The 57,671-nt window shown below is 70.0% G+C and carries 48 protein-coding genes (1 of these 48 running past the window's edge); 25 read left to right on the top strand and 23 right to left on the bottom strand.

Features of this window, described 5'->3' with window-relative positions; translation table 11 throughout:
• A protein-coding gene (locus N5079_RS19240; RefSeq protein ID WP_261585315.1) for a serine hydrolase domain-containing protein crosses the window boundary here: on the top strand, positions 1–735 show its 3' portion. It extends 528 nt beyond the left edge of the window; only the last 735 of its 1,263 coding nucleotides appear in the window; the start codon falls outside the window, past its left edge; the stop codon is at positions 733–735.
• A gap of 111 nt (positions 736–846) precedes the next feature.
• Positions 847–2,649: a 3-oxosteroid 1-dehydrogenase gene (gene kstD, locus N5079_RS19235; RefSeq protein WP_315967868.1), complete on the top strand. Its 1,803-nt coding sequence runs from the start codon at positions 847–849 to the stop codon at positions 2,647–2,649.
• 39 nt (positions 2,650–2,688) lie between these two features.
• Here kstD and N5079_RS19230 read toward each other — a convergent pair whose 3' ends face one another.
• On the bottom strand, positions 2,689–4,206 hold the full coding sequence (locus N5079_RS19230; RefSeq protein WP_261585314.1) for an MDR family MFS transporter: 1,518 nt from the start codon (positions 4,204–4,206) through the stop codon (positions 2,689–2,691).
• A gap of 249 nt (positions 4,207–4,455) precedes the next feature.
• Between N5079_RS19230 and N5079_RS19225 the strand changes: the two genes are divergently transcribed.
• Positions 4,456–5,694 carry an MFS transporter gene (locus N5079_RS19225; protein ID WP_261585313.1) on the top strand — a complete coding sequence of 413 codons (1,239 nt, stop codon included), beginning with the start codon at positions 4,456–4,458 and terminating at the stop codon, positions 5,692–5,694.
• Positions 5,695–5,784: 90 nt separating this feature from the next.
• Here the strand turns inward: N5079_RS19225 and N5079_RS19220 are convergent, their stop codons facing one another.
• Positions 5,785–6,549 (bottom strand): fasciclin domain-containing protein, encoded by a 765-nt coding sequence (locus N5079_RS19220; RefSeq protein WP_261585312.1) that lies wholly within the window; start codon positions 6,547–6,549, stop codon positions 5,785–5,787.
• 440 nt (positions 6,550–6,989) lie between these two features.
• Between N5079_RS19220 and N5079_RS19215 the strand changes: the two genes are divergently transcribed.
• From N5079_RS19215 to N5079_RS19205, 3 genes are all read left to right on the top strand, one after another.
• Entirely contained in the window at positions 6,990–7,994 is a 1,005-nt protein-coding gene (locus N5079_RS19215) for a hypothetical protein (protein ID WP_261585311.1), read from the top strand.
• A 145-nt stretch (positions 7,995–8,139) separates the two neighbouring features.
• The gene (locus N5079_RS19210) at positions 8,140–10,641 is read left to right on the top strand and encodes a bifunctional YncE family protein/alkaline phosphatase family protein (protein ID WP_261585310.1); all 2,502 of its coding nucleotides are present in this window, start codon (positions 8,140–8,142) and stop codon (positions 10,639–10,641) included.
• Positions 10,642–10,643: 2 nt separating this feature from the next.
• Entirely contained in the window at positions 10,644–10,940 is a 297-nt protein-coding gene (locus N5079_RS19205; RefSeq protein ID WP_261585309.1) for a DUF4326 domain-containing protein, read from the top strand.
• Here the strand turns inward: N5079_RS19205 and N5079_RS19200 are convergent.
• From N5079_RS19200 to N5079_RS19185, 4 genes are read right to left on the bottom strand one after another with little or no spacing between them, the layout of a single operon-like run.
• Positions 10,937–11,536, bottom strand: a complete 600-nt coding sequence (locus N5079_RS19200; protein WP_261585308.1) for a hypothetical protein — start codon at positions 11,534–11,536, stop codon at positions 10,937–10,939. The two genes, N5079_RS19205 and N5079_RS19200, sit on opposite strands and share 4 nt — an antisense overlap.
• Positions 11,484–12,353: a hypothetical protein gene (locus tag N5079_RS19195; RefSeq protein WP_261585307.1), complete on the bottom strand. Its 870-nt coding sequence runs from the start codon at positions 12,351–12,353 to the stop codon at positions 11,484–11,486. The genes N5079_RS19200 and N5079_RS19195 overlap by 53 nt, the downstream gene beginning before the upstream one ends.
• On the bottom strand, positions 12,347–14,008 hold the full coding sequence (locus N5079_RS19190; protein WP_261585306.1) for a hypothetical protein: 1,662 nt from the start codon (positions 14,006–14,008) through the stop codon (positions 12,347–12,349). The genes N5079_RS19195 and N5079_RS19190 overlap by 7 nt, the downstream gene beginning before the upstream one ends.
• Before the next feature lie 53 nt (positions 14,009–14,061).
• Positions 14,062–14,295 carry a hypothetical protein gene (locus N5079_RS19185; protein WP_261585305.1) on the bottom strand — a complete coding sequence of 78 codons (234 nt, stop codon included), beginning with the start codon at positions 14,293–14,295 and terminating at the stop codon, positions 14,062–14,064.
• 265 nt (positions 14,296–14,560) lie between these two features.
• On the opposite strand from N5079_RS19185, the gene N5079_RS19180 reads away from it, so the two are divergent.
• Together N5079_RS19180 and N5079_RS19175 are read left to right on the top strand one after the other, a co-directional pair.
• The gene (locus N5079_RS19180) at positions 14,561–14,755 is read left to right on the top strand and encodes a DUF5999 family protein (protein WP_261585304.1); all 195 of its coding nucleotides are present in this window, start codon (positions 14,561–14,563) and stop codon (positions 14,753–14,755) included.
• The gene (locus N5079_RS19175) at positions 14,752–15,246 is read left to right on the top strand and encodes an ATP-binding protein (RefSeq protein ID WP_261585303.1); all 495 of its coding nucleotides are present in this window, start codon (positions 14,752–14,754) and stop codon (positions 15,244–15,246) included. Before N5079_RS19180 ends, N5079_RS19175 begins: the two co-directional genes overlap by 4 nt.
• Before the next feature lie 135 nt (positions 15,247–15,381).
• Here the strand turns inward: N5079_RS19175 and N5079_RS19170 are convergent, their stop codons facing one another.
• The gene (locus tag N5079_RS19170) at positions 15,382–17,724 is read right to left on the bottom strand and encodes an ATP-binding protein (RefSeq protein ID WP_261585302.1); all 2,343 of its coding nucleotides are present in this window, start codon (positions 17,722–17,724) and stop codon (positions 15,382–15,384) included.
• Positions 17,725–17,853: 129 nt separating this feature from the next.
• Here N5079_RS19170 and N5079_RS19165 point away from each other — a divergent pair, with 129 nt between their 5' ends.
• The gene (locus tag N5079_RS19165; protein WP_261585301.1) at positions 17,854–20,202 is read left to right on the top strand and encodes an ATP-binding protein; all 2,349 of its coding nucleotides are present in this window, start codon (positions 17,854–17,856) and stop codon (positions 20,200–20,202) included.
• A 41-nt stretch (positions 20,203–20,243) separates the two neighbouring features.
• Here N5079_RS19165 and N5079_RS19160 read toward each other — a convergent pair whose 3' ends face one another.
• Together N5079_RS19160 and N5079_RS19155 are read right to left on the bottom strand one after the other, a co-directional pair.
• Positions 20,244–20,471 carry a hypothetical protein gene (locus N5079_RS19160; RefSeq protein ID WP_261585300.1) on the bottom strand — a complete coding sequence of 76 codons (228 nt, stop codon included), beginning with the start codon at positions 20,469–20,471 and terminating at the stop codon, positions 20,244–20,246.
• Positions 20,472–20,654: 183 nt separating this feature from the next.
• Positions 20,655–21,125: an NUDIX domain-containing protein gene (locus tag N5079_RS19155; protein WP_261585299.1), complete on the bottom strand. Its 471-nt coding sequence runs from the start codon at positions 21,123–21,125 to the stop codon at positions 20,655–20,657.
• Between the two features lie 191 nt (positions 21,126–21,316).
• Here N5079_RS19155 and N5079_RS19150 point away from each other — a divergent pair, with 191 nt between their 5' ends.
• The gene (locus N5079_RS19150) at positions 21,317–23,560 is read left to right on the top strand and encodes an MMPL family transporter (protein WP_261585298.1); all 2,244 of its coding nucleotides are present in this window, start codon (positions 21,317–21,319) and stop codon (positions 23,558–23,560) included.
• A gap of 59 nt (positions 23,561–23,619) precedes the next feature.
• On the opposite strand, the gene N5079_RS19145 is transcribed toward N5079_RS19150, so the two are convergent.
• Positions 23,620–24,498: a hypothetical protein gene (locus N5079_RS19145; RefSeq protein ID WP_261585297.1), complete on the bottom strand. Its 879-nt coding sequence runs from the start codon at positions 24,496–24,498 to the stop codon at positions 23,620–23,622.
• 74 nt (positions 24,499–24,572) lie between these two features.
• Between N5079_RS19145 and N5079_RS19140 the strand changes: the two genes are divergently transcribed.
• Positions 24,573–25,796, top strand: a complete 1,224-nt coding sequence (locus N5079_RS19140; RefSeq protein ID WP_261585296.1) for an MFS transporter — start codon at positions 24,573–24,575, stop codon at positions 25,794–25,796.
• A gap of 101 nt (positions 25,797–25,897) precedes the next feature.
• Here the strand turns inward: N5079_RS19140 and N5079_RS19135 are convergent, their stop codons facing one another.
• From N5079_RS19135 to N5079_RS19120, 4 genes are all read right to left on the bottom strand, one after another.
• On the bottom strand, positions 25,898–26,284 hold the full coding sequence (locus N5079_RS19135; protein WP_261585295.1) for a PIN domain-containing protein: 387 nt from the start codon (positions 26,282–26,284) through the stop codon (positions 25,898–25,900).
• Positions 26,281–26,568, bottom strand: a complete 288-nt coding sequence (locus N5079_RS19130; protein ID WP_261585294.1) for a ribbon-helix-helix domain-containing protein — start codon at positions 26,566–26,568, stop codon at positions 26,281–26,283. The genes N5079_RS19135 and N5079_RS19130 overlap by 4 nt, the downstream gene beginning before the upstream one ends.
• Before the next feature lie 147 nt (positions 26,569–26,715).
• Complete coding sequence (locus N5079_RS19125) at positions 26,716–27,378, bottom strand: MBL fold metallo-hydrolase (protein ID WP_261585293.1); 663 nt, start codon at positions 27,376–27,378, stop codon at positions 26,716–26,718.
• A 93-nt stretch (positions 27,379–27,471) separates the two neighbouring features.
• Positions 27,472–27,612: a hypothetical protein gene (locus tag N5079_RS19120; RefSeq protein WP_261585292.1), complete on the bottom strand. Its 141-nt coding sequence runs from the start codon at positions 27,610–27,612 to the stop codon at positions 27,472–27,474.
• A gap of 105 nt (positions 27,613–27,717) precedes the next feature.
• On the opposite strand from N5079_RS19120, the gene N5079_RS19115 reads away from it, so the two are divergent.
• On the top strand, positions 27,718–28,554 hold the full coding sequence (locus N5079_RS19115) for a putative RNA methyltransferase (protein ID WP_261585291.1): 837 nt from the start codon (positions 27,718–27,720) through the stop codon (positions 28,552–28,554).
• Between the two features lie 113 nt (positions 28,555–28,667).
• Positions 28,668–30,458, top strand: a complete 1,791-nt coding sequence (locus N5079_RS19110) for a S9 family peptidase (protein ID WP_261585290.1) — start codon at positions 28,668–28,670, stop codon at positions 30,456–30,458.
• Here the strand turns inward: N5079_RS19110 and N5079_RS19105 are convergent.
• Positions 30,433–31,965: a PP2C family protein-serine/threonine phosphatase gene (locus tag N5079_RS19105; RefSeq protein WP_261585289.1), complete on the bottom strand. Its 1,533-nt coding sequence runs from the start codon at positions 31,963–31,965 to the stop codon at positions 30,433–30,435. The two genes, N5079_RS19110 and N5079_RS19105, sit on opposite strands and share 26 nt — an antisense overlap.
• A 153-nt stretch (positions 31,966–32,118) precedes the next feature.
• Between N5079_RS19105 and N5079_RS19100 the strand changes: the two genes are divergently transcribed.
• Complete coding sequence (locus N5079_RS19100) at positions 32,119–36,318, top strand: HAMP domain-containing protein (protein WP_261585288.1); 4,200 nt, start codon at positions 32,119–32,121, stop codon at positions 36,316–36,318.
• Between the two features lie 3 nt (positions 36,319–36,321).
• Positions 36,322–36,954, top strand: a complete 633-nt coding sequence (locus N5079_RS19095) for a two-component system response regulator (protein ID WP_261585287.1) — start codon at positions 36,322–36,324, stop codon at positions 36,952–36,954.
• A gap of 77 nt (positions 36,955–37,031) precedes the next feature.
• Here the strand turns inward: N5079_RS19095 and N5079_RS19090 are convergent, their stop codons facing one another.
• Complete coding sequence (locus N5079_RS19090; RefSeq protein WP_261585286.1) at positions 37,032–38,222, bottom strand: NYN domain-containing protein; 1,191 nt, start codon at positions 38,220–38,222, stop codon at positions 37,032–37,034.
• Between the two features lie 184 nt (positions 38,223–38,406).
• Positions 38,407–40,779 (bottom strand): sigma factor, encoded by a 2,373-nt coding sequence (locus N5079_RS19085; RefSeq protein WP_261585285.1) that lies wholly within the window; start codon positions 40,777–40,779, stop codon positions 38,407–38,409.
• A 130-nt stretch (positions 40,780–40,909) separates the two neighbouring features.
• On the opposite strand from N5079_RS19085, the gene N5079_RS19080 reads away from it, so the two are divergent.
• Positions 40,910–41,446: an orotate phosphoribosyltransferase gene (locus N5079_RS19080; RefSeq protein WP_261585284.1), complete on the top strand. Its 537-nt coding sequence runs from the start codon at positions 40,910–40,912 to the stop codon at positions 41,444–41,446.
• Here the strand turns inward: N5079_RS19080 and N5079_RS19075 are convergent.
• Positions 41,424–41,906 carry a hypothetical protein gene (locus tag N5079_RS19075; RefSeq protein ID WP_261585283.1) on the bottom strand — a complete coding sequence of 161 codons (483 nt, stop codon included), beginning with the start codon at positions 41,904–41,906 and terminating at the stop codon, positions 41,424–41,426. The genes N5079_RS19080 and N5079_RS19075 overlap by 23 nt on opposite strands.
• Before the next feature lie 56 nt (positions 41,907–41,962).
• Complete coding sequence (locus N5079_RS19070; RefSeq protein ID WP_261585282.1) at positions 41,963–42,643, bottom strand: DedA family protein; 681 nt, start codon at positions 42,641–42,643, stop codon at positions 41,963–41,965.
• A gap of 163 nt (positions 42,644–42,806) precedes the next feature.
• Here N5079_RS19070 and fbaA point away from each other — a divergent pair, with 163 nt between their 5' ends.
• The 4 genes from fbaA to N5079_RS19050 all read left to right on the top strand — a co-directional run bounded on the left by fbaA (position 42,807) and on the right by N5079_RS19050 (position 46,890).
• The gene (fbaA, locus tag N5079_RS19065; RefSeq protein WP_261585281.1) at positions 42,807–43,829 is read left to right on the top strand and encodes a class II fructose-bisphosphate aldolase; all 1,023 of its coding nucleotides are present in this window, start codon (positions 42,807–42,809) and stop codon (positions 43,827–43,829) included.
• Between the two features lie 93 nt (positions 43,830–43,922).
• Positions 43,923–44,345: a DUF3151 domain-containing protein gene (locus tag N5079_RS19060; RefSeq protein WP_261585280.1), complete on the top strand. Its 423-nt coding sequence runs from the start codon at positions 43,923–43,925 to the stop codon at positions 44,343–44,345.
• A 185-nt stretch (positions 44,346–44,530) separates the two neighbouring features.
• The gene (locus tag N5079_RS19055) at positions 44,531–45,814 is read left to right on the top strand and encodes an adenylosuccinate synthase (protein ID WP_261585279.1); all 1,284 of its coding nucleotides are present in this window, start codon (positions 44,531–44,533) and stop codon (positions 45,812–45,814) included.
• 113 nt (positions 45,815–45,927) lie between these two features.
• Complete coding sequence (locus tag N5079_RS19050) at positions 45,928–46,890, top strand: glycerophosphodiester phosphodiesterase family protein (RefSeq protein ID WP_261585278.1); 963 nt, start codon at positions 45,928–45,930, stop codon at positions 46,888–46,890.
• A 44-nt stretch (positions 46,891–46,934) separates the two neighbouring features.
• Here the strand turns inward: N5079_RS19050 and N5079_RS19045 are convergent, their stop codons facing one another.
• From N5079_RS19045 to N5079_RS19035, 3 genes are all read right to left on the bottom strand, one after another.
• On the bottom strand, positions 46,935–47,132 hold the full coding sequence (locus N5079_RS19045) for a ferredoxin (protein WP_261585277.1): 198 nt from the start codon (positions 47,130–47,132) through the stop codon (positions 46,935–46,937).
• Between the two features lie 12 nt (positions 47,133–47,144).
• Positions 47,145–48,344, bottom strand: a complete 1,200-nt coding sequence (locus tag N5079_RS19040) for a cytochrome P450 (RefSeq protein ID WP_261585276.1) — start codon at positions 48,342–48,344, stop codon at positions 47,145–47,147.
• Positions 48,345–48,450: 106 nt separating this feature from the next.
• Entirely contained in the window at positions 48,451–49,467 is a 1,017-nt protein-coding gene (locus N5079_RS19035; protein ID WP_261585275.1) for a magnesium and cobalt transport protein CorA, read from the bottom strand.
• Between the two features lie 399 nt (positions 49,468–49,866).
• On the opposite strand from N5079_RS19035, the gene purD reads away from it, so the two are divergent.
• From purD to N5079_RS19010, 5 genes are all read left to right on the top strand, one after another.
• Entirely contained in the window at positions 49,867–51,129 is a 1,263-nt protein-coding gene (gene purD, locus N5079_RS19030) for a phosphoribosylamine--glycine ligase (RefSeq protein ID WP_261585274.1), read from the top strand.
• A 126-nt stretch (positions 51,130–51,255) separates the two neighbouring features.
• The gene (locus tag N5079_RS19025) at positions 51,256–52,104 is read left to right on the top strand and encodes a phosphoribosylaminoimidazolesuccinocarboxamide synthase (RefSeq protein ID WP_261585273.1); all 849 of its coding nucleotides are present in this window, start codon (positions 51,256–51,258) and stop codon (positions 52,102–52,104) included.
• A 200-nt stretch (positions 52,105–52,304) separates the two neighbouring features.
• On the top strand, positions 52,305–53,582 hold the full coding sequence (gene murA / locus N5079_RS19020) for a UDP-N-acetylglucosamine 1-carboxyvinyltransferase (protein WP_261585272.1): 1,278 nt from the start codon (positions 52,305–52,307) through the stop codon (positions 53,580–53,582).
• Between the two features lie 278 nt (positions 53,583–53,860).
• A complete protein-coding gene (locus N5079_RS19015) occupies positions 53,861–55,090 on the top strand; it encodes a transcriptional regulator (protein ID WP_261585476.1) in 1,230 nt (409 codons plus the stop codon).
• A gap of 36 nt (positions 55,091–55,126) precedes the next feature.
• Positions 55,127–56,059 (top strand): EamA family transporter, encoded by a 933-nt coding sequence (locus N5079_RS19010; RefSeq protein ID WP_261585271.1) that lies wholly within the window; start codon positions 55,127–55,129, stop codon positions 56,057–56,059.
• 9 nt (positions 56,060–56,068) lie between these two features.
• On the opposite strand, the gene hisC is transcribed toward N5079_RS19010, so the two are convergent.
• Positions 56,069–57,145, bottom strand: a complete 1,077-nt coding sequence (hisC, locus tag N5079_RS19005; RefSeq protein ID WP_261585270.1) for a histidinol-phosphate transaminase — start codon at positions 57,143–57,145, stop codon at positions 56,069–56,071.
• Positions 57,146–57,671: the final 526 nt, after the last annotated feature.

The raw sequence follows: 57,671 nt of genomic DNA, 5'->3' as shown, positions 1-57,671 counted from the left end.
TCGCTGGGCGTGCCGCTCCCGATCAGCCACGCCGACATCATCAAGTACGCCACGGGGCGGCCACTCGACTTCCAGCCCGGCTCGAAGATGGTCTACAGCAACTACGGCTACACGCTGCTCGGCCGGATCATCGAAAAGGTGTCGGGCATGAGCTACGAGGCGTACGTGAAGCAGAAGCTCCTGACGCCTATCGGCATCAGCCGTATGCGCCTTGGCCTCAGCCTGAGGACCGAGGCCGCGGCGGGCGAGGTGACCTACTACTCGCAGTACACGAACAAGACCGTGATGGATGGGTCCGGCACGGTGGTGCCGTACCAGTACGGCGGGTTCAACATGCCCAACCAGGACGCCAACGGCGGCTGGCTGGCGTCCGCCGTCGACCTGGTGAAGTTCTCCACCGTCTTCGACGCGGCGGGCAAGGTGCTCAACGCCGCCTCGATCGCGACGATGTTCGCCAAGCCGGAGATCGGCATCAGCGACGACGGCTCGTGGTACGGCTGCGGCTGGTACGTGCGCCAGGTCCCCGGCCACCTCAACACCTGGCACGCCGGCGGGATGCCGGGGACCTACACCTACCTGGCGAGGATCCAGAACGGCGTCACCTACGCCGCGCTCTTCAACCGGCGCGAGGAGAGCGGCACTCCCGACTACGACGTGCTGAGCCCCCGCATGAACGAGGCCATCGGAAAGGTCACCACCTGGCCGACCACCGACCTCACCTCGAAGTACTTCTGACGGCCGCCCGCGGCGCGGATGCCGTTGACAGTTTCACCAACCAAGCGCATGCTTTGCGCGGGTGCCAGGCGCGAGGTGCCGTCGCAGGCCTCTCGTCGAAGGGAACCCGCCGTGCCCGCACATCAGAACGCGTCCGCCGCCGCGGATCGGCCTCAGCCGCGCGGCCACAGCCGGAGGCAGGTCCTGCGAGGCGCCGTAGCCGCCGGAGCCGGTGTCATGCTCGGCTCCGGCCTGCTTGACCGCGCCGCGTACGCCGCCGTGGTCGAGTACGACGTCGTGGTGATCGGTTCCGGGGCGGCGGGGATGACGGCCGCGCTCACGGCCGCCAGGCGAGGGCTGCGGACCGTGGTGGTCGAGAAGGCGCCCACCTTCGGCGGTTCGGCGGCCCGGTCGGGAGCCGGGATCTGGATCCCGTGCAACGAGGTCATCCTCGCCGCCGGCGTCCCCGACACCCCTGCCAAGGCGGCCACCTATCTCGCGAGCGTCGTGGGAAACACGGTGCCCGCCGACCGGCAGGCGGCCTTCCTCGCCAACGGCCCCGCCATGATCTCCTTCGTCATGAGGAACAGCCCGCTACGGTTCCGGTGGATGGAGGGCTACTCCGACTACTATCCCGACCTGCCCGGCGGCATGCCGAAGGGGCGGTCCATCGAGCCGGACCAGCTCGACGGCACCATCCTCGGCGCCGAGCTGGCTCATCTGAACCCGTCGTACATCCCCACTCCGGCCGGCACGGTAGTCTTCAGCGCGGACTACAAGTGGCTCACCCTCGCCGCGGTCAACGCCAAGGGCCTGGCGGTCTCCCTGGAAGGGGTCAGCAGATACACGGCGGCGGTGCTGCACGGGGAGAAGCCCCTCACGATGGGCCAGGCCCTCGCCGGCGGGCTGCGCGCCGGGCTGATGTCCGCCAACGTCCCGGTATGGCTGAACACGCCCTTCGTCGACCTGCGATTCGACGGCAGCGGCCGCGTCACCGGGGTCGTCGTCGCACGGAACGGCACGCAGACGCTGGTCAACGCCACCCGCGGAGTGATCACCGGCTCTGGCGGCTTCGAGCACAACCTCGGCATGCGTACGGAATTCCAGCGGCAGCCCATCGGCACCGATTGGACGGTCGGAGCCAAGGAGAACACCGGCGACGGCATCCAGGCGGGCCAGCGGGCCGGGGCGGCGCTGGACCTCATGGACGACGCGTGGTGGGGCCCGGCGATCCCGCTGCCGGACGAGCCGTACTTCTGCCTGGCCGAACGCACCCTGCCCGGCGGCATCATGGTCAACGGCGACGGCGTCCGGTTCGTCAACGAGGCCGCGCCGTACAGCGACGTGGTGCACGTCATGTACGACCGCGACACGACCGCGCCGGACATCCCGGCCTGGCTGGTCGTCGACCAGAACTACCGCAATCGCTATCTCTTCAGGGATGTGGCTCCCACGCTGCCGCTGCCCGACGCGTGGTACCAGAGCGGAGCCGTCTACAAGGACTGGACGATCGAGGGGCTGGCGGCGAAGATCGGCGTTCCGCCGGCGGCCCTGCGCGGCACCGTGAAACGCTTCAACGGCTTCGCGCTGACCGGCAAGGATCTCGACTTCCACCGCGGCGACAGCGCGTACGACCACTACTACACCGACCCGGTCGTCATCCCGAACTCCTGCCTCGCCCCGTTGTGGCTGCCGCCCTTCTACGCGTTCAAGATCGTTCCCGGCGACCTCGGCACGAAGGGCGGGATGCGCACGGACGCCCGGGCGCGCGTGCTGCGAACGGACGGCTCGGTCATACCGGGGCTGTACGCGGCGGGAAACGCCAGCGGCGCGGTCATGGGCCACAGTTACGCCGGCGCCGGCTCCACCATCGGCCCGGCCATGACCTTCGGCTATGTGGCCGCGAACGACATCGCCGACGCCCCCGGAGCGTGACACCGCCGAATTCCCGCCTCGCGTCGAACCCGGCCTGCGCTACGTGGTGAGCTGTGCGGTGCGCCGTGGCATGAAGAGGATGGCAGCCACGATGAGCACCGCCACCACGACGAGCGCCTGGAAGACGTGGTGGCTCGCCTCGTAGAGCGCCGCGCGGATGAAGGACGCCGTGGGCGACCGCGCGGCCGAGCCGTGAGCGCCGAGCACGAGACTGGTGGCGTCGACGCTGTCGGGCAGCCGGCCGGCCAGCGAGGCCGGCGGGTGGGCGAAGCGGTCGGCCAATGTGGCGTTGGAGATCGCCCCGAAGATCGCCGCCCCGACCGCGCTGCCGATCGAGCGGGAGAACATGTTGGTCGCGGTGACGACGCCCCGGCGCTCCCACCCGACGACGGACTGGATGGCGACCATGGTGGGGCTGGAGGAGAGCCCCAGGCCGGCGCCGACGACGAAGCATGCCGCCGCCACCGTCCACACGTGCGTCCGCTGGGTGACCAGCGCCCCGAGGACGGCGCCCGCCACGACGAGGGCGCTGCCGATGACGGCCGTGTCCCGGAAACCGATGCGCATGTAAAGGCGGCCCGAGAAGGTCGCCGCGAGGGGCCACCCGATGGTGAGCGCCGCCAGGGCGAAGCCGGCGACCAGGGCCCCCGTGCCGAGGACACCCTGTACGAAGGTCGGCACGTACGAGCTGAGGCCGATCATGAGCGCGCCCACGCCGAGGCCCACGAGATTGCCGCCTGTCAGTGTGCGGTGCCGGAAGACCCACAGCGGCAGGATGGGCTCGGCCGCCCTGCGCTCCACGACGACGAACGCGACGACCATGGCGAGCCCCGCCGCGAAGATGAGCAGGCTGGGAGCCGACCCCCAGCTCCACGCCACCCCGCCTTCGAGCAGGCCGAGGATGAGCAGGGAGGAGCCGGCGGTGAGCAGTGCCGCACCGACGTAGTCGATCCGGGGCGAGCTCCGCGTCACCCGCTCCTTGAAGCGCCGGGCGAGCGTCCAGGCGGCGACGGCCCCGAGCGGCAGGTTGATGAAGAAGATCCAGCGCCAGGAGAGGTACTCCGAGAAGAGGCCGCCGAGGGCGGGCCCCACCACGGCGGCGACCCCCCACACGCTGGCCACGTAGCCCTGCACCCGCGCCCGTTCCTCGACGGAGTAGAGGTCGCCGACCATCGTGATGCTCATGGGCTGTACGGCCCCGGCCCCGATGCCCTGCAGGGCCCGGAACGCGATGAGCGCCGGCATGCTCCAGGCCACGCCGCACAGCACCGACCCGGCGAGGAACACCGCGATGCCGAAGAACATGACCGGCTTACGCCCGAAGATGTCGGCCAACTTGCCGTACAGCGGAACCGTCACCGCCTGCGTGAGCAGGTAGATCGAGAACAGCCAGGGAAACTGGGAGAAGCCGCCCAAGTCCCGGACGACGGACGGCACCGCTGTAGCGATGATCGTGCTGTCCAGTGCCACCAGGCCGGTGCAGAGCATGATGGCGGCCAGCACCGGACCGCGCTCCGACCTGAGACCGATGCCCTTCGGGGTCGTTACCGTCGTCACGTCGGAGGAGCTCCCTGTGCTTGTCGAACCCGTGTTCTCGAAGGCGTGCTGCCGAACGCCGGCCGTAGGGCATGCTGCCGAAGGCTCGCGGTCGAGGGCCGGACCAACCCCCTGGCGGCAGACCCGTCCCGGGAGTACGCAACCGTCCGTTACCCCCATTACATTCCCGACCTATGTACTGACCTGCGCCAATTGAGAGCATCGATGCCCCGAAATCCCGGTATGAGCCGGTATGGAAGGGTATTCGGCGTGACTGAGAGCGTTCGAGAGTTCGTCCGCCGGCATGCCATGGACACCCGGCCACTGGCGACCCCCCACTTTCGGCGGCTCCTGTTCGGCCAGGCACTCTCGTTCATCGGCTACCAGCTCACCGCCGTCGCGGTCAGCGCCCAGGTGTACGCGCTGACCCAGTCGTCGCTGTGGGTCGGGCTCCTCGGACCGGTCGCGCTCGTGCCCCTGATCGTCTTCGGCCTGTGGGGCGGCGCGATCGCCGACGCCGTGGACCGCCGCAAACTGCTCCTCACCAGCTCGCTCGTAAGCTGGAGCGCGACGCTGACGCTACTGCTGAACGCGGTGTTCCTCGACAACGTCTGGCTGCTCATCGCCGCCGTGGCCGTACAGTCCACCGGGGTCGCGATCGCGTCGCCCACCCGCAACGCCATCGTCCCGAGGCTGGTCCCGGCGCATCTGGTGCCGTCGGCCAACACCCTCAACTTCACTCTGGGCAGCCTGGGCGCCGTCCTCGGCCCGCTGCTGGGCGGTGTCGTGCTCGCCGGCGGCGGGTACGGCGTGGCGTACCTCATCGACGCCGTCCTGTTCAGCGCCAGCCTCTACGCCGCCGTACGGCTGCCGCGGCTCGAACCGCTCGGCGAGGCCGCCGCGCCCGGCCTACGGGCGGTGGTCGACGGGTTGCGCTACATCATCGGCAGCCCGATCGTGCTGATGTCGTTCGTCGTGGACATCATCGCCATGGCCTTCGCGCTGCCGCGGGCCCTCTACCCCGAGCTCACCGCCACCCGTTTCGGCGGCTCGGCCGTGGCCTTCGGCTGGCTGTCCGCGAGTGTGGCGCTCGGAGCGGTCATCGGGGGCGTGTCGTCCGGGTGGGTGGGCCGGGTCCGAAGGCAGGGCATGGCGCTGACCTTCGTGATCGCGCTGTGGGGGCTCACGGTGGCCGCGGCCGGGCTGGCGTCGCAACTCTGGCTCGTCGTCGCCCTGCTCGCGGCGGCCGGCTTCACCGACCTCGTCTCGGCCGTGTGGCGGCAGACGATCCTCCAGACGTACGCCCCCGACGACATGCGGGGGCGCCTCCAGGGTGTCTTCTTCGTCGTGGTGGCGGGCGGCCCGAGGCTGGGCGACATCAGAGCGGGCGCGACGGCCGCGGCGTTCGGCCTGGTGCCCGCGTGGGTCGGCGGCGGCCTTGTCTGCGCCCTCATCGTGCTCGTCGCCGGCCTTTCCGTCCCCGCTTTCCGCCGATACCAACCGCGTTAGCCGCCGCGCGAACGCCTCCCGGACATGCGGAAGGGGCGTAAGCCGCGTGGCACGGCTCACGCCCCCATCCGGCCGCCCCTGCGCCGAGCTTCAGGACGGTGTCGGCGACGACGTCGGAGACGATGTCGGAGACGATGTCGGAGACGATGTCGGCGATGAGGTGGGCGACGCCGTCCCTGCCGTGGGCTTCAGAACGGTGTCGATGATGTACACGGTGGCGTTGCGGGTGCGCAGCCCGCCGCAGACGACGGTGGCATCGTTGACCTTGAAGGTCTGCCCTGAGCGGCTCGTGGTGATCGTGCCGCCCTGCAGAGTGGTGAAGCTGCCTTTCTCCAGGTCGGTCGGCGTCTTCCGGCCCTTGACCACGTGATAGGCCAGGATGGTGCTGAGAGCCTGCCTGTCGGCCAGGATCTTGTCGAGCTGGTTCTTGGGAATCTTGTTGAAGGCGTCGTTGCTGGGCGCGAAGACCGTGATGTCCTCCGCGGAGTTCAGAGTCTGCACCACGCCGGCCTTCTGCGCCGCGGTCGCCAGCGTGGACAGGGTCGGAACGTGCGAGAGGGCGGTGCCCACCGGCTCGTTCGCCAGCTCGGCCGGGCTGCCCGGACCCGAGGTCGGCAAGGCGGCGCACCCCGGCCCGACAGGCGACGCGGACTCCGATGCCGTGGCCGTGGGACTGGTCTCGGGCGACGCCGTACCTGTCGGGGTCTCTTCGGTGGGAGTGACTTCCGGCGCGGGACTCACCGTCGCCCGGGCGACGGCCGCGCCTGCTCCACTGCTGTAGGTGCCGGCGCCGTATGCCGTCGTGAAGGATACGGCGACCGCCGCGACCGATAGGGCGAGAAGACGATTGTTCATGGCGTCTGTCCCCTTTGCGTGTCCTGATGGATGGCGGGCACACGGTTAGAAGGCAGGGCAAAGCCGGTGACGTCGTTTATCGGACTCGCCGACGGCCATGCGCGAAATAGAGCTCCAACCGGCATTCGAACCCCCGCGACCCGGTTGCTGGCCTTGATCGGATGCCGCGCGCAGGCCCCCTCCCCGCATCGGATGCGCGACACACCCACTTGGAGTATTCCCGAGCGTCAAACGTCGCCAACCCACAATCCACACTTCAGCCCTGCCGCCTCCCCTTGTAGACGTCGGCCATGTGCTCACAGAGGTGGGGCGGCAGGTCTACGCCGTTGTATCGGAGATTCGCCGATCGTTCACCGGAGGTGCCTCGCGGCGTCGTCGAACTGCCATGCGAATGCACTGGGATTCAGCAGTCCGTCGCGTGAGTTCTGGGAGGACTGGGAATGCGGAGAACATTGGCTGTAGCGGCCGTGGGCGCGTTGGTGATGCTGGGCGGGACGCTCACCGCCAACGCCAGTGGGAATTCGAAGCGGGGTGACGACCACGAGGGGTCGAACCGCGCCTACGAGATCGCGCTCATCGGGGACGCGCCGTACGGCGACATCGGGCGCGTGCAGTTCCCCCGGGTGATCGACGAGATCAACGCCGACCACCGTCTGGCGTTCACCCTGTTCGACGGCGACATCAAGAACGGCAGCGAGCGCTGTGACCAGCCGCAGTACGACCTGGCCGTGAAGAACTTCGCTTCCTTCCGCCGGCCGCTCGTCTATGTCCCCGGCGACAACGAGTGGACCGACTGCGACCGGCCGAGCAACGGGAGCTACGACCCGAACGAGCGCCTCGCCCTCATCCGCCGCACGTTCGCCGCGACCCCCGACTCGCTGGGCCAGCGGACGCTGAAGCTGGAACGCCAGACGCCCGCCTATCCCGAGAACGTGCGGTGGCAGTACGGCGCGGTCACCTATGTCGGCCTCAACATCCCGGGCAGCGACAACAACGCTCCCCAGTTCGACGCGAGCGGCAAGCAGACCGACGGCGACCAGGCCGAGTACACCGCGCGCAACGCGGCCAACCTCGAGTGGCTCGACCGCGGCTTCGCCGCCGCCCGCGACGCCGGGTCGAAGGCGGTCGTCGTCGTCCTCCAGGCCGACATGTGGACCGAGGAGCCGACCGCCCACTTCGCGGACACGAAGCGGAAGCTGGCCCAGCTCTCCATCGCCTTCCCCGGGCAGGTCCTGCTGGTCAACGGCGACTCGCACGTCTTCAAGGTCGACAAGCCGCTGACCGACGCGAAGAACCAGGTCATCGAGAACGTCACGCGGGTGCAGACCTTCGGAAGCGCGCAGAACCACTGGGTGAGCGCGGAGATCGACCCGAGGGATCCCGAGGTCTTCACCTTCCACGAGCACATCGTGGCGGCGAACCTCCCCACCTATGTCAGCCCCTGACACCTGTACGGCCCGCGTCACCCGCTGAAGGTCCCTCCCACCACACGACGCCCCCGAGTATCAGCTCCAGGTCAGCTTTGGTTTAACTGGAAGAACGGGGCGGCTCCGGGCGTGTAGCGTCCGGCGGTGGTCAGGAGGGACCACCATGAGAAGTCCGAGGCACCGGCTCATCACCCTGGTCGCGGCCGTCGCCGTGCTGATCGGCGGCGGCGTCGCGTACGGCGTCGTGAGCGGAAACGTGGGTCCGCAGGGCGACGGCACCGCCGTCACCCCCGTCGGCTTCCGCGTCACCCCGGCGGGAGCCCAGGTCGGCCTGGAAGTGCTGCCGCTCGCCTCGGCGCTCTCGCCCGACGGCTCCACGCTGCTGGTGACCAACGACGGCCAGGGCGACCAGTCGCTCCAGCTCATCGACACCGCGACAGGCAAGGTCACGCAGACCCTGTCGTACGGCAGGCCCGAAGCGCTGTACGTCGGCGTGGCCTGGAGCCCTGACGGCACCCGCGCGTACGCCAGCGCCGGGGGCAACAACAAGATCCGTGTCTTCACCGTGTCGGACGGGCGGCTCACGGAGACGGATGCCCTGAAGCTACCCACCAGGAGCCCTGCCGGGAAGAAGATCAACATGTTCCCGGCCGGGCTGGCCGTCTCCCCCGGCGGCACGACGCTCTACGTCGCCGACCAGCTCGCGGACGCCTTCTCCGTCATCGACGTCGAGACCGGCTCGGTCACATCGACGGCTGTGGGGCACAACCCCTACGGCGTCACGCTGTCGAGGGACGGCGCCACCGCGTACGTCACCAACCAGGGCGACACGACGGTCAGCGTGGTCGACGTCGCCCATGCTTCGAGCGGGGGCGATCCCTCCCTCACGGCCACCGTCCAGGTCGGCACCCATCCGAACAAGGCCGTGCTGGACCGGTCCGGAGAGCGGCTTTACGTCGCGGCGGCCGACAGCGACGAGGTCGACGTGATCGACACGGTGAAGAACCAGGTGGAGAGCCGGATCGACGTCCGCCCCCACCGTGGGGCCGAGATCGGCGGCAATCCGGTCGCCGTCGCCCTCTCCGGCGATGAGCGGGTGCTCTACGTCGCCAACTCCGGCAACAACGACGTGGCTGTGATCGACGTACGGCGGGGCCGGGTGCTGGGCCTCATCCCCACAGGTTGGTATCCCACCTCGATCCAGGTCATCGGCGACCGGCTGCTCGTCACCAACGCCAAGGGGCTCGGGGCCGGGCCGAACGACGGCCCCGGGCATCCGGACCCCCACGCCTCGACCTCTCCCGACCAGTACATCGGCTCGATGATCAAGGGCACGCTGTCGGTCATCTCCGGAGTGGCGGACCCAGCCCGGCTCGCCGCGTGGTCACGGCAGGTCGCCGCCAACAACGGGAGCTCCGGCAACGGGGGCTCCGGCAACGGGAGAGATCGCGCCTCCGCTCCCAGCGCCGTCATCCCCCTCCACCCCGGTGGGCCGACGCCGATCAAGCACGTCATCTACGTCGTCCGGGAGAACCGCACCTACGACCAGGTCCTGGGGAGCCTGGGCAGGGGGAACGGCGATCCCGGCCTCAACCTCTTCGGGGAGTCCTCCGCGCCGAACACCCGCGAGCTGGCCCGCCGGTTCGTGACGCTCGACAACTTCTACGCCGACGCCGAGATCAGCGCCCAGGGCTGGAACTGGTCCACGGCGGCCAACTCCAACGCCTACACCGAGCAGACATGGCCCGCGGGCTACTCCGAACGCAACCACCCCTACGACTGGGAGGGCGGCAACCCGGCGACGGCTCCCAACCGGGACTATCGGGACGCCTATATCTGGAACCGGCTCACCGACGCCGGCGTGTCCTACCGGAACTACGGCTTCTACACCTCCAGCGCCGGGGTGACCGACCCGATCGATCCCGACCTGCCCGGCAACACCGACCCGGCCTTCGCGGGGTTCGACATGAAGAAGCCCGATCACTGCGAAGCGGGGGCGGGCCGCATGTGCGAGTGGCTCAGGGAGTTCCGCGCCTACGAGGAGAACGGAAAGCTCCCGGACGTCGAGCTCGTCCGGCTGGGCACCGATCACACGGCGGGCACGCTCGCCGGCGCGCCGACGCCGGAGGCGTGCGTCGCCGACAACGACTACGCCGTCGGCCAGCTGGTGGACGCGGTGTCGCACTCCAGGTTCTGGGCCGATACCGCGATCTTCGTAGTGGAGGACGACGCCCAGAACGGCCCCGACCACATCGACGCCCACCGGACCGTGGCCCTGGTCGTGAGCCCGTACACCCAGACCGGGCGGGTCGACTCGACCTTCTACAGCACGGTGTCGATGTTGCACACCATCGAGCTGATCGCCGGGATCCGGCCGATGACCCAGTTCGACGCCTATGCCACCCCCATGACCCCGTCGTTCACCGGCCGGCCCGACGCCCGGCCGTACGACGCGCTGCTGCCCGCCCAGCCGTTCGACGCGAAGAACCCGGCGGACGCGCCGATGGCGGCCATCTCGGCGAAGCAGAACCTGACCCACGAGGACCAGATCGACGAGGCGACCTTCAACAAGGCCATCTGGCAGAGCGTGAAGGGACCCGGCTCCCGGATGCCCGCCCCCCGGCACCGCCTCCCCATGCCCGACGTCGAGGAAGAGGAGGACTGACCATGCCACGCCGGGTGAAGGTCGAGGGAGATCTCTACCATGGGCACGTCCCGGAGGGCGCGGTCTACGTGGGCCGGGCCTTGCCGGGGCTGAAGGCCAGCCCGTATCGCAACCCCTTCCGGGTGAAGGAGTACGGCAGGGAGGGCGCCCTGCGGATGTTCGAGGCCTACCTGGCCGACCATCCCGAGCTGGTCGAGCGGGCCAAGCGCGAGCTGGCGGGGAAGGACCTGGCCTGCTGGTGCGGGCCCGACCAGCTGTGCCACGCCGACCTCTGGCTGGAGATCGTCAACTCTAGCTAGCAGGGTCCGGGGGAGGCGCCGGAGACCTCCAGGTCCGCCCCCTTGAAGGGCGACATGAATTGCGACAGCAGGTCGACTGCGTAGCCGGGCACCTGGCCACCGCCAGGCGCGAGGAGGCTCACCATCTGGGGGCCGTCCGCGCCGCGCAGCGTGATCGAACCGCTCCTCGGGGCGGCCGCCAGGCCGGGCCGCGTGCCGATCGTCAGACAGGCCAGCTGGGCTCCGCCGATCTTCACGGACTGCTGGGCGCCGATCGGCCGCAACCTGCCGTCGTAGCGGCGGAGCTCCAGCGACGTGACCGGGCCCAGCCTCAGTGTGTCCGAGAACGCGTCCTGGCCGACCTTCCGGCCGACCCTGACCCGCAGCTTCACGTCGGGATTGAGGGCGACTCCCGCGGCTCGCAGGTCCAAGTGGTCATAGCCGCCCTCGAAGCCGGGCGAGACGTAGCCCAGCGCGGCCGGAGCCGCCATTCCGAAGGGAACACGGCCCGGCCGGATCCTCAGCCACGACATGTCGTGGACGGCGAGCGACACGTCTCTTATCTCACTGCGGCGCAACGCGAAGTGCCCGTCCATCCGGAAGCCGAAGAACCCCATCGTGTACGGAATATCCGTACGGAACCGGACTCGCTGTCGCCTGGACCGAACCGACCGACAGGCCCGCGTGGATCTCCATGAGCTTCGTCGGCACCGGGCGGGAGGCGAGATCCACCGACAGGTCGGGATTGACCCTCACCGTGGTGTCGGAGGCGAGGTCGGTCACGACGAACGACGAGCCGAGCAGCCCCGGGACAAGGGAGCTCTCGATGGCGAAGGTTCCGTCGAGGGTGTCGGCGTCCGCCTTGTAGGCCAGGCGCGGCACCCGAAACCCCCCAAGCCCGCGGAGCCCCCGGCCTGACGCCGTGGCGTCGATGCTGAAGGTGGCGGGCACGTCGGTGAACCGCACGGCGCCCGTCCCGGTCTTCCCCTTCCTCGGCACGACCGTCACCTTGGCGATCAGCGTGTCGATCGGGGCGGAGTTCCGTACCGCGATGTGGGTCCTGCCGCCGTAGGCGCCGCTCACCGCGACCGATGCGGGGACGGGATCCACGACGAGCCGCCCGCGCACGGTTCCCTGGGGGGTCGTGGCCTCCCCCAGCACCTCCAGCGAGGTCAGCGTGGCGGCCGGCTCGACCCGGTAGGCGGCGTTGACCACGCCGCCGCTCCCGACGCCGAACGGGCCGACGGACATGCCGGTAACCGTCTCGGGCAGGCCGTCCAGTGTGGCCATCGCCTTGATCGGCACCGGCGCGAGGATCTCGCTGGCCAGGTAGACCACGAGCTTCCGGTCCCGGGGACGATAACCGGAGAAGGAGACCGTCTTCCGGCCCAGGTCCGCCGTGAGCCTCGCGGGGAGCCCGGCCAGGCTCACCACGCCCCGGACGCCGAAGCAGCCGCGGCCCGCCGTACAGAACGGTCCCCTGTCCCTGGCGCATCCGGCGGATCCCCCGGCGCAGCCGCCGTCGGCGAGCGCGACACCGCCGCCGATCCCGGGGCCGGCAAAGGTGGGGGTGGGGGGAATGCCGTTGATCGCCGCCGCCTTGCCCAACCGTCGGCCACCATCCTGATGTGGGCGCGGACACCCTCGGCGGTGGCGGACAGATCATCCCGGCACAGATCATCCCGGCAGTGGGGGCCGACCGTGGTCACATGACGCCTGTTCAGATAAAGCGTGACCTTCTTCAGGCCCGAGGCCGCCGTGACGTCCGCCACGGTCCGGCTGCCCATCGTCCAGGACGCCTCGACGGCCGAGCGCACGCCGTACACCGTGCCGTCGATCGTCGGGCCGGTCCTGGTGTCGGAGTACGCCGCACGGATCCGGTCGATCGTCCCGCTGGCCCGGTAGGCGGCCTTCTTCGCGACGGGATCGACGTTCACCTCCACCTCGTCCGGGGTGTCGGAGATCTCCATGCGGGCGAGGTGGGTTCCGTCGATGCTCGCGGCTCCCATGAACGGCCCGCCAGGCGAGTCGAGCTTGAGCACGGCATGGGGCCGGCGGCCGTACGCGACGTCGAACCCGGACAGGCCCGAGAGCCTTCCCGAGACGCCCAGCCGGGAGCCATTCTTGATCATGGTCACGTGGGCGCCGGATGGGCTGGAGATCGCTCCCTCGCCGCGCTGCAGAACCGCTTCGACCCTGCCGATCGTCGAGCTCGCGGTGCAGGCCAGCCTGTTCTTCCGGGTGTTATGAAATATCGTGAGGTGGGCGGGAAGCCCCGCGAGACTCGCCTGGAGCACGGTCCTCGCCGCCGCCCGATCGAAGTAGATCACGTTCACGCCGGTGTTCCGGCCGCTCGGACGGGGCCCGTCCGTGTCCACGATCAGCCGCGAGGACGCGCCCGGCTCGTATCGCGCCCGGATGCCGGCCGGCAGATCGGTGATCGTGCCTCCGGCCGCTTTGCTGAGCCGGTCCCCGCTGTAGGCATAGGTGTAAAGCTCCGCCCTGGCGAGCGGAGTCGTGCTGGTGAAGCGCAGGTCCACCGGCCCGTCCCGGCGCGATCGGGTCAGCTCGGCGGTGGCCTGCCCGCCCAGCCTGGCCGCGACGATGTGGGCGACCTGCTTGCCGTACGACCTGGCAGCCAGGACGACGGCGTCCATCGTGGTAACCCGTGAGGTGTCCATCGAGAGTTCGCCGTCGAGCGCGCGGGTGTCGAACCGGGCATGTGCCGAGAACATCCCCGGCACCGGCGCCTGCCGCAGGCTCGCCAGGGCGGGCTCGACCGGCGTGCGTCCCCGCAGACCGGCCACGCCCACGACCATGGCGATCGAGGCGCCCGGCTCCGACCGGCGGGCGCGGGCCCGCACGTCCACCACTCCACGCGCCGCCGCGACGTGGTCGACCGTGTAGACGGCCCAGTCGAGGCCGGAGAGCGAGGCGCCCCGCCGGTAGCCGTCGAAGCCGATCGACACGCGCCTGGCCTGCTTCGGAGCCGGAATGTCATACTCGGCCCAGACCTGGGCCTTCAGGTCTCGGCCGTGGGTCTCGCTGCCCGGCAGGCGCCGGGTGAGCAGGCCCAGACCGGCCGCCATTCTCGTCGCCAGATCACGCCTCCGCGCGTCCAGCCGCTCGCGCAGGCCGGGGATCAGGGAGTCTCCACCGGCTCCGCGGCCAGGGACGGGCCCCGGGGCACGTCCACCGGCTCGCCCTCGGGAAGCGCCATCCGCGGCACGGGCTCGATCTTGGGCCCGGCACCGGGATCGGCCTCCGCGCCTGCGTGCCCTACGGCAGGGGTTCCGGCGGCGTGCGCCTCCCCGTGCGGCAGGGCGACCAGGCAGATGAGGACGCACACGAGCGCGTGTCTCAGCAGGCGCGGCATGAGTAGCTCTCCCCATTGGCCGGATGGCGAAGCAAGCAGCCGACCATAGGGTGCACTTCATGTCAAATGGCCAGAAAAGACGGGCTGCCGCGCGGGAGGATCTACCTGCGCCCCCACCTGCTGGGATACCTACTACCTACGTATATGCGACATGGGTACCGATACGGGGGTTTTCCCCGTGCTGTGTCAGGGGTCGGAGACGACATGATGACGGTGTTACCAAGAAAACCCCATGACAACCGGCGAGGACCAAAGGAACGAAACGATGTGCCAGCACCAGCCTCCGTGCCCACCCGCGACCGCTTCCGACCGCGAAGCGGCCTGCCTTGTCGCCTTCCACCCGGAGCAGGGATGGGGCCTCCTCTGCAACGGCGTGGTGCTCTTCGAGGACACCGGCGAGCTGCTGCCCGATGGAAGCAGCATCCCGGCCCACCGTGGCAACGTGGGATGTGCGGCATGAGCCAGATGATCATGTCTCGCTCCGTCCCGCTTGAACACCAGTGGCCGGCGCGCGATCGGTGGACGACCGCGCGCCACCGGTTGGGAACGATGATGGTCCGGCTCATCGAGGGGCCCGGCATCCAGGTGTGGTCCTGGCGCCTGCCGAGCAGCCTGCGTTCGGTCGCCAGAGCCCGGCGCCTGACCCGCGAGCGGCTGTCCGCATGGGGGATGGAGAAGGTGACCGACGTCGCCGAGCTTCTCGTGAGCGAGCTGGTGACCAACGCCCTCTGCCACGCGCGCGGGCCCATCCGGCTGGCCCTGTCAGCCACGGAGGGCATGCTGCGCTGCGAGGTCGAGGACGGCGGGACCGTGCTGCCCCGCCTGTACAACGCCCACGAGGACGACGAGGGCGGCCGCGGGCTGTGCCTCCTCGACATGCTGGCCTGCTGCTGGGGCGCCGCCCGCACTGCCAACGGCAAGGTCATGTGGTTCGAGCTGCCCGCCGACTAGGGAGATCACCGACAATGCGCCAGATCCGCGTCACCAGGCCCCGGCCCCGTCCGGAACCGGCTCACCCTGACACGCGTACCCCGGCCGGCCGGCCGCTGCCGTACTGACCACCCTCGCCGGCCGTCACCGGGACCCTCACGTGGGACGGGTGCGCTCGCTGAGCCAGGCGGCGATCTGCGTCCGGGAATTGAAGCCCAGCTTGTTGAGAATGTGCTCGATGTGGCCCTCCGCGGTGCGCTGTGAGATCACCAGCTCCGCCGCGATGTCCCTGTTGCTCAACCCCTGCGCGACCAGCGTGGCGATCTCCGTCTCCCGGCGGGTCAGGGGAGCCAGGCGACCGGCCGACGCGTCCCGCGGCGCGGCATGGGGAGCCTCGTCCTGCAGCGCGTAGGCCACCGCGTCGTCGTACGGCAGGCGGGCCCCGCGCTTGACCGCGGCCTGGAACGCCTGCTCGCCAAGAGCCTCCAGAGTTCTCGACTCGCATTCCTTGTGATAGCAGATCAGATGCCCGAATCCGGACAACGGGGCGCCGACCGCCCTCCAGACCGTCTCCAGGATCCCCAGAAGCCGGGCGGCCCTTTCGTAGCGCTTGTCACACGCGGCGATCCAGGCCAGCACCTCCAGGTTGACCCCGGCCCCCAGCGGGTCGTCGAGCGAGCGGTTGAACCGCAGGCTGGCCTTCTCCAGCTCGGCCGCCCGCGCCGAGTCACCGAGCTGCCAGAGCCCGATGCCGAGCGCCATCTTCGTGTACGCCTGGTGCCAGCCCTCCCCATAGGCCTCACAGACGGCCAGCGACTCCTCGGCGGCCGCGATGGCCTCGGCGACCTCACCCTGGTAGGAGTACGCCAGGGACAGCCGGATGAGCGCGAGGGCCAGGCCGACCGGGTCTCCGTTGACGCGGTGACCGTGGGCCGCCTCGCGGTAGAGCCTGGTGGCCGAGTCGGGATCACCACGGCACATGGCGATCATTCCGGAGTAGAGCGCGACGTAGGCCCGCATGGCGTCATTCCCGAGCCGGTCCGCGATGGCCCCGCCCTCATCGAGCATCACAGCGGCCTTGCCGCAGTCGGCCTGGATGAGGGAGAGCCACGCTCCGGCCCACAGGGCCCGGCCCCTGACCTCGGTCGGCTCCGTCTCCAGGGTCAGGCCGTGGTCTATCCAGCGACGGCCCTCACCGAGGTAGAAGCCGGTGATCCAGTGGTAGCGCAGATCCACGGCCATGGTCAGCCCGGCATCGGCCTCCCCGGGCTCGCCGAAGCAGTACTCCAGGGCCGTGCGGAGGTTGGCGTGTTCCCGCTGGAGGCGGGAGAACCACGCCACCTGCTTCGGGCCGAACAGCTCCGCGTGGGCCTCGGCCGCCAGCCGGCGGTAGTAGTCGCGGTGCCGCCGCTGCATCACGGCCTCCTGCCCGGAGGCGGCGAGCCGTTCCTTGCCGTACTGCCGGATGGTCTCCAGGAGCCGGTAGCGGACCGCCCCCGGCTGGTCCTCCCTGGCCAGAACGGACTTCTCCACCAGCCCGGTCACCAGGTCGAGGACCGACTGCACGGCGATGCCGTCCCCGGCGCAGACGTTCTCGGCGGCGTCGAGATCGAGGCCGCCGGCGAACACCGACACCCGCTGCCACAGCAGCCGCTCCCTTTCCGTGCACAGCTCGTAGCTCCAGTCGATCAGCGCCCGCAGCGTCCGCTGGCGCGGGAGCGCGGCCCGAGATCCGGCCGTGAGCAGGCGGAACCGGTCCTCCAGCCGTCGCAGAAGCTGCTCGACCGACAGCGCGCGCAGCCGTACGGCCGCCAGCTCGATCGCGAGCGGGATGCCGTCGAGGCGGTGGCAGATCGCCGCCACCGCCTCCCGGTTCGCGTCCGTGACGGCGAAGTCCGGCACCACGGCCACGGCCCGGTCCGTGAACAGCCGCACCGCGTCGCACTCCACCAGCGACTCGGCCGAGACGAGGGAGAGGTCCTGGGTCGGGAGCGACAGCGGCGCGAGGCTCAGCGTCTGCTCGCTGGAGATGCCGAGCGCCTGCCTGCTCGTGGCCAGTATCCGCAGGTGCGGCACGGCATGCACGAGCTCGTCCGCGAACATCGCGCACTGGATGAGGAGATGCTCGCAGTTGTCCAGCACGATCAGCGCGTGCCTGTCGTTCAGGTAGTCGGCGAGCGCCTCCAGCGGGGACCGGGAGTAGTAGTCCCGGATCTCCAGGGCCTCGGCGACGGTCTGGGCGAGCAGCTTGGGGTTCTCCAGCTCGGCGAGCTCCACCAGCCAGACCCCGTCGGGGAAGATCCGCCGCACCTCGGCCGCGACCCGGAGCGCCAGGCGGGTCTTGCCGACCCCGCCGACACCGGTCAGGGTCACCAGGCGGGAGGCGGCCAGCAGACGCTTGACCTCGGCCAGTTCGTGCCGACGTCCGACGAAACTCGTCAACTCGGCGGGCAGCACGTTCAGCCGCCTCTTCGAAGCCCTCGGTAGCACCGCCGTCATATTCCAGGCCGCCCCGATCCGCATCGCCTGCGCCGAATCGGCACACCCCGACATGGCTCAGTCGTCTCTGAGAGACATTTTAACGATACCCGTTTGACCAGCGACTTTGCCGAGCCTAGCGTTGAGGAAATGGGCGGCACGGCGTTCACTCGGCAGGTCGGCAACCTTCCCGCCGACGTGACGAGCTTCGTCGGCCGAAGGCAGGAGCTCGCCGAGATCAAGCGTCTGCTGACCGCCTCCCGCCTGGTGACGCTGACCGGTGTCGGCGGGGTCGGCAAGACCCGGCTCGCCCTCCGGGCGGCCTCCGAACAGCACCGGGCGTTCGACGGGGTCTGGCTGATCGACCTCGCCGGACTCGACGACCCCTCTCTCGTGCCGCAGGCGGTCGCGGCCACCGTGGGGCTGTGCGACCAGGCCGTGACGAACCCGGTCGAGGCGCTGTCCGAGTTCCTGTCCACGCGGCGGACCCTGCTCGTGCTGGACAACTGCGAGCACCTGCTGGACGTCTGCGCCGCGCTGGCCAGCCGGCTCCTGCGGGCGGCTCCCGAGCTGCGGATCCTCGCGACGAGCCGGCAGTCGCTCGGGATCTCCGGCGAGCGGGCCATGAACGTCACGCCGCTCTCCGTGCCGGATTCCGGCCGGCCGCCGCCGACTCCGAAGGAGCTGGAGCGGTACGACGCGATCACCCTGTTCGCCGACCGCGCAGCCGCCGTGCTGCCCGGATTCGTGGTCGACGACCGCAACCAGGAGGCGGTCGCCACGCTGTGCCGCCGGTTGGACGGCATCCCACTGGCGATCGAGCTCGCCGCCGTGCGGCTGCGGAGTCTCTCCATCAACGCGCTCGTCGAGCGCCTCGGTGATCCGTACCGGTGGCTGACCTGCGGCAGCCGTACGGCGGTGCCGCGACAGCGCACGCTGCACGCGCTGGTGGACTGGAGCTTCCAGCTGATGCCCACCCCCGAGCAGATGCTGTGGACCCGCATGTCGATCTTCCCCGGGCACTTCGACCTGGACGCCGTGGAGGGGGTGTGCGTAGGCGACGGCATCGAACCGGAGGACGTGCTCGACCTGCTGGACGCCGTGGTGGACAAGTCGCTGCTGCAGCGGGAGGAGCACGGCGGCGAGGTTCGCTACCGCATGCTGGAGACGCTGCGCGAGTTCGGCCAGATGCGGCTGACCGGGCCGGACGAGCGGCGGGCGCTGCTGCGCCGGCACCGGGACTGGTACCGGCGGCTCGCCGAGCAGGCGGCCGCCGAATGGTTCGGGCCCGGGCAGGCCTCCTGGTTCGCCCGTCTCAAGCTGGATCAGGTCAACTTCAGGGCCGCCATGGAGTTCTGCCTGCGCGAGCCGGGCGAAGCGGAGACGGGGCTGCGGATGGCCACCGACCTGCACCGGCCGCACTGGCTGCCCAACGCCTTCTTCCTTGAGGGGCGGCACTGGCTCGACCGCATGCTGGCGGCGGCTCCCGAGCCCACCGCGACCCGCGCGGAGGCGCTGTGCGTCGACGCCTGGCTGGCGTTCATGCAGGGCGACACCGAGGCGGGCCATCCCCTGATCGAGGAGGGCACGGCCCTGGCCGACAAGCTCGGCGACCCGGTCAGCATGGCGCAGGCGTCCTCGGTCTCGGGCAAGGCCGCCTACTACAGCGGCGACCTGGCGCGGGCGACCGGCCTCCTCGACGAGGCCGTCGCACGGCACACCGCCAACGGCGACTGCTTCGGCGTCGTGACGGCCGCGCTCACCCTCGCGGCGGCCCTCGGCTCCGGCGGCGACGCGGCCCGCGCCACGGCCCTGTTCGAGGAGTGCCTTTCGCTGGCCGCCGACCACGGGGAGAGCTGGTGCCGCGCCTGGGTGCTGACCGTCTTCGCGCTGCACATGTGGCAGCTCGGCGAGACCCCGCGGGCGACCTCACTCGCCCGGGAGAGCCTGCTGCTCGGCCACGCGTTCGAGGACCGGCTGAACGTGGCGTCGAACATCGAGGCGCTCGCCTGGATCATGGCGAGCGAGGGACGCCACGAGCGCGCGGCCTGCCTGCTCGGCGCCGCGGACGCCGTCGGCGGTACGGTCGGGATCTCCGCGCTGCTGCTGAAGCGGCAGGTCGAGTTCCACGAGAAGTGCGTGGCCTCGCTACGGGAGGCGATGGGAGACAAGGCGTTCAACCGGGCGAGACGCCACGGCACCCGGTTGACGGTGGAGCAGGCCGTCGCCGAGGCTCTCGGCGACCGGCCGGACAAGCGCGCCCAGCCGGAGAAGCCCGCCGCTGAGCCGCCGCCCTCACCGCTGACCGCCCGGGAGCGGGAGATCGCGGAGCTCATCGCCCAGGGGCTGAGCAACAAGGAGATCGCCGCCGCGCTCGTCGTCGCCCAACGTACGGCGGAGGGCCATGTCGAGCACATCCTGGCCAAGCTCGGCTTCACCTCCCGCGCCCAGATCGCCGCCTGGATGACCACCCAGAAAGCCTCCCAGGAAGCCGAGTGACAGCCCGCTTCGATCACCGCCAGGCGGACATTGGTCACGTGTCAGGCTGATCCGAGCCGTTGCAGCAGTTGGGCGCGTCTGGCTTCCAGGTCCTCGATCAATGCCTCCTGCTGCTCGGCGTTCGTGAGCACGGTGGCCATCTCGGCCGGGTCCGTGGGGGAGTCCCACCGCTCGCCGATCTCCCGCCGGAGCTCCGCCACGTCCTCGCGGAGCCGGACCAGGTCCGCTTCGACCTGCTTCAGCTGTTCCCTCAGCTCGGAGTCATCCATCCCCGTACCGTCCTGTCCCATTGGAGCTGTTCCTCACCACATTCCACCGAGACGCGGAACTATTCGGCGAGGTCCACATGCCCTTCGGCGACGTGCCGGTAGTCGCGGGACTCCACCGGCAGGCCGGCCGCGTCGAGCCGTACGATCACCACCGCCGCGCCGCTTCCCCCGTCTCCACGGCCGTCAGGCGGTCCCGTGGCCGATGTACACGGTGGTGCGGGCAGCGCGGGCGCGCTCGGCCGCGGCGAGCCGGGCCGTCAGGTAGGACGGCATGATCCCGGCGGCCTCCTCGGCGGTGAAGAAGCCGTAGGCGTCCAGCTCCTCGGCCTGGAGGACGACGCCGTCGCCGTCGGCCACCGTGCCGCAGTCGAAGAGGAAGTGCACCAGCGGAATCGGCCGGTCGTCGAGCGGCGGCACCCAGTGCACCACCAGCAGCCGCCCGACCGGCGGTGTCAGCCCGAGCTCCTCCAGCAGCTCACGGCCGCATGCCTCCTCGGGTGACTCCCCCTCGTCCACGTGGCCGCCCGGCCAGCCCCAATGGTCGCGGTAGTTGGGCTTGACCAGCAGGACCCGGCCGGAGGGGTCGGTCATGAACCCGGCCGCGGCGGCCACGACCTTGTTCAGCCCGGCGTAGAAGACGTCCGCGGGGATCACGACGGCTCCAGCTCGGCGAAAGGCATGTCACGAGCCTAAGGGGCCGCCCCTGATCTCCGGCTGCGGGATGTCCCCTAGACCTCAAGGACGAGAGTTGTACGCCCTTGGCAGTACTCCCAATCCCGTCTGCGCGCCCGATGTTTCGCCCGTGATCGATTCCTAGCGTTAAAGGAAACGTAAAGGGAGAGAACATGAAAAGGAACTTTGCCGCCTCGGTGGGAGGCTGGAGCGCCCGGCACCGCTGGTGGGCGCTGCTGATCTGGGTCGCCTTCGTCGCCGCCGCGACCTTCGTCGGGAACGCCGTCGGCACGGCGGAGATGAAGGACTACGAAGGCATGAACGGCGACTCCCGCCAGGCCGGCCAGATCTACGACGAAGCGGGCTTCAAGAACGTGGCGGACGAGGTCGTGCTGGTCCAGCCTCGCTCGGGCGCGCTCACCGTGAAGGACCCCGGCTTCCGCCAGGCCGTCGCCGACGTGAAGAGCGCCGTCGAGGCCACCGGGCAGGTCGAGCACGTGCGCACGCCGTACGACAGGGAACCGTCGCCGGTCACCGAGGACCAGAGGACGACGCTGGTCCAGTTCGACATGAAGGGTGACGGCGACACCGCCGAGAAGCGCGTGCAGCCGGTGCTCAACGCGGTGGCGAGGGTGCAGAAGGCCCATCCCGGACTGCGGATCGAGGAGGCCGGATCGGCCAGCGCGGGCAAGCTGATCGGTGAGGCGATCGACAAGGACTTCGTCCGCGCCGAGCAGCTGTCGCTGCCGATCACCCTTGGCATCCTGCTCGCCGCGTTCGGCGCGTTACTCGCCGCGCTGGTGCCCGTCGCCCTGGCGATGACGGCGATCTTCTCGGCCACCGGGCTGCTCGCGCTGACGAGCCACCTCCTCCACGTGGACTCGGCGACCAGCAACGTGATGCTGCTGATCGGCCTCGCGGTCGGCGTGGATTATTCGCTCTTCTACATCATGCGAGAGCGGGAGGAGCGGGCGAAGGGCCGTGACAAGCGGCGGGCCATCGAGATCGCGGCGGCGACCTCGGGGCGGGCCGTGCTGATCTCCGGCATCACCGTCATCGTCGCCATGGCCGGGATGTTCCTCACGGGCAACGGCACGTTCATGGGCTTCGCAGAGGGCACGATCCTGGTGGTCCTCACCGCCGTGGTCGGCTCGCTCACCGTGCTTCCCGCGCTGCTCTCGCTCATCGGCGACAAGATCAACGCGCGGGTGATCCACGGCACCGTCCGGGTCCTCACCCGGGGCCGGGTCACCTGGCGGCGCATCCTCGGTGTCCGGGGCGGGCAGAGCCGGTTCTGGGGCGCGATCATGGGGCCGGTCCTGCGCCACCCCGTCGTGTCGGTCGTCCTCGCGGGCGGCCTGCTGATCGGCCTCGCGATCCCCGCCTTCGGGCTGAAGACCGGCGCGCAGAACATCGACGACCTCCAGGGCGACTACTCCATCGCCGAGACCTTCAAGCGGATCGACAGGGCCTTCCCCGGCGGCAACGACCCCGCCGTGGTCATGGTCAAGGCCGCCGACGTGACGACTCCCCAGTTCACCGCGTCCATCCAGAACTTCAAACGGCAGGCGCTGGCGACCGGCGAGGCCAACGAGCCCGTCACGGTCACGATAAATCCTGACAAAACGGTGGCGCGGATCGGTATCGGCATCAAGGGCACGGGCACCGACGCCGTCTCCGAGCACGCCATCCACACACTGCGCGAGAAGGTCATCCCGGCGACCCTTCCCGGCGCCCACGTCACGGGCAGCGCGGCCGGCTCGATGGACTTCAACGACCAGCTCACGCGGACGCTGCCGCTGGTGTTCGGGTTCGTGCTGCTGCTCGCCTTCGTCCTCCTGCTGATCTCCTTCCGTTCACTGGTCGTGGCGGTCAAGGCCATCCTGCTCAACCTGCTGTCCGTCGCGGCGGCCTACGGCGTGCTCGTGCTGGTCTTCCAGAAGGGGTACGGCGAGGGCGTCCTGGGCTTCCACTCCACCGGGACGATCACCAACTGGCTGCCGCTGTTCCTGTTCGTGATCCTCTTCGGCCTCTCGATGGACTACCACGTCTTCATCCTCAGCCGGATCCGGGAGGCGTACGACAAGGGCATGACGACCGAGGAGGCGGTCACCTTCGGCATCAGGAGCACGGCGGCCGTGGTGACCAGCGCGGCGCTCATCATGGTGGCGGTGTTCGCGACCTTCGCCACGCTGTCGCTGCTGACCTTCATGCAGATGGGCATCGGGCTGGCGGCCGCCATCCTGATCGACGCGACGATCGTCCGGGCGGTCCTGCTGCCCGCGACCATGAAGCTGCTCGGCGACTGGAACTGGTACCTGCCGCGCTGGCTCGGCTGGCTGCCTCAACTCTCCCACGGCGACGACGCCGAGGACGCGGATGAGGACGAGCGGCGGGTCCCCGCCCTGGTCGGCTGATCGATTCCCGTACGGCCCCCGCCTTTCTCCGGCGGGGGCCGTTCGCCTATGACAGGACGCTATGGGAGGACGCCGAGCAGGCCGAACCTCCGGGCCTGGGCCGGCTCGGCGATCCGCTGGACCTCCGTGAGGCCGGCCGTCAGGACGACGAGCGTGTTGTGGGCCGCGCCCTTCACCCGCACCACGAGCCGGCCGTCGGGGAGGTAGACCGCGCCGATGAGGGTGCCCTTGACCGGCACCGGGACACTGGCGCCGGTCACGGTGTCGACGATCGAGGGGCGGTACCAGACCGGCCAGACTCCGTCACCGCCCTCGTCGTTCGCGCCGAGCCGCTTGACGATCACCTTGCCGCCGTCGGGCGACAGGCTCTGCACGTGGTTGGCGAGCTTGATCCCGGCGGCCCGGCGCGACTTGCCGGTGGTGACGTCGAGAAGGTAGACGCCGTCGGTCGTCCCGGCGTATCCGGCCAGGTAGCGGCCGTTCGCCGACCAGGCGAGATGGCACACGCCGTACGTCCTGCCGACGGTGCGCCGGTTCTTCCCGTCGGCTCCGACGATCGCCACGCGGGCGGTGGCCTCCGTGCCGGTGAGCGGGTAGGCGATCCGGGAGGAGTCGGACGACCAGACCGGCGTGGCACAGGGCACTCCGGCGACGGCGCCCCGGGCGATCACCCGGTCGCCCGTGCTCCCCGTCACGTGGAGGCGGCCCTTGTCGTCGATCCAGGCGACCTTCCGGCCGTCCGGTGAGGCGGAGAACTGGCCTAGGCCACCGGCCGACAGCTTCGAGAAGCCCTTCTCTGGCCGGTATGTGAGGACGTCGACCGCGTCGCCGTACCGGAAGAAGACGGCTCCCCTGACCTGCTTCGCCGCCGCGTGCGCGGGCAGCGGAATCGAGACGAGGACCGCGGTGACCGCGGCGAGTGCCTTCAAGATTCGCATAGCCGTATCTACACCGATTCCTCTAGAGACACCAAGTGTGGGGCGAAAAATCCTTTAAAAGTAAACTCGTCGGCATGAGGGCAGCCGCGACATCCATCCGGAAGCCCTTGGTCTACTGGACCGCCGGCGTGCTCACCTACATGGTCGCGGTCTTCCACCGTCAGTCCCTCGGCGTCACGGGGATCGACGCGGCGGCCCGCTTCGGCGTCGGAGCCGCCGGGCTGTCCATGTTCGCCATGCTTCAGCTGCTCGTCTACGCGGCCATGCAGATCCCGGTCGGCATCCTGGTCGACCGCGTCGGGTCCAAGCGGATGCTCCTCGTGGGCGCCGCGGTGATGGCTCTGGGGCAGCTCGTCTTCGCCGTGGCGACCGGCCTCGCGGGAGCCGTCGCCGGGCGCGTTCTCATCGGCTGCGGCGACGCCATGACGTTCATCAGCGTGATCCGGATCGTCAACCTGTGGTTCCCGCCCCGCCGCAATCCGGTGATCGTGCAGCTCACGGGCCTGCTCGGCCAGCTCGGCGCGATCGCGTCCGCCGTGCCGCTGATCCACTCCCTCCGGACGTACGGCTGGACGCCCACCTTCCTCGGTGCCTCCGCGCTCGGGGTGGTCGCGATGCTCATCGTCACCGTCGGGCTTCGGGACAGGCGGCCGGAGGGCGGCGCCACCGCCCTCGGCCTCCGGGCGGCCTGGGCGGAACCGGGAACCAGGCTGGGGATGTGGACGCACGCCGCGACCCAGTCGTCGGTCGCCGCGTTCACGATTCTGTGGGGCTATCCCTTCCTGGTGCAGGGCCAGGGCCTCTCCCCGTCGACCGCCGGGCTGCTGCTGACCACGCTCACGCTGCTCGCCATGATCTGCGGGCCGCTGGTCGGCTACCTCGCGGGGCGGTTCCCCCTGCGCCGGTCGTGGATGGTGCTGGCCGTCATCGGCGGCACGGCGGGGGCCTGGACGCTCGTCCTCCTCTGGCCCGCGCCCGCCCCGCTGTGGGTGCTCGTCCTGCTCATAGTGGCACTGGCGACGAACGGCCCCGGCTCGGTGATCGGGTTCGACTACGCGCGGACCTTCAACCCGGCCGAGCGGATCGGCGTCGCCACCGGGATCGTCAACGGGGGCGGGTTCGTCGCCACGATCTCAGTGGTCACGCTCATCGGCGTCTCGATGGACCTTCAGGGGGACTTCCGCTGGGCGTTCGCCGTGCAGTACCCGGTGTGGCTGCTGGGCGCCGTCCAGGTGCTCCGCTACCGGACCCGGGCCCGCCGTCTCCTCGCCCTCCGCCTCGCCCCCAACAACGCCTGACTGCCAGCCTTCGCGGCTCATATCCACGTCCACCGCCTCGGTGAAGCCGGGCAGGGTGCCGACAACGCCTTCGAAACGGCTGCGGCACCCGCCGGGGAACCTCATATCTCGACCAGGAAAAGCTTGGGGTCGAAGGCTCGCAGATCATCAGGGTCGGCGGTGATGACAGGCAACCGATGATGGCGCGCGAGCATCACCACATGGGCGTCAACAAGATCGTCTCCATCTGCGCGCTGACCCAGGTACGCGCCTATGGCCTTGGCTACAGGGACGGTGATCTCGGCTACCTGCACGTCACTTCGCCGAAGAAGCATGGCCAGGGCTGCCTGCCGGGCGTCACCACGCCATGCCTCAGCGACGGATCCAGCGGAAATCACCAGCCTATGCTCAGGACGGGGATCGGCCAGAAGCCCGATCATTATGCGGTTCTTAGCCGGCTTCTCCAGCGCGATCAGGGCCCCAGTGTCGAGCACGAATCCGCGAGTCACGCGGTGTCCTCACCGTCAAGGGAAGCGTAGTAATCCTGCGCCTGCTCGCTCGCCGCCCGGGCGGTCTCGATCCAGGCTCGCTCCTCTTCGGTCAACTCGCCCACCTGCTCCCGAAGAGCGGACCAGAAATACTTCTGTGCCTCTGTCTCCGCCAGGCGCTCAGCCACAAGCTCCGCCATGAAGGCAGACACAGAGGGGTACTGGCCCTCCGCGACCAGCCGCTTGACCTCTTCCGCCTCCTTGGCGGGGAGAGTGACGGTGACCCTCGTGACATGCTCGCCCATAGCCCAAACGCTAGCATACGAAAGTATGCTGGCATATCCCAGGTCGGCTCCACTCAAGGTCATCGAGCACAGTAGACGTCCGCATGAGCTGCATAACCAAAAGCATAGTCAAGGCTTTGCCGAGCGTACCGGCTGCGCTACTTTCGGTTAGAGATCCACGAACGGATCGGGGAAGTGGCCGGGGGCGAGGGTGGCGGCGCGGTCGAGCAGGGCCGTGCGCGTCCTGACGGCCAGTTCCGGGTCCTCGTCGTACACATAGGCGACCGCGGGATCGGCGACCTGAACGGGGTGCAGCACCACATCACCGCTCACCACGAAATCCCCGACTTCGACACACTGGTGGCCGGGCGTGTGGCCAGGGGTGTGCACAACGCGGATGCCGGGAAACAGTTCCGCGTCGCCGTACACAATCTGGAGCGAGTCCCGCAGGGGCGCCACGACCTGGTCAAGCATCGGGCCCGTGACCCAGTCGAGCTCGGCCTGCTGGATCACGTATCGCGCGTTCGGAAAGGCGGGCGCTCCGGCCACAATGGAGCCGCTCGCGTGGTCGCTGTGCAGGTGGGTCAGGACAACCGCGTCGACGTCAGCGGGGTGGACGCCCACCGCGGAGAGTTCCTCAGGCAACCTTCCGGGGACGGGCGCCCAGCCGGCCGCGGGCGAGTCGGCGCCGCCGATCCCGGTATCCACCAGGACGGTACGGCCCGCGGCCCGCAGCAGGTAGCAGTGGAAGTGAAGGATCCACTCAGCGTCCGGCGAGAACGAGCCACCGGGGAACATCTCGGGCAACGGCTTGCGGATGTGGTGACCCATTTGCCCCACGGCATCACAGAGTGCGACAATCTCGACCCCGGTCACGATTCTCGGTTCATGCGACTCATAAGACTCATGCGACATTGCTTCAAACTACTGGCGGGGGGCGGGGGTGTAGTCGGAGACGAGGTCAGCGGCGTAGACGGCGCGCTCGCAGCGCGAGCAGCGGTAGAGCACGGGGCCCTCGTCAAGCTCGGTACGGCAGCGCGGGCAACAGCGGTGGGTGCGGGTCATCTCGATCTCCCCCTTCGGCGTTTCTTCGTGTGCTCATTGGACATCCGGCCACTTGTCGTATTCCTGCAGTCCGCTTGACGGCCTCCGCCAAGGGAGGATGGAGGGATGCTCGACGACGTCATCGACTATCTGCTCTGCCCGGTCTGCGGAGGGCGGCCGTCCCTCGTGGAGGGGGCGGTCCGCTGCGAGCGCGGGCACAGCTTCGACGTCGCGCGGCAGGGCTACGTCAGCCTGCTGACCGGGTCGGCGGCTCCCGGCACGGCCGACACGCCGTCGATGGTCGCCGCCCGCGCGGACTTCCTCGACGCCGGGCACTATGCCCCGCTCGCCGACCGCCTCGCAGATCTGTGCGGGGCCGCCTCCGTGGTCGCGGACGCCGGCGCGGGGACGGGCTATTACCTGGCCAGGGCCCTGGGCGTGAGCGGGGGTACGGCCGGCCGGGCCGTGGGCATCGCACTCGACGTCTCCAAGCACGCCCTCAAACGGGCGGCCAGGGCGCATCCCCGGATCGGCGCCGTCGTCGCGGACGTCTGGCGGCCCCTGCCCGTCCGGGACGGGTGCGTGGACGTGCTGCTCAACGTCTTCGCGCCGCGCAACGCCGCCGAGTTCGCGCGGATCCTCAGGCCGGGCGGCTCGCTGGTCGTCGTCACGCCGGCCGAGGACCATCTCCACCCGCTCGTGGAGCGGCTCGGCCTGCTCTCCGTGGACGAGGAGAAGGAGCGCCGCCTCGAGGAGACCCTGGGCGGCCGGTTCGCGAAAGCCGTACAGGAGGTGGAGGAGATCACGCTGACGCTCGGCCACAAGGCGGTCGAGGCGGTGGTGGGAATGGGGCCGAGCGCCTGGCACACCGGGACGGCCCTCGCGGACAAAATTCGCGAACTTCCCGACCCGGTGCGGGTGCGGGCGTCTTTCCGAATTACGCGATGGGTGGTACATAAGTGACTTGAGCGCTACTTGACCGGAAATTCCCCTGCGACATCCGCGATTTGTCGGTCATTTTCGATGTCCGCGGGACATACTTGACCGCGACCCCGAGGGCACACAGGGGAGGGCGCATGAAGGCCGAGGAACGCTGGCAGGCCAGGTTCCGGGCACCGCGCATGACCCTGCCGACATGGGCGCGCCAGGCGCCCCACCGCGCCGTCTACCGCAGCAACGCCTCCGGCACGTGGGAGATCTACGCCTGGGATCGCTCGACGGGGAGCACCCGCCAGGTCACCGACCGGCCCAACGGCACCTCCCGTTGCGCCATCGACCCGCAGGGGAAGTCGATCTGGTGGTTCGCCGACACCGACGGCGACGAGTTCGGCGTGTGGATGCGGCAGCCGTTCTACGGCGGCCCCGACGTCCCGGTGAACATGCCGCCGGGGCATCCCTGCGGCCTCGCGCTCGCCTCCAACGGCGCCGCGGCGGTCGGCCGTTCGTTCCGCGGCGGCTTCGAGGTCCTGCTCGTCCAGGGCGACCTCGTCCACGGCGACCTCGTCCACGGCGACGAGGACCCCGTCACGATCTACCGGCACGACGAATCCGTCCACGTGGCGGACATGTCCCTCGACGGGTCGCTCGTCGCGATCAACCACAGCGAGCACGGCGACGCCTTCCACCCCTCCCTGCGGGTCCTGAGGGCCGGCGGCCAGATCGTCGGCGAACTGCACGACGGCCCCGGGAAGGGCGTCACGGGCGTCCGGTTCGCCCCCGTGCTCGGCGACCGGCGGCTGCTGGTCCTCCACGAGCGCCGGGGACGCCGCGCGCCGCTGGTGTGGGACCCGGTGACCGGCGAGCAGCGGGAGATCTGGCTGCGGGTGCCCGGCGAGACCACCGCCGACTGGTACGGCGACGGCCGCGCCCTGCTGATCATGCACAACCATCGGGGCCGCACGGAGCTGCTGAAGTACGACCTCGCGGGGGGCGGCCTGACCCCGATCGAGAGCCCCCACGGAGTGATCGACGCCGCCGCGCCGCGCCCCGACGGCACCGTGGAGTACTCCTGGTCGAGCGCCGCCCATCCCCCGGTGATCAGGTCGAGCAACGGCCACGTGGTCATGAGCCCGGGCCGCACCCCGCCGCCGTCGGTGCCGCTGGAAGACATCGACGTGGACGGTCCCGGCGGCCGCATCCACGCACTGGTCTCCCGGCCGGAACGCGTCGCCCCGCCGTACCCGACCGTGTTCCTGCTGCACGGAGGGCCCGCCTCGCAGGACGACGACTCGTTCCTCCCGCACGTCGCGGCCTGGGTGGACAGCGGCTTCGCGGTGATCCGGGTCAACTACCGTGGCTCGGCCGGGTACGGCTCGGCCTGGCGGGACGCGCTCCACGGCGACGTCGGCCACATCGAGCTGGCCGACGTGTCGGCGGTCCGGGACTGGGCGATCGACCAGGGGGTGGCGGACCCCGCCCGGCTCATCCTCGCGGGCGCGTCCTGGGGCGGATACCTCACGCTGCTGGCTCTCGGCACCCAGCCGAAAAGCTGGGCCGCCGGCATCGCGGCGGTGCCCATCGCCGACCACGCCGCCGCGTACGAGGACGCCGCGGAGGGGCTGCGGGCGGCCCATCGCGCCCTGCTAGGCGGCACGCCCCTGGAACAGCCCGAGAGGTATGCCGCGTCCTCGCCCATCACCTACGCCGACATGGTCCAGGCGCCGCTGCTGATCCTCGCCGGGGAGAACGACCCCCGCTGCCCGATCCGCCAGATCGAGAGCTACCTCCAGGCGCTCGCCGACCGCGGCCACGAGGCGTCCGTCTACCGCTACGACGCGGGGCACGGCACGCTGGTCATCGAAGAGCGCATCCGCCAGGTGGCCGCCTCGATCGACTTCGCGGTCAGGGCGCTCGCAGAACGAGAATAGCCAGGTCGTCGGCGCTCGGCTCGGGCGCGAACTCCTGTACGGCACGCCGGATCCGCTCGGCCACCGCCCGGGCGGACAGGTCGACGCATTCGGACAGCAGCTTGGCCAGCCCGCCGTCGTCGTCGAGGAGCCTGGTCCCCGACCGGCGTTCGGTCACCCCGTCGGTGACCCCGAGCAACACGTCCCCCGGGTCGAGATGAACGCTCTCCTCGTAGAAGGCCGCCTCGGGGAAGACCCCCAGCAGCGACTGCGGCGACACGACCGACTCGACAACGCCGCTCGGCCGCAGCCGCAGCGCCTCCGGATGGCCGGCGGAGACGAGGCTGATGTCGAGACCGTCGGCCACGCGGGTGATCTCCCCGTGGAGCAGCGTGAGGAACCTCGCGCGCTCCCCCTCCTCCAGGATGGCCTGGTTGAGCCGGGCCACGACGGAGGCCACGCCGTACCCCTCCCGGGCGAGCAGGCGGAGCGTGTGGCGCGCGAGCCCGGTCACCGCCGCGGCCTCGGGGCCGGTGCCGCAGACGTCTCCGATGGCGAACCGCCAGACGCCGTCACCGAGTGGGAACAGGTCGTAGAAGTCGCCGCCGACCTCGTTGGTCTCGCCGGCGGGCTCGTAGATCACATGGAAGTCGAGGCCCGGCGTCGTCGGCTCGTCCGGCGGCAGGAGGCTGCGCTGGAGCGCCCGGTTGGCCGCCGCCTGCTGCGCGTAGAGGCGGGCGTTGTCCATCGCCAGCGCGGCCCGGCGGCCGAGGTCCTCGGCGAGCTGCATGGCCTCGTCGGGGAAACGGTCGCGGCGGCCCAGGCACATGACGCCGAGCCGCCGCCCCCGCGCGGTCAGCGGGAACGCCAGGGACTGCCAGTCCCCCGTGTGGAGGACCGCGGGGCCGTCGTCCGCCGGCAGGGGCAGCGCATCGAGCTGGTCGCGGAGCGCGTCGATCTGGGTCTCGTCGGCGTGCCACAGGTAGGCGAGCCGCAGCGGGCCCGACCCGTGCGCGGAGGTGTAGACGGCGCACCAGGTCGCCAGCCGGGGAACGACGATCTGCGCGATGATCGCCGGGACCATGTCGGGGTCGAGGGTGCCCGCGAGGAGATCGCTGGCGTCCGCGAGGAAGCCGAGCCAGCCGGGGCCCTGCACGGCCTCGGTGACCCACTCGTCACTCGTGTCGGACGCGTTTCCGGGCAGCTCGATCCTCGCCCACCGGGTGCGCAGCGACGCGGTGAAGGTCACCCCCCAGGAGATCGCGTCCGCCGGCGGCCCGTAGCCGGGCGCCTCCGCCTTCTCACGGACCTCGATCTGCACGGACTCACCGTGGTGGATCCACACGACTTCGAACGGCTCGCCCGACACCTCGCCGACGAGCTCGGCCGCGAGCCGCTCGGCGTCCCCGCTGATGGACATGGCCGCCCACGCGGTCATCACCTCACGGGTGAACCGCTTCGCTGCCGGTACGGCCGTCTGGCCTGGCGTGAAGGACGCGGCCAGAACGGCACGAGGGGTATCTGTCACCGTGTCTGGCTTACCACAATTCCGGCTGACACGGGGTCAAACAACAGGGCCACGCAGGCCACGGAACGTGACAGACTGGCATGGAGTCCGTCCCCCCGGAGGCCGCTATGCCTCGGCTGCGGCGCTGAACCCCCAAGGGGTGAAGGAGGCTAGATGTCGCCCGCCAACGTGGAACTGGCTGGGAAGGAGCGGTGTTATACCGAATCCGACCTCGTTCCGTTTCTGGAGACCCTTATAACGTGGCGTGACGGCGACTTCCGCCGACGCGTGCCACACGCGCCGCCGGGGATCCTCAGCGAGATCCGCCTGCTGCTCAACGAGGTGGCCGACCGGCGTGAGCATCTCGCCAACGAGCTGGTCCGGGTCCGAAGGGAAGTGGTCAAGGAGGGCCGGTTCGGCGAGCGCCTGACCCCCGGGCCGGGTGTCGGCTCGTGGGCCGAGGGCGTGGGCTCCGTCAACGACCTCATCGACGCGCTCGTCACCCCGGTCACCGGCGCGGCCGACGTCATCGACGCGGTGGCCAAGGGCGACCTGTCCCGCCGGATCGACCTGGATCGCAGCGCGCGCGGCGAGGTCCGCAGGCTCGGCAAGGCCATCAACGTCATGGTCGAGCAGCTCGCGCTGTTCACCTCCGAGGTGACCCGCGTCACCAAGGACATCGGCACCGAGGGCAAGCTGGGCGGCCGGGCCAACCTGAAGGGCATGTCCGGCAGCTGGAAAGACCTGACCGAGGCCGTGAACACGATGTCCGGCCGCGTCTCGGCCCAGGTGCGCGACATCGCGGTCGTCACCACGGCCGTCGCCAAGGGCGACCTGAGCCGCAAGGTCACCGTCGAGGCCGTCGGCGAGATGTTCGAGCTCAAGAACACCGTGAACACGATGGTGGACCAGCTGTCCGCCTTCGCGGAGGAGGTCACCCGCGTCGCCCGCGAAGTCGGCACCGAAGGCCAGCTCGGCGGCCAGGCCCAGGTCCGCGGCGTCTCCGGCGTCTGGAAGGACCTCACCGACAACGTCAACTTCATGGCGAACAACCTGACCTCCCAGGTCCGCCAGATCGCCGCCGTCTCGACGGCGGTCGCCCAGGGCAACCTGTCCAAGAAGATCACCGTGGACGCCCAGGGCGAGATCCTGGAGCTCAAGGACACCCTCAACACGATGGTGGACCAGCTCTCCGCGTTCGCCGACGAGGTCACCCGCGTCGCCCGCGAGGTCGGCACCGAGGGACGCCTCGGTGGCCGCGCCGAGGTGCAGGGCGTCTCCGGCGTCTGGAAGGACCTCACCGACAACGTCAACTCCATGGCCAACAACCTGACCTACCAGGTGCGCAACATCGCCCAGGTGACCACCGCCGTCGCCAACGGCGACCTCACCCGCAAGATCGACGTGGACGCCCAGGGCGAGATCCTCGAGCTCAAGAGCACCATGAACACCATGGTGGACCAGCTCTCGTCCTTCGCCTCCGAGGTCACCCGCGTCGCCCGCGAAGTCGGCACCGAGGGACGCCTCGGCGGCCAGGCCCAGGTCCGCGGCGTCTCCGGCGTCTGGAAGGATCTCACCGACAACGTCAACTTCATGGCGAACAACCTGACCTCCCAGGTCCGCCAGATCGCCGCCGTCTCGACGGCGGTCGCGCAGGGCAACCTGTCCAAGAAGATCATCGTGGACGCCCAGGGCGAGATCCTGGAGCTCAAGGACACCATGAACACGATGGTGGACCAGCTCTCCGCGTTCGCCGACGAGGTCACCCGCGTCGCCCGCGAGGTCGGCACCGAGGGGCGGCTGGGCGGCCAGGCCCGCGTTCCGGGTGTGTCTGGCGTCTGGAAGGACCTCACCGACAACGTCAACTCCATGGCGAACAACCTGACCTACCAGGTCCGCGACATCGCCGTGGTCACCACCGCCGTCGCCAAGGGCGATCTCACCCGCAAGATCGACGTGGACGCCCAGGGCGAGATCCTCGCCCTCAAGACCACCATCAACCGGATGGTCGACCAGCTCTCCTCCTTCGCCTCCGAGGTGACCCGCGTCGCCCGCGAGGTCGGCTCAGAGGGGCGGCTGGGCGGCCAGGCCCGGGTCGAGGGCGTCGAGGGCATCTGGAAGGGCCTCACCGAGAGCGTCAACGAGCTGGCCGGGCGCCTCACCACGCAGGTGCGCGCGATCGCGGCCGTGACCAGCGCCGTCGCCCGGGGCGACCTCACCCAGTCGATCACCGCGGACGCCGAGGGCGAGCTGGCCGACCTCAAGGACAACATCAACACGATGGTGTCCAACCTGCGGGTCACCACCACCGCCAACCAGGAGCAGGACTGGCTCAAGTCCAACCTGGCCCGGATCTCCCGACTTATGCAGGGCCACCGCGACCTCATCGAGGTCGCCAGGCTGATCATGAGCGAGCTCACCCCGCTCGTGTCCGCCAGCCACGGAGCCTGCTACCTGGTGGTGAACGGCGAGCTGACCCTCATCGCGGGGTACGGCATACAGCCCGGATCGAGCCCCCGGCAGCGCTTCGCGCTCGGCGAGGGCATCGTCGGCCAGGCCGCCCTGGAGACCCAGCAGATCATTTTGGAGAACGTCCCGGCCGAGTACATCACGATCGAGACCGGGCTGAGCAGGTCGCGCCCCGCCCAGATCGTGGTCATGCCGATCCTGTTCGAGAACCAGGTGCTCGGCGTCCTGGAGATGGCCTCGTTCAACCAGTTCAGCGAGGTCCACCTGGCCTTCCTGACCCAGCTCGTCGAGACAATCGGCGTCACGATCAACACGATCATCGCCAACTCCCGTACGGAGGACCTGCTCAAGGAGTCGCAGCGCCTGGCGACCGAGTTGCAGGAGCGCTCGGACGAGCTCCAGCGCCAGCAGGAGGAGCTGCGCAGGTCCAACGCCGAGCTGGAAGACAAGGCGGCGCTGCTGGCCAAGCAGAACCGCGCGATCGAGATCCAGAACTTTCAGATCGAGCAGGCCCGCCGCACCCTGGAGGAGCGGGCCGAGCAGCTCGCGGTCTCCTCGCGCTACAAGTCCGAGTTCCTCGCGAACATGTCGCACGAGCTGCGCACCCCGCTGAACAGCCTGCTCGTGCTCGCCAAGCTCCTGACCGAGAACACCGAGGGCAACCTGACCCCGCAGCAGGTCGAGTTCGCGAGGACGATCCACAGCGCCGGCTCGGCCCTGCTCCAGCTCATCAACGACATCCTCGACCTGTCGAAGGTCGAGGCGGGCCGGATGGACATCCACCCGCAGCAGCTGTCGCTGCCCAAGCTCGTCGAATACATGGAGGCCACGTTCGCGCCGCTCGCGCAGGACAAGGGCCTGTCCTTCTCGGTCCAGGTCGACCCGACCGTGCCGAACGAGCTGCGCACCGACGAGCAGCGCATGCAGCAGGTGCTGCGCAACCTGCTGTCCAACGCGGTCAAGTTCACCCCCACGGGCGAGGTCCGGCTGGAGGTGACCCACGCGCCGCTCAGCATCCCGTTCGTGGACGAGACGCTGAAGGGCTCCGACAACATCCTCGCCTTCAAGGTGGTGGACACGGGCATCGGCATCGCGCCCGACAAGCTGGAAGTCATCTTCGAGGCGTTCCGCCAGGCCGACGGCACCACCAGCCGCAAGTACGGCGGGACCGGCCTTGGCCTGTCGATCTGCCGCGAGATCGCCCGCCTGCTCGGCGGTGAGATCCACGTGGACAGCACACCCGGGGAGGGCAGCACGTTCACCCTCTACCTGCCGATGGCCTATTCGGGGCCCCTGGCGGCGCGCGACGGCGGAGCCACCACGACCCTGTCGCACACCACGGAGCGTAGAGAGCCCCTTCCGGAGCTGCACAACGAGGACGTCCTGCCGGAGCTCGCGCCGCCCACCGATCTGCCCATCCCGCAGCTCTCGCCCCTCTCCGAAGGCCAGGACTGGCAGGGCGACGACCCGCTGACAGGCGCGAAGATCCTCATCGTGGACGACGACATTCGCAACGTCTTCGCGCTCACCAGCGTCCTGGAGCGGTACGGCTCGACCGTCGTCTACGCCGAGAACGGCCGCGAGGGCATCGAGCAGCTCGAACGCAACGAGGACGTGGCCCTCGTCCTGATGGACATCATGATGCCCGAGATGGACGGCTGGGCGACGACCTCGGCGATCCGGAAGATGCCGCAGTTCGCGGACCTGCCGATCATCGCGCTGACGGCCAAGGTCATGCGCGGCGACCGTGAGAAGAGCATCGCCTCGGGGGCATCCGACTACGTGCCCAAGCCGGTCGACGTCGACCGGCTGCTCGAACGGCTCCGCGGCTGGCTCATCCGCGGCCGCGTCACCACCGCAGAAAGGTCGGAGCTCATGAGACCCGACATCCAGGAAGGGGCATGATCGATGCCTGACCGCGCCAAGATCCTCCTGGTCGACGACCGCGAGGAGAATCTGATCGCGCTCGAGGCAATCCTCAGCTCGCTGGACCTGGTGCCCGTGCGGGCCCGGTCCGGCGAGGAGGCGCTGAAGGCCCTGCTGTCCACCGAGTTCGCGCTCATCCTCCTCGATGTCCGCATGCCCGGCATGGACGGCTTCGAGACGGCCGCCCACATCAAGCGGAGAGAGCGCACCCGCAACATCCCGATCATCTTCCTGACCGTGGTGGACAGTGCCCCCGACTACGCCTTCCGGGGATACGCCGCGGGCGCGGTCGACTACCTCACCAAGCCCTTCGACCCGTGGGTCCTGCGGGCCAAGGTCGCCGTCTTCGTCGAGCTGTACAACATGAACCGGCGGCTCACCGAGCAGGCCTCGCTGCTCCGTGAACGCCTGACGGCCGAGCTGCCGAACGGCGCCGGGACCGACCAGGCGGCCGTCCTGCCGGAGCTCTCCCGCCGGATCAGCGCCGTCGAGGACGAGCTGGCCAGAGTGCGCGAGTTGGTGCAGAAAAACGGCGACTCCACGGTTTCCGGCCCGCTCTCCGACCTCAGCGAGCGCGTCGCCCACCTCCGAGCCGGCTTCGACGCCCTCACGTAGTTCGATTGCCGCCTCGTCTCCGCCCCCCTGCCGCGTGATCACGCACAGGTTCCCGCGCGCATGATCACGGCGACGGGTTAGCGGCGGGCGCGTTCCAGGGCGTCCCAGAAGCCTCGGCGGAGGGCGTGGCGGACCTCGTCGTGGAGGAGAAAGTCGATCGGCAGCGAGGAGCCCTGGAGGAGGCGCGCCTCGAGGTCGGAGGGCATCCTGGGCTTGCGGGCGAGGACGGCCTCCAGCCACAGGGCGGGGGCGTCACGCGCGACGGAGTCGCCGAAGTCGTGGCCTTCCTTGTGCGCGGCCTTCACCGCTTCGGCGAGCGTGGTGGTGCCACCGTTCTGCGCGGGCACGGGAGCGGGCTGCGGCCCCGTGTACGGCCCGAGCTGCGACGGCGAGTAGCTCCCGGTGTTGGCCGAATACTGGTTCGGCGGCGGCTGAGCCGGGGGCGGCGGGGACTGGACCACCGGCGGCGGGGCGGGGGCCGGAGGGGGAGGCGGGGCGGGCTGCGGCGCGGGCTGGGGCTGGGGCTCGGCAGTGTACTGCGGGTAGGCCGGCGGCGACGGAAGCGCCGGCGGGGCGGGCCGCGCATGGGAGGACGACCGGCCGCCGCCCTGGGAGCCGTTGGCCAGCGGCACCACACCGTTGCCACGAGAAGGACCGCTGTCGGCCGGCTGCTGGTGCTGGCCGTTCCGCCCGGATGGCTGGTGCTGGCCGTTCGGGTGACCGCTGTCGCCGCCCGCGACGAGGTTGACGTAGGGCCGGAGGTGGCCGGAGCCGATCTCGATGAGGTCGTCGCACTCCTGGCGGAGCGTCCGTGAGACCGCCCAGCTTCCGTCGGCCGAGATGTGGATGACGGTCACCCGGATGCCGAGATCCTGCGCGTCGCTGACCACCTGTGCCAGGTCCTCGTCGCCGCTGACCACGACCGCGTCACAGACGGCGTTGTTGCGGGCCAGCGTCATCAGGTCGCGGTGCACCTGGGCGTCCACACCCTCACGGCGGCCGGGCCGGATGCGGGCCAGGCGCAGCTTGAGCCCGGGGATGTCGGCGAGCACGTCGTGCTCCGGGGTCCGGCGGCCCTCCACGGTCGCCTCGTACCAGTAGCAGCGCAGCAACGGCAGCCCGGTACGCTCGCGTGAGAGGGTCGTGAGGAGTTGCAGCAGCCCGGGATAGTCCCAGGCGACGGCTTCGCGATGGCGGGTCCCATGCACGGCCATCGCGCCGTCGGCCAGCAAATAGCCGGCGTCAACGAACAGCGCGCACCGATCCACGCGACACCGCCCTTCCTACGTGGCTCTCTCAGGGTAATCAAGCGGGTGATCGCGCGAGGGTGAATCCCGGCGATTCAGCCCTCCTCCGCCGCCCGCCCGCCACATCTGTGCTTCCGCGCCCTGACGTTGGAGCGTTCACGCAGACCGTACCAGTTTGTCCGGGTCTTGCCTTCCCTCAGTTTCGTTATGACCACGAGCGGGCGCTGACCGCCGCGACCCCGAACAGCAGCGTGTTGTCCCTGGTCGTGAGGCGCAGGACGGGGTGGCGGCCGAGCACGGTGTGAAAGGTCCCCACGGCGACCCCGGCGGCGTATCCGGCAATCCCGCTTTCCTCATGGGAGAGCGTGACGGATCCGCCCGTGGCGCCGTTCCAGAGGACGAGGTCGATCCTGGCCGGCGCGGCCGAGAGGCCGTCGAGCGGCACCTTCAGCGGCCCCTTGCTGCCGTCGACCACCGTGGCCGTGTCCAGCACCGCGGCCCTGCCGTACGGCTGACGCCCGCCGCCGACCATCACGACCAGGCTCCAGCCGGCGTGCTGCGACTCTCCCCAGCGCATCGACGGGTCGGCGGCCCACCACCGGCCGCCGCCCGCCGTGCCGGCCAGCGAGGTGACGTCGGCGAACGCCTGATAACCGGCGCCTGTGGGCAGATCCCGCCGGACGACCTCGGCCGCGTGGACGGTCGCGTATCGCCGGGCGCCGGGAGCCTTCACCCGGATGTCGCCCGCCGGGATCGCGCTCCGGCCGGTGGCGGACCAGTAGAGGCCCGCCCACAGCACCCTGCTCCCGGCGGGCAGGTCAAGGCGGGCGCAACTGGAGCTGCGGGTGGAGGGGTCGCCGTCGAGGTCCACGGGGACGGCCAGCGCGGACCCAGCGGATCCCGTGCCGCCGGATCCCGTGCCGCCGGATCCCGTGCCGCCGGAGGTGGCGGCGCCCGGGGCACAGGCGGGCGGCTTCGGCGACGAGGTGAGCAGCGTGTTGCCGGCGGCCCGGGTGGTCACCCGCCCGTCGGCGGCGAACCGGGCCGCCGCGCCGGAGGCGCGCACGCCCGCGGCCGACCTCGCCGCCACCTGAAGGCCGCCCGACCTGACGCGAAGATCGAGCGCCCTCCCCGTGGGAGCGTCGGCGGCCACAGCGACCCGCAGGAAGACGGTGGTCGCCTGGCCGGGAGCCAGCGCGCCGTGGCCGCACCGCACGTCTCTGCCAGCCGTACGGCAGGCCCACCCGTCCACCGTGCCGACGGCGACGGCGGGGCCCGAGCCGTGCCCTGAGAGGGTGACTCCTGTGGGGAGTGCGACGGCGGCCTCCACCTCACGGCTCCGGGCCGTGCCCGTGTTGCGGAGCCGTACGCCGATGATGCCGGGCCTGGCCCGCACCAGAGCGCCGACCGGGTCGATGGTCGCGGCCAGGGCGGGTCTTCTCTCGGCGGGCTCCGGCCGCCGGACCGAAAGCCGGGTGACCTCCGGAGACGCCTCGCGCGGCCTCACGTGGGCATCGCGCGGTTTCGCGAGGGCCTCTCGCGGCTCCACGGGGTACGGCCGCCGCGCCCTCGGCCCGTGGTCAGTGGGCGCCCGGCGCGGGTGGTCGGTCTCCCGGCGGGGCGACGAGGGCGTCCCGGACGTCCGCGGAGAACTGTCCCCGGGCGTGGGCGTGCGGAGCGCACCGGCTCCCGGGGGGAGCCCCGGCTTCTCGTCGGCTATGGGGTCGGCCACGACGATGAACGCCGCGCCGGCGAGGGTGGCGACGGCCGCGCCGGCCAGAACGGCGCGATGGGCCGTGGGCACTCGGCGGAACAGGGCGGCCACGCCGTACAGCGGAGTGACGGTGCCCTCGCTCGCCCTGGCCAGCTCCGCGAGGTAGTCGTCCACGGCCGGACCGGCGACGAGCTGGCCGGCGATGACCCGCAGCCCCTGGGGCACGTCGGCGAGCTCGAGGAAGACGGCCCGGCAGTCGATGCACTCGGCGACGTGCTCGTCCACCGCCTGGGCGTCGCGCCGGGCGAGCGCGCCCTCGACGTGCTGGGCGATCTTCGGCAGGATCGGGCGGCACTCGTCACGCGGTTCGCCCTCCCGGTGGAGCTGGAGGTAGGCCTGGCGGAGCCCCTCACACGCCCGCTCGGCCAGCGCCGTGACGCCGCTCGACGACAGGCCGAGCAGCGGAACCATCTCGGCCGGCCTGGCGCTCTCGATCTCGCAATGCCACAGCACCATCCGCCAGCGCTCGGGGAGCGAGAGGTACGCCCTGGCGAGCGGCGTCCGCTCCAGACCGGTGAGCTCCGGGTCGACGTAGACGGCCCCCGGGTCCGCCAGATCGACCTCGCCGACGGCGAGGTAACGGCGGAGCGCCGTCAGGAGGTAGGGACGGAAGGCGGACACGGGGCCGCCGCCGCGCCGGATGACATCGAGGATCCTGGCGAACGTCTCCACGAGGACGTCCTCGACCTCCTCGTCCCCCTCGACGAGCTGGCGGGCGAGCGACCGGGCCGCGACGGCGTGGCGCTGGTAGAGCATCCCGTAGGCCGAGGTGTTGCCCCCTCTGACGGCCTCGAGCAGTTCCACATCGGTTTGCCGAGCTGTACTCATCGCGACCTCTCGATTACGTAGAGTTGCAAGGCCATTAATTCCGCACCCGGCGTCATGGTTAAACCGCAGGCGGGGCTTTACCTGCGGCACCCGTACGCTGAGCACCATGAGTGACCGCGAGAAGCTGCTGGACGAGATCAAGAACAAGGGGGTCGTGCACGGCCGGGTCGTGCTCTCCTCGGGCAAGGAGGCCGACTGGTACGTGGACCTGCGCCGGATCACGCTGGACGGCGTGGCGGCCCCCCTGGTGGGCCGGGTGATGCTGGACCTGACGGAGGGCCTGGACTACGAGGCCGTGGGCGGGCTGACGTTGGGCGCCGACCCCGTGGCGACCGCGATGCTGCACGCCGCGGCGGCGCGCGGGCGCGTCCTCGACGCGTTCGTGGTGCGGAAGGCGGGCAAGGCGCACGGCCTTCAGCGCAGGGTCGAGGGCCCGGACGTCGCGGGACGGCGGGTGCTCGCGGTCGAGGACACGACGACCACGGGCGGCTCGGTGCTGACCGCCGTCGAGGCGCTGCGGGAGGCCGGGGCCGACGTCGTGGGGATCGCCACGATCGTGCACCGCGGCGGCGACGAGAACCTGGCCGCCACGGGCCTGCCGTACAGGTCGGCCTACAGCCTCACTGACCTGGGGCTCTCTTGACCGAGAACGTCTGACGTTCGCCGGGTTGCCCGGCCGGCCGGGGCTTGCCGTTCTCGAGCACCTCGACCGTGCCCGCGTCGTCGAGGACCACGTCGAGCTCCGGCTCGAAGTAGGACGCCTGCTCCCCTCGGCTCAGGTCGCGGTCCATCAGCACGTCACCGCCGGGCACCCGGACGAAGACGGGGCAGATGTCGGCCTGGCAGATGAACTGGACGGTCGGCACCCGGGCGCCGGAGGGCTGCGCCGTGTTCCCCTGGTTCCCGGTGTTTCCAGTGTTCCCAGTGGCCCCTGGGGCCGCCGGGGCGCTCGCGGACGCGCCGGGGGTGGGGGCGCCGTCCGTCCCGAGGGACGTGAACAGCGCCTTCGCGCCCACCACGACGAGGGCGAGCAGCAGCAGGACCGCCAAGCCGACGAGTGCCAGCCTGGCGATGCCCAGCGGGTCAGACCTGTGGCGTCCCACACTGGGGAGATTAGCGGGTGTGAGCGAGATCTCAGTACCGGCGTGTCAACCTCGGGCTACCGCTGGGCGTGGTGACGGCCCTTCGGCGCGGCCATGGCGGCGCGGCGGTTCTTGAGCACCTCGCGGACGATGGGGATGACCGAGAGCAGCACGACGACGAAGACGCCGGGGAGGATGTACCTGTCGATCCCATCGACCCTGGTGCCGAGGAAGTAGCCCAGGAGCAGCAGGGCCTCGACCCAGGCGACGCCCCCGACGACGTTCCAGACGAAGAACCGGCGGGCGTCCATCTCCAGGACGCCCGCGACAGGGTTCATGAACGTGCGGACGATCGGCATGAAACGGGCGGCGACCACGGCCTTGGCGGGGCCGAACTTCTCGAAGTAGTGCTCGGCCTTGTCGACGTGCTCCTTCTTGAACAACCGCGAATCGGGCTTGTCGAAGAGCCTCCGGCCGAACCTCGCCCCGAGGAAATGGCCGAGCTGGGCGCCGGCGACCGCGGCCACGGGCGCGAAGACCAGCAGAGTCGGCAACGACAGCGGCGCGATCCCGAACCCCTGGGCAGCGGCGGCGGTGCTGAAAATGCCGGCCGTGACCAGCAGGGAGTCACCGGGCAAGAAGAACCCGACAAGCAGCCCCGTCTCGGCGAATACGATGGCGATGACACCAATCGTCGCGAAGGCACCGAGCATGCCCAGCCACCACTTGGGGTCAAGAAGGTCCAAGAGCACGTCCACGGTGTGAGCCTACCTGTCCCATATGAGACGAGACTGAGAAGCCACAGGCGCTTTCGGGAAATACACGGTGTGAATTGACCGAAGCATCCGCGCTTCCCTGATCGGCATGGCCTTCGGGATACTGGCCAGCGCCGGTTACCGTCCGAGAAGGAGATGACTTCCGATGCCTATCGCGACTCCAGAGGTCTACGCCGAGATGTTCGACCGCGCCAAAGCGGGCGGCTTCGCCTATCCGGCGATCAACGTGACCTCGTCGCAGACCTTGCACGCGGCCCTTCGTGGCTTCGCGGAGGCGGAGAGTGACGGGATCATCCAGGTGTCCACCGGTGGTGCGGAGTTCCTCTCCGGCACGACGGTGAAGGACATGGTGACCGGGTCGGTCGCCCTGGCCGAGTTCGCCCGGGCGGTCGCCGACAAGTACCCCGTCACCGTGGGCCTGCACACCGACCACTGCCCGAAGGACAAGCTGGACGGCTTCGTCCGCCCACTGCTGGAGATCTCGCGTGAGCGGGTCGCGCGTGGCCTGGACCCGCTGTTCCAGTCCCACATGTGGGACGGCTCCGCCGTACCGCTGGAGGAGAACCTGCGCATCGCCGCCGAGCTCCTGGAGAAGGCGGCCGAGGCGCGGGTGATCCTCGAGGTCGAGATCGGCGTCGTCGGCGGCGAGGAGGACGGCGTCGTCGGCGAGATCAACGAGAAGCTGTACACCACGCCGGAAGACGCCCTGGCGACCGCCGAGGCGCTGGGCCTGGGCGAGCGCGGCCGCTACCTGCTGGCGGCGACGTTCGGCAACGTCCACGGCGTCTACAAGCCGGGCCACGTCAAGCTCCGCCCGAGCGTGCTCAAGGAGATCCAGGAGGCGGTCGCCGCCAAGTACGGCAAGGAGAAGCCGTTCGACCTGGTCTTCCACGGCGGCTCCGGCTCGGAGCTGGAGGAGATCCACGAGGCGATCTCCTACGGCGTGGTGAAGATGAACATCGACACCGACACGCAGTACGCCTTCACCCGGCCCATCGTGGACCACATGTTCAAGAACTACGACGGCGTGCTCAAGGTCGACGGCGACGTCGGCAACAAGAAGGCCTACGACCCCCGCTCGTACGGCAAGAGCGCCGAGGCGGGCATGGCCAAGCGCGTCACCGAGGCCTGCCAGCAGCTCAAGTCCGCGGGCACCAAGATCAAGTAGTCAGGGGAACGGAAGGCCGATCGCCGTATCGGCCTTCCGTTTTCGTGTGACGGATCATTACCGTTTGGGGCCCCAACAGGTAAGACTGTGTTCATGGAAACGCACGAGAACCTCCTGTCCGGGCCGCCGCCCACCCTCCTGCCGGACAACACCGAGGCGCGAGAGATGCTCGAGGCAGGCGCCAAGGCGGCCGACGTGGCCGCGCGCTTCCCCGCTTACCCGGCGGCCTGGGCCATCCTGGCCGACGACTCCTTCGCCTCGGGCCACGCCGTGACGTCGTACGCGTTCGCGCGCACCGGATACCACCGGGGGCTCGACCAGCTCCGCCGGGCCGGGTGGAAGGGCCACGGCCCCATCCCTTGGGAGCACGAGCCGAACAGGGGGTTCCTGCGCTGCCTGTACGCGCTGGGCCGGGCCGCCCAGGCCATCGGCGAGAAGGACGAGGCCGAGCGGTGCGCCCAGTTCCTGCGTGACAGCAGCCAGACGGCCGCCGACGCCCTCGCCAACGGCGAGTAGCCGCACACGGGCGGCCCTTCACGCGGGGGCCGCCCGGTGAGGCGTCTCAGTGAGACGTCTCAGTGAGGCATCGAAATCAGCGCCCGGACATCCCATGTACCGGAACGCTCAGGTAGTCTCTGTTTGCAAGAGGCCCCTGTCGCGCTTGCGCCAGGGGTTTTCGTTTTGTGCGCGGGAGTAAGACCATGCCGGCTGTCGTTCTCGTGGGCGCCCAATGGGGCGATGAGGGCAAGGGTAAGGCCACCGACCTGCTTGGTGGCGACGTTCACTACGTCGTCCGCTACCAAGGTGGCAACAACGCGGGCCACACCGTGGTCATCGGAGACCAGAAGTACGCGCTGCACCTGCTGCCGACGGGGGTGCTGTCCCCCGAGGTGGTGCCTGTCATCGGCAACGGCGTCGTGATCGACCCCGGCGTGCTCCTGAGCGAGATCGACGGGCTCGCGGAGCGCGGGATCAACTGCGACCGCCTGCTGATCTCGGCGAGCGCGCATTTGATCATGCCGCACCACAAGGCCATCGACAAGGTCAGCGAGCGCTACCTCGGCAAGGCCAAAATCGGCACGACCGGGCGGGGCATCGGGCCCGCCTACGGCGACAAGATCTACCGCATGGGGGTCCGCGTCCAGGACCTGCTCGACCCGGGCATCCTCAAGGAGAAGATCGAGGTCGCGCTCACCGAGAAGAACCAGATCCTCACCAAGATCTACAACCGCCGCGGGCTCGATCCGGTGAAGGTCCTGGACGAGTACCTGGCCTACGCCGAGCGGCTCCGCCCGCACATCGCCGACACCTCGCTCGTGCTCAGCAAGGCGCTCGACGAGGACAAGGTGGTGCTGCTGGAGGGCGGCCAGGGGACGCTCCTCGACATCGACCACGGGACGTACCCCTTCGTCACGTCCAGCTCCCCCACCTCGGGCGGCGCCTGCGCCGGATCCGGCATCCCGCCGACCCGCCTCACCCGGATCATCGGCATCCTCAAGGCGTACACGACCCGCGTCGGCTCCGGCCCCTTCCCGACCGAGCTCCTCGACGAGCAGGGCGAGTGGCTGCGGCAGACCGGGCACGAGTTCGGCACGACCACCGGCCGCAACCGCCGCTGCGGCTGGTTCGACGCCGTCATCGCGCGGTACGCCACGCGGATCAACGGGGTGACCGACTTCTTCCTGACCAAGCTCGACGTGCTGTCGGGACTGGAGCGGATCCCGGTGTGCGTGGCCTACGACGTGGACGGCGTGCGCCATGACGAGATCCCGATGACCCAGACCGAGTTCCACCACGCCAAGCCGGTCTACGAGGAGTTCCCCGGCTGGCAGGAGGACATCACCGGCGCCAAGACGTTCGAGGACCTGCCGCCCAACGCGCAGACCTACGTCAAGGCGCTGGAGGAGATGAGCGGGGCCCCGATCTCCGCCATCGGCGTCGGCCCCGGCCGCACCCAGACCCTCCAGCTCCGCTCTCTCATCTGATCCGGCTCATCTGATACCCGGACGGCTGTGCCGTACGACATGGTTTGCGGGCATCCACGCGAGAATCGGGGGATGCCGGGTGATGAGCAGGCGAGACAGTAGGGTACGCCGTTGTGCACGGATACGTTGAGCTACATGGTCACCGGGGAGCGCGCGGGCTGAGGCCCGAGAACACGCTTCCCGGCCTGGCCTTCGCACTGGAGCTCGGGGTCGACGCGTTGGAGTTCGACGTCGCCATGTCGGCGGATGGGGAGCTCGTGCTGACCCACGACCTCATCGTGTCCCCGGTGACCAGCGCCGACACGGGCACCGCGGAGCCCGGGGACCCGATGTTCCCCTACGTGGGCAAGCCGATCATCGGGCTCAGCCTGCCGCAGCTTCGCACGCTCGACGTCGGCGTACGGCTCCCGCAGCGCCCCGACGACGTGTTCGCGGTCACCCAGGTGCCACTGCCGGACACCCGGATGCCCACACTGGGCGCGGTGCTCGGCCTGATCGGCGCCCTGGGGGCCGACCGCGTCCGGCTCAACGTGGAGCTGAAGTCCGACCCGACCCGTCCCGGCCTGTCGGCCGACCCGCGCCGGTTCACCGAGCTCGTCGTGAAGGAGCTGGACCGGCACGACCGGCTGTCGAGGGCCGCCATCCTCAGCTTCGACTGGCGCATCCTGGAGATCGCCAAGCCGCTGGTCGCCGAGAGGTACGCCCTGATCGAGCGGGACACGATGACACCGGCCTGGATGAACGGGCTGGACCTTGCTGACTTCGGGGCTGACTTCGGGGCCGACTTCGGGGCCGGCCATGAGGGCGACATCGCGGCGGCGGCCAAGGCCGTCGGCGCCACGACGCTGTCGCCCGACCGGGAGCTCGTCGACGAGGCGCTGATGGCCGGCGCGTCCCGGGTCGGCCTGCCCGTCGCCGTGTGGACGGTCAACGACCCCGAGGAGGCCGCCCGGCTGATCGACCTGGGGGTGTCCGGGATCGTCACCGACTACCCGGACCGAATGCGCCGCCTCTGGAAATCCCGCGGCCTCCCCCTCCCCGCCCCGGTCACCCCCCTCCGCTCCGTCGACGCCTGACGCCCAGCCGCCAAGAGCTCTACCTTCGGGCCCTGCTGACCCCGTCAGGTCTCAGATATCGAGAGGGCTCCGGAGGGGCAGAGTTGGACGGCGCGGCGGACGGCCGCCTCGCGGGAGCCGGGCGGCTCGGGATCCAGCAGCACGACCGTGCCGTCGTCCTCGCTCTGGTCGAAGACCTCCGGCACGCTCAGCGCGCACATCCCCGCGCCGACACAGCGGCCGGTGTCCGCGTGGATCTTCATGACCTCACCCCCCTACCAGGTGACCGGCAGCCGGTGCACCCCGTAGATCGACATGTTGCTGCGCATCGGGACCTCCTCGGCCGGTACGGCGAGGCGCAGCCCGGGGAAGCGGCGCAGCAGGGCCGGGTACGCGACGCGCATCTCGGTCCTGGCGAGCTGCTGCCCGAGGCACTGGTGGATGCCGTGGCCGAAGGTCAGGTGGCCGTGGGCCGACCGTGTGACGTCGAGGTCCTCGGCATCGGCGAACCGCTCCGGGTCGCGGTTGGCGGCGGGCAGCGAGAGCGTCACCGACTCCCCCGCCCTGATGAGGTGACCGTCCAGCTCGACGTCCTCCAGCGCGGTCCGCACCGGGCCGATGTGAATGATCGTGAGGTAGCGCAGCAGCTCCTCGACGGCGTCCTCCACCACAGCGGGGTCATCGCGTACGGCGGCGAGCTGGGCGGGGTTGCGCAGCAGCGCGAACGTGCCGAGCGCCAGCATGTTCGCCGTCGTCTCATGACCGGCGATGAGGAGGAGCAGCGCCATGCCCGTGATCTCCTCCTCGGTCAGCTCGCCGCCGGACACGAGGCCGCTGAGCAGGTCGTCGGCCGGCTCCACGCGCTTGCGCCGCACCAGGTCCCGCAGGTAGGTCAGGAGGTCGGTCATGGCCGACATCACCTGGTCGGGCGTCGATTCGAGGTTCAGCATCACCGCGGAGTCCCGCTGGAACCGCACCCGGTCGTCGTACGGCACGCCGAGCAGCTCGCAGATCACCAGCGAGGGGATGGGCAGGGAGAACGACTGGACGAGGTCGATGGGGCCGCCCGCGCGCTCCATGGCGTCGAGGCGGCCGTTGGTGATCTCCTCGATCCTCGGCTCCAGCTGCCTCATCCGGCGGACGGTGAACTGGCCGGTGAGCAGCCGCCGGTAGCGGGTGTGCGCGGGCGGGTCCATCCGGAGGAAGAAGCCCGGTGGCACCGGGAGCATTTTGAACTGGGCCATCCGCTGGGGGATCGGCGAGTGGAGGAGCTCGGGGCGGGTGCTGAAACGGGGGTCGGCGAGGACGGCGCGGACCGCGGCGTACCCGGTCACCAGCCAGCCTTCGTGGCCGTCCGGGTACGCCATGCGGCAGATGGGGGCTTCGGCTCGCAGCGGTCTCAGCTCGTCCGGCGGATCGAAGGGGCGCTCACGGACGATGGGATACGTCACCAGACCGGGCATCGCCTCTCTCATGACACGCTCCTTGTCGAGTTGTCAGCTCCTTCCACATAACAGCATCAATTGCATATTTGCACCCACCCGCGGCGAGATCACCGTACGGAAATAGAGCAGCGAAAGGTCAGAGCCAGCCGTTGCGGCGGAAGGCCCGGTGGAGAAGGGTGCAGGCGACGACCATGACGCATATGACGAGCGGATATCCATAGACGGCCTTCAGCTCGGGCATGTGCTCGAAGTTCATGCCGTAGACGCCCGCGATCATCGTGGGGACCGAGATGATCGCCACCCAGGAGGAGATCTTCCGCATGTCCTCGTTGGCCAGCGCGTTCGAGCGGGCCAGGGCGGCCTGCAGGATCGAGTCCGACAGCTCGTTCGAGGCCTGGACCTGCTCGCACACCCGGGAGAGATGGTCGCCGACGTCGCGGAAGTACTCCCGCATGTCGGACGGGATCATGCGGCGCTGGGGAAGCGCGTTGAAGGGCGTCTGCAGGGGGCCGACGGCCCGCTTGAGCTCCAGCATCTCCCGCTTGAGCTGGTAGATCCTGTTGATGTCGCGGGAGCTGACCTCGGCGAAGACGGCCGCCTCGACCTCTTCGAGCTCGGCCTGCATCAGGTCGGCGACGTGGAGGTACTTGTCGACGACGTGGTCGGCGATCGCGTGCAGCACGCCGGTCGGCCCGCGGCTCAGCAGCTTGGGCTTGTCCTCCAGCTTCTCGCGCACGTCGGCCAGCGGGCAGTGTCTGCCGTGCCGTACGGTCACGACGAAGTCGGGCCCGACGAACACCATGATCTCGCCGGTGCCGATGATCTCGCTGCTGGCGGTCAGCACCTCGTGGTCGAGGAAGGCCACGGTCTTGAGGACGACGAACAGCGAGTCGCCGTACCGCTCGACCTTGGGCCGCTGGTGGGCCTTGATGGCGTCCTCGACGGCCAGGGGGTGCAGGCCGAAGACCTCCGCGAGCCACTCGACCTCGGGGGCGGCGGGCTCGTGCAGGCCGACCCACACGTAGGCGTCGGGAACCGGGCTGTCGTTGTTGTGCTCACGGACGAGGCTGACCGCCTCGGGGATGCCGCCGGCGGCGACCTTCTTGCCGCCGATGTACGCGCCGAACTCGACGAGTGAGTTGCTGGGTGGCACGCACTGTCCATCCAGTTTGGCGGTCACGGATGCGCTGAGGCGAGTGGGGAGAACGCGGCTGTGCTTGTTGATGCGGGGGAACAGCGTTGAGGAGCGCATGGCGGTCCCTTCCCGCCCGAGCCGGCACGCTCCACGCGCGACGTGATGTCACCCCTTTATGCAGGCGTGAGCTGCCCCTCGGGCTCAGTTGTGAAGTGGTCGGGAGTGCGCACGACGTACGTGCGCGAGCACGTACTGACGGGATCACCAGAATTCATCCCGGACCACCTCCTATCGCCACGAGAAGGGACGAAGCCCACCTAACTTACCACATCAGTGTCGAGCCGCCCTTTAGCCTACCCCCTATCTGTCCCGTTGATCATGTACTTCTCTGTTCCCAATGGGCGCGACAATGGACAGGTGCGCGTTCTTGTCATTGGTTCCGGGGGCCGCGAGCACGCTCTGTGCCGTGCCCTGAGGCTCGACCCGGCCGTTTCCGAGGTCCACTGCGCGCCGGGCAACGCCGGCATCGCGGAGGTGGCCACCCTTCATCCGGTGGTCCCCACCGACGGCCCGGCGGTCTCGGCGCTGGCCGTGCGGCTGGGAGCCGGCCTCGTCGTCATCGGGCCGGAGGCCCCGCTGGTCGCCGGCGTGGCCGACGCCGTCCGGGCCGAAGGCGTTCCCTGCTTCGGGCCGTCCAAGGAACCCGCCGCGATCGAGGGGTCCAAAGCCTTCGCCAAGGACGTCATGACGGCCGCCGAGGTGCCCACCGCGCGCGCCTTCACCTGTGTCACGGAGGAGGAGGCCGCCGCCGCCCTCGACACGTTCGGCCCGCCGTACGTGGTGAAGGACGACGGGCTGGCGGCCGGCAAGGGCGTCGTCGTGACCGGCGACCGCGACGAGGCGCTGGAGCATGCCGGGGCGTGCGAGCGGGTCGTCATCGAGGAGTTCCTCGACGGTCCCGAGGTGTCGCTGTTCGCCCTGTGCGACGGGGAGACCGCGGTGCCGCTCCAGCCCGCGCAGGACTTCAAGCGCGCCTACGACGGCGACCGGGGCCCCAACACCGGGGGCATGGGCGCCTACACGCCGCTGACCTGGGCGCCGGAGGATCTCACCGACCAGGTCATGGCCGAGATCGTGCTGCCGACCGTGGCGGAGCTGGCCAAGCGCGGCATGCCGTACACGGGGGTCCTCTACGCGGGGCTGGCCCTGACGAAGGACGGGCCGCGGGTGATCGAGTTCAACGCCCGGTTCGGCGACCCGGAGACCCAGGTCGTGCTCGACCGGCTGGAGACGCCGCTCGCGGGCCTGCTGCTCGCCTGCGCGACCGGCGAACTGGCCGCCCACGAGCCTCTGCGCTGGCGCGGCGGCGCGGCGGTGACCGTGGTCGTCGCGGCCGAGAACTATCCGGGGGATCCGGTGAAAGGCGACACCATCGGGGGTCTTCCCGTTGGCGTCGAGAGCGCGGTCGATGGGGCGGTCGCGGGGGCGTACGTCCTGCACGCGGGCACCGCCCTCGACGGCGATCGGCTCGTGTCGAACGGCGGCCGGGTGCTCAACGTGGTGGGCACCGGCGCGGACCTGGCCGAGGCCAGGGCCAGGGCGTACGACGCCCTCGGGCGGATCACGCTGCGAGGCTCCCACCACCGCTCCGACATCGCCCTCGACGCGTCTCAGCGCTGACCCCCGCGCCGACTTCCATGCCGCCCCGCGCTGAGCCGCTGTGCCGGCCCGTACGGCTTCCGCCTGCGCGGGCACGGTGCACACCAGCGGACACCAGCGGACCGGGCCACCAATAGACTCGGCACAGTGAAGCACCTCCACTCCGGCAAGGTCCGCGACCTGTACGAGACCGACGACGGGCTGCTGCTGATGGTGGCCTCGGACCGGATCTCGGCGTTCGACTATGTGCTCGAACCGGGCATCCCCGACAAGGGCGAGATACTCACGCGGCTGTCGCTGTGGTGGTTCGACCAGCTCAAGGACGTCGTCCCCAACCACGTCGTCTCGGCGGACGTGCCGGCGGAGTTCGCCGGGCGGGGCGTGCTGTGCCGCAAGCTGCGGATGGTGCCGGTCGAGTGCGTGGCGCGGGGTTACCTGACGGGGTCCGGGCTCGTCGACTACCGCAGAGAGGGCGTCGTCTCCGGCGTGCCGCTCCCGCCCGGCCTGACCGACGGATCGCGGCTTCCCGAGCCGATCTTCACCCCCTCGACCAAGGCGCCGATGGGCGAGCACGACGAGCCGATGACGTTCGAGCAGGTTGTCGCCGAGGTGGGGCCCGACGTGGCCGAACGGCTCAGGAGGATCACGCTCGACGTCTACACCCGCGGCGCGGAGATCGCCCTCGAGCGCGGCATCATCCTGGCCGACACCAAGATCGAGCTGGGCTGGGACGCCGAGGGTGAGCTGACCCTGGGCGACGAGGTCCTGACGCCGGATTCCTCCCGGTTCTGGCCGCTCGACCTGTGGGAGCCCGGCCACGCGCAGCCGTCCTTCGACAAGCAGTACGTCAGGGACTGGCTCCTGTCCCCCGAGTCCGGCTGGGACAGGACCTCCGGCGAGGCCCCGCCGCCGCTTCCCGGCGAGATCGTCGAGCGCACGAGAAAGCGCTACGTCGAGGCTTTCGAACGGCTGACCGGCGAGCCGTTCCGGAGTTAGTCGCATAAGTCACAAAAGTCACACGGGCATCAGAGTTTCAGGGGTCTTCCATGGGTAGTTCCCCTCGAAACGCCCGGGTTAGCGGCTAGTCTGAGCCGACCGGTCTGGCCGACTGCTTTTGGTCGACTGGTTTGGGCCGACTACTTCGGCTGCCGCCTCAAGCGGGTCCCCACCCTTCCCCCGAAATAGGAGACTCATTCATGGTTCGTTACCGCGTACGCGGTGGCAACGTACTGCGTGGAACCGCCTTCATCCAGGGCGCGAAGAACGCCGTACTGCCCATGATCGGGGCGGCGCTGCTCGCGGCCGACGGCCGCACGGTGCTGCGCAACGTGCCCGTGATCGAGGATGTGCGGCGAGCCGTCGAGCTGGCGCAGGCCGTCGGCGCGAAGGTGGAGTTCCACGAGACCGAGCGGACGCTCGTCATCGACGCCTCCCGGCTCACCAGCCCCGTCCTCCCTGCGGAGATCGCGCGCCGGTTCCGGGGTTCGGTGCTGTTCGTCCCGGCCCTGCTGCACCGGCTGGGCGAGGCGGTCATCGAGGGCGTCGGGGGCTGCAACCTCGGCAGCCGCAACCTGGACTTCCACTACCTCGGCTACAAGCGCCTCGGCGCGATCGTGGACGAGGGCGAGAGCGTCATCCACATCAAGGCGTCCGGGCTCGCGGGCGCCCCGCTCTACCTCGACACGCCGTCGCACACCGGCACCGAGAACCTCATCATGGCCGCGGCACTCGCCAAGGGCACCACCGTGATCGAAAACGCCGCGCTGGAGCCCGAGGTTCTCGACGTCATCGTCATGCTGTCGCGGATGGGCGCCAGGATCCGCGGAGGCGGCACCGGCTTCATCACCGTGGAGGGCGTCGGCGAGTTGACCGCCGTCGAGCACACCGTCATGCCGGACCGGCTCGACGCCGGCGTCTTCGCGATGGCCGCCGCGATCACGGGCGGCGAGGTCAACCTGGTCGGCGCGTCGCTGGAGCACCTCGGTGTGGTCCGGTGGAAGCTGGAGCAGATGGGCGTCGAGTTCGAGACCGACGGGGCGGTCCTGCACGTCCGCCGGGACCGCGACCTCCGGCCGATCAACGTGATCACCGACACCTACCCCGGCTTCGCGACCGACCTGCAGTCGCCGCTGATGACCGTCGCGTGCCTCGCGGACGGCTCCAGCTACATCCATGAGCGAATCTTCGACGGGCGTTTCGCACTCGCCGGCGAGCTGAACAAGATGGGCGCCAAGATCGAGGTGGACGGCAGCCGCGCGGTGGTCCACGGCCCCACTCCCCTCCGCGGGACCGAGGTGACCGCCCACGATCTGCGCTCCGGCATCGCGCTCGTGCTGGCCGGTCTGGCGGCCGACGGAGAGACCACGATCGGCTCCGGATATCTCATCGATCGGGGCCACGCGGCCCTCGCTCAGCGCATGCAGGCCCTCGGCGCGGATGTGGAACGGGAAATTTCCCCTTTGACGGGGGGCTGAGTCCGGAAAGCGATTTCCGCCAGGTTGACCAGCGGAAACATTGAATTTCCTGGAACACTTCCCGCGCCCCCGAATGGAATTCCGGCAAATCCGGGCGTGACATTACGGCCTTATCAAGCGATCGTTCCAAAGAGAAGCCACAACAACGAGGGCAACGTGGGATGGGACGAACATTGGTCGAGCGCACGGAAGACACTCCGCGCGGGTCGCGCCTGGGCACGGTGACGCCGGATCTCACCATTGGCGTGGTGGGGTCACATGACCTTGTCGAGCGGGTGATGCTCATGGGGCACGCGGCGGCCCCGGTGCCCTGCCGGCTGGTCGCGGCAGCCTACCGGGACGAACAGGAAGCGGCGGACAAGGTAACCCGGCTCGGCCCGGGCGTGGACGCCTGCCTGTTCGCGAGCCCGGTCCCCTTCGAGCTCGCCCGGCGAGCCGGGGTCCTGACGATGCCCGCCACGCACGTGCAGCTCGGCGGGGCCGCACTGGTCGCGGCGATCGCCCGCGCGGCGCTGGACGACCGCATCGACCCCCGGCGGGTGAGCATCGACGTGCTCAGCCGTCCGGAGATCGACGAGGCGTACTCCGATCTGAACCTCCCCTCGGGCGAGGTGCACAACCGCGACGAGCCGGGAGCGACCGGCACCATCACGGCCTTCCATGAACGGCTGCTGCGCCAGGGGGTGACCACGGCGGCGCTGACGTGCGTGCAGGGGGTCGCCGACCGGCTGACCGCCGCCGGGATGCCGGCCGTGCCGATCCGGCCGACGTCCGCCGCGGTCCGTACGGCACTGCACACGGCCGCGCTGCTCGGCGCCCGCCACCGGCTGGAGGAGTCGCAGCTCACGGTCGTCCTGGTCGAGGTGCCGACGCTCCGCGAGCCGGTACGGCGGGCCGCGCCCCGCTACTGGCGGGACGAGCTGCGGCTGTCGCTGCACCGCCTGCTCGTCCAGGAGGCCAACCGGATCAACGCGAGTGTGTGGCCGATCGACGACCACAGCTACCTGGTGGTGGCGACGAAGGGCTCGATCGCGGCCGCGACGGATGGGTTCCGGGTGCTGCCGTTCGCCGCCCGGATCCGGGAGGAGCTCGGCCTGGCCGTCGAGGTGGGCGTGGGGATGGGCAGGACCACCCATGACGCCGAGACCCACGCCCGCGGCGCGCTGGCCCGCAGCCAGGGCGGCAAGCAGGCCCAGGGCTTCGCGGTGGACCGGGAGGGCAGGGCCCTGGTGCCGCCGCCCCGGATGCCACCGCAGTCGAACGGACCCGCCAAGCCCAAGGGCGTCGAGGTGCTGGCGCGCCTCGCCGCCAAGCTGGAGGGCGGGGACACGGTCGTGGACGCCGAGGGGGCCGGGCGCATGCTCAGTGTCACTCCTCGCACGGCTCGGAGGTTGCTGCGCACGCTGGTCGACGAGGGACTCGCGTGGCCGCTGCCGCCGAACCGGACTCCCCAGCCCGGCCGTCCGCGTCAGCTCTACCGGCTCATCGTGGAGAAGCTGAACCGCTGATACCGCTCTCAGAGCCGGGGGCTATTGTCATGGCCCATGGGGAAGAACGGTCGTGACATCCGGGTCTGGCTGGCGCTCGCCGCCGTCTACATCGTGTGGGGCTCGACGTATCTGGGCATCAGGATCGCCATCGAGAGCGTGCCGCCGCTGTTGAGCGGCGGGTTCCGGTTCGTCACGGCCGCGTTGGTGCTCGCCACGGTGCTGGTCGCCCGCAAAGGAGCGGCGCCGTACCGGATGACGTGGCGGGAGTTCGGCGGCGCCGCGCTGGTGGGCGTGCTCCTGCTGGCCGCCGGCAACGGCATGGTCGCCGTGGCCGAGCAGCACATCTCCAGCGGCCTGGCCGCGCTGCTCGTCGCCTCGGTGCCGTTATGGCTGGTCGTGCTCCGGACCGTCTTCCGCGACCGGCCCCACGCGCTGACGCTGGCGGGCGTGCTCGTCGGCTTCGTCGGGGTGGCCGGGCTCTCCCTGGGCGGCGGCACGTCGTCGGCGACCCTGGGGGTCGCCGTGTTGCTGCTCGGGTCGGTGTCATGGTCGGTGGGGTCGTTCATCGCGCAGCGGATCCCCATGCCGAAGGACCCGTTCGCCGCGAGCACGGTCGAGATGGTCGTCGGAGGCGCAGTGATGCTGCTCACCGGCCTGGGGATCGGCGAGCGGGTCGACATCGGTGCCGTGACCGGCCGGTCGTGGCTCGCCATGGTCTTCCTGGTGTTCTTCGGGTCGCTCGTGGCGTTCACGTCCTACGTGTGGCTGCTCGGCAACGCGCCGATCTCGCTCGTGTCGACGTACGCCTACGTCAATCCCGTGGTGGCCGTGATCCTCGGCATGGTCGTGCTGGACGAGCGGGTGACCGCGGGCATGATCTTCGCCGGACTTCTGATCCTGATCGGCGTGGCGCTCGTGATCTCCACCGAGCGCCGCAAACCGGCGCCCTCAGTGGAGGAGCCGGCCCTGCGCGAAGTCAGTCCCTAACAGCCGCGGTCAGTCCTTGAACGCCGTGGTTTGCTTGAACGCCTCGGCGGCGGCGAGGAAGGTGTCGTTGGACTCCGGGTCGCCGATCGAGATACGGGCGCCGTCTCCGGCGAAGGGCCGCACGGCCACGCCCGACCCGGCGCAGAGCTCGGCGAACTCCATCGTGCGCTCGCCGAGGCGCATCCACACGAAGTTGGCCTCGGTCGGCGGCACCGTCCAGCCCTGGGAGAGCAGCGCCTCCCGCACCCGGGTCCGCTCCTTGACCACCGTCTCGACCCGCTCCAGCAGCTCCCCCTCGGCCTGCAGCGAGGCCACGGCGGCGACCTGGGCGAGTTGGTTGACCGCGAACGGCAGCATGGTCTTCCGCACCGCCGCCGCCACCGGCGCGTGGCCGATCAGGTAACCCACCCGCAGCCCCGCCAGGCCGTACGCCTTGGAGAACGTCCGTAGGACGGCGACGTTGGGTCGATCACGGTAGAAGGTCAGCCCGTCCGGCACGTCCTCGTCTCTGACGTACTCACAGTAGGCCTCATCGAGCACCACGAGCACGTTCTCCGGCACCCGGTCGAGGAACCGCCCCAGCTCGGCCGTCCGGTTGACCGTGCCCGTCGGGTTGTTCGGATTGCACACGAAGATCAGGCGCGTCTCCGGCGTGACAGCGTCGGCCATGGCGTCCAGATCGTGCGTTTCGTCCCTGAGTGGCACTTCGACGGAGACCGCCCCCGCCAGGCTCACGAGCAGCGGGTACGCCTCGAAGGACCGCCAGGCGTAGAGCACCTCGGCGCCCGGCTCCCCCACGGTCTCCAGCAGCTGCTGCGCCACTGCGACCGACCCCGCGCCCAGCGCGACATGGTCGTACGGCACGCCGTACCGCTCCGCGAGCGCTTCAGTGAGCTTCACCGACCCCGGATCGGGATAACGGTTGATCTCCGTGGCCGCCCGGGTGATCGCCTCCACCACCGACGGCAGCGGCTCGTAGGGGCTCTCGTTGGAGGACAGCTTGTACGACCGGCCCTCTGGGGAGACCACGGCCTTGCCGGGCTTGTAGGCCGGCATGGTGTCGAGGATCGAGCGGAAACGCGGCATGTCCTTACCTTAGGAGATGCCGAGGAGGCCCCCGCAACCCTCCCGCCGGAGGCGTCTTTCCACCGGCCTGTCCGGCGTCTGCGACGAGAGCCTGCCGGTGGCGCCCGCTCACACCTGTACCGCCTCGGCGACGCAAGTCCAGCAACGCCGCCAGCCCAGCAGCGCCGCATGTACGCCCAGGGACACCCGTACGCGTCACCTGCGCGGCCCGTCGGTCGTACGGCTCACCGTCGCTTGCGCGGCCCGGTTCGCTGCCCGGTTCCCGTCGCCGGTGCAGCTCAGCAGGGCCCGCGCGTGGTGGAGTAAGGCCCCTGCGGCTTGGGCAGGGAGCGTGCGCGCGGTTCAGTGTTGGCGTGCTTCCCCGTCAGCGCCGGAACCGTCCGGCGTAGCGGCCTTTTCTGCCGAGGTGGGTGAGGGTCCAGGTGCCGTCGGGATTGCGGTGGGTGGTGTAGCGGTCGGGGTGGGCGGCTTTGTCCCGGTTGTGCCACGTGCAGGCGGGAGCCATGTCCTCCAGGTCGGTAGCGCC

The organism is Planotetraspora sp. A-T 1434 (assembly GCF_025420585.1).
In the GTDB taxonomy this organism is placed as follows: Bacteria; Actinomycetota; Actinomycetes; order Streptosporangiales; family Streptosporangiaceae; genus JAOEGB01.
Note: the sequence above shows the minus strand (reverse complement) of the source record. Positions and strands in the feature narration are given on the sequence as shown.

Excerpts from the sequence above, each read along its gene's own strand:
- N5079_RS19220 (WP_261585312.1), bottom strand. The coding sequence starts at position 6,549 with ATGAACAATCGTCTTCTCGCCCTATCGGTCGCGGCGGTCGCCGTATCC.
- N5079_RS19215 (WP_261585311.1), top strand. The coding sequence starts at position 6,990 with ATGCGGAGAACATTGGCTGTAGCGGCCGTGGGCGCGTTGGTGATGCTG.
- N5079_RS19210 (WP_261585310.1), top strand. The coding sequence starts at position 8,140 with ATGAGAAGTCCGAGGCACCGGCTCATCACCCTGGTCGCGGCCGTCGCC.
- N5079_RS19205 (WP_261585309.1), top strand. The coding sequence starts at position 10,644 with ATGCCACGCCGGGTGAAGGTCGAGGGAGATCTCTACCATGGGCACGTC.
- N5079_RS19200 (WP_261585308.1), bottom strand. The coding sequence starts at position 11,536 with ATGGGGTTCTTCGGCTTCCGGATGGACGGGCACTTCGCGTTGCGCCGC.
- N5079_RS19190 (WP_261585306.1), bottom strand. The coding sequence starts at position 14,008 with ATGGCGGCCGGTCTGGGCCTGCTCACCCGGCGCCTGCCGGGCAGCGAG.
- N5079_RS19185 (WP_261585305.1), bottom strand. The coding sequence starts at position 14,295 with ATGCCGCGCCTGCTGAGACACGCGCTCGTGTGCGTCCTCATCTGCCTG.
- N5079_RS19180 (WP_261585304.1), top strand. The coding sequence starts at position 14,561 with ATGTGCCAGCACCAGCCTCCGTGCCCACCCGCGACCGCTTCCGACCGC.
- N5079_RS19175 (WP_261585303.1), top strand. The coding sequence starts at position 14,752 with ATGAGCCAGATGATCATGTCTCGCTCCGTCCCGCTTGAACACCAGTGG.
- N5079_RS19170 (WP_261585302.1), bottom strand. The coding sequence starts at position 17,724 with ATGACGGCGGTGCTACCGAGGGCTTCGAAGAGGCGGCTGAACGTGCTG.
- N5079_RS19165 (WP_261585301.1), top strand. The coding sequence starts at position 17,854 with ATGGGCGGCACGGCGTTCACTCGGCAGGTCGGCAACCTTCCCGCCGAC.
- N5079_RS19160 (WP_261585300.1), bottom strand. The coding sequence starts at position 20,471 with ATGGATGACTCCGAGCTGAGGGAACAGCTGAAGCAGGTCGAAGCGGAC.
- N5079_RS19150 (WP_261585298.1), top strand. The coding sequence starts at position 21,317 with ATGAAAAGGAACTTTGCCGCCTCGGTGGGAGGCTGGAGCGCCCGGCAC.
- N5079_RS19145 (WP_261585297.1), bottom strand. The coding sequence starts at position 24,498 with ATGCGAATCTTGAAGGCACTCGCCGCGGTCACCGCGGTCCTCGTCTCG.
- N5079_RS19140 (WP_261585296.1), top strand. The coding sequence starts at position 24,573 with ATGAGGGCAGCCGCGACATCCATCCGGAAGCCCTTGGTCTACTGGACC.
- N5079_RS19130 (WP_261585294.1), bottom strand. The coding sequence starts at position 26,568 with ATGGGCGAGCATGTCACGAGGGTCACCGTCACTCTCCCCGCCAAGGAG.
- N5079_RS19125 (WP_261585293.1), bottom strand. The coding sequence starts at position 27,378 with ATGGGTCACCACATCCGCAAGCCGTTGCCCGAGATGTTCCCCGGTGGC.
- N5079_RS19120 (WP_261585292.1), bottom strand. The coding sequence starts at position 27,612 with ATGACCCGCACCCACCGCTGTTGCCCGCGCTGCCGTACCGAGCTTGAC.
- N5079_RS19115 (WP_261585291.1), top strand. The coding sequence starts at position 27,718 with ATGCTCGACGACGTCATCGACTATCTGCTCTGCCCGGTCTGCGGAGGG.
- N5079_RS19110 (WP_261585290.1), top strand. The coding sequence starts at position 28,668 with ATGAAGGCCGAGGAACGCTGGCAGGCCAGGTTCCGGGCACCGCGCATG.
- N5079_RS19100 (WP_261585288.1), top strand. The coding sequence starts at position 32,119 with ATGTCGCCCGCCAACGTGGAACTGGCTGGGAAGGAGCGGTGTTATACC.
- N5079_RS19095 (WP_261585287.1), top strand. The coding sequence starts at position 36,322 with ATGCCTGACCGCGCCAAGATCCTCCTGGTCGACGACCGCGAGGAGAAT.
- N5079_RS19080 (WP_261585284.1), top strand. The coding sequence starts at position 40,910 with ATGAGTGACCGCGAGAAGCTGCTGGACGAGATCAAGAACAAGGGGGTC.
- fbaA (WP_261585281.1), top strand. The coding sequence starts at position 42,807 with ATGCCTATCGCGACTCCAGAGGTCTACGCCGAGATGTTCGACCGCGCC.
- N5079_RS19060 (WP_261585280.1), top strand. The coding sequence starts at position 43,923 with ATGGAAACGCACGAGAACCTCCTGTCCGGGCCGCCGCCCACCCTCCTG.
- N5079_RS19055 (WP_261585279.1), top strand. The coding sequence starts at position 44,531 with ATGCCGGCTGTCGTTCTCGTGGGCGCCCAATGGGGCGATGAGGGCAAG.
- N5079_RS19045 (WP_261585277.1), bottom strand. The coding sequence starts at position 47,132 with ATGAAGATCCACGCGGACACCGGCCGCTGTGTCGGCGCGGGGATGTGC.
- N5079_RS19040 (WP_261585276.1), bottom strand. The coding sequence starts at position 48,344 with ATGAGAGAGGCGATGCCCGGTCTGGTGACGTATCCCATCGTCCGTGAG.
- murA (WP_261585272.1), top strand. The coding sequence starts at position 52,305 with ATGGTTCGTTACCGCGTACGCGGTGGCAACGTACTGCGTGGAACCGCC.
- N5079_RS19015 (WP_261585476.1), top strand. The coding sequence starts at position 53,861 with ATGCTCATGGGGCACGCGGCGGCCCCGGTGCCCTGCCGGCTGGTCGCG.
- N5079_RS19010 (WP_261585271.1), top strand. The coding sequence starts at position 55,127 with ATGGGGAAGAACGGTCGTGACATCCGGGTCTGGCTGGCGCTCGCCGCC.
- hisC (WP_261585270.1), bottom strand. The coding sequence starts at position 57,145 with ATGCCGCGTTTCCGCTCGATCCTCGACACCATGCCGGCCTACAAGCCC.